Annotated in this window: 42 protein-coding genes and 2 pseudogenes (1 of these 44 running past the window's edge); 22 read left to right on the top strand and 22 right to left on the bottom strand. The window is 72.3% G+C overall.

Going from position 1 to position 57,671, the window contains the following annotated elements; translation table 11 throughout:
- Positions 1-46, bottom strand: the beginning of a protein-coding gene (locus tag ACH4XV_RS28560; RefSeq protein WP_395794637.1) for a serine/arginine repetitive matrix protein 2. The gene continues 977 nt to the left of window position 1, outside the view; only the first 46 of its 1,023 coding nucleotides appear in the window; it begins with the start codon at positions 44-46; its stop codon lies beyond the left edge, outside the window.
- A gap of 188 nt (positions 47-234) precedes the next feature.
- Between ACH4XV_RS28560 and ACH4XV_RS28555 the strand changes: the two genes are divergently transcribed.
- From ACH4XV_RS28555 to ACH4XV_RS28540, 4 genes are all read left to right on the top strand, one after another.
- The gene (locus tag ACH4XV_RS28555) at positions 235-8,532 is read left to right on the top strand and encodes a hypothetical protein (protein ID WP_395794635.1); all 8,298 of its coding nucleotides are present in this window, start codon (positions 235-237) and stop codon (positions 8,530-8,532) included.
- Positions 8,529-11,159, top strand: a complete 2,631-nt coding sequence (locus ACH4XV_RS28550; protein ID WP_395794633.1) for a right-handed parallel beta-helix repeat-containing protein — start codon at positions 8,529-8,531, stop codon at positions 11,157-11,159. The genes ACH4XV_RS28555 and ACH4XV_RS28550 overlap by 4 nt, the downstream gene beginning before the upstream one ends.
- A gap of 75 nt (positions 11,160-11,234) precedes the next feature.
- On the top strand, positions 11,235-12,224 hold the full coding sequence (locus tag ACH4XV_RS28545) for a ricin-type beta-trefoil lectin domain protein (RefSeq protein WP_395794631.1): 990 nt from the start codon (positions 11,235-11,237) through the stop codon (positions 12,222-12,224).
- A 129-nt stretch (positions 12,225-12,353) separates the two neighbouring features.
- Positions 12,354-13,175 (top strand): alpha/beta-hydrolase family protein, encoded by an 822-nt coding sequence (locus ACH4XV_RS28540; protein WP_395794629.1) that lies wholly within the window; start codon positions 12,354-12,356, stop codon positions 13,173-13,175.
- Positions 13,176-13,214: 39 nt separating this feature from the next.
- Here the strand turns inward: ACH4XV_RS28540 and ACH4XV_RS28535 are convergent, their stop codons facing one another.
- The 4 genes from ACH4XV_RS28535 to ACH4XV_RS28520 form a co-directional block, all read right to left on the bottom strand.
- Entirely contained in the window at positions 13,215-13,718 is a 504-nt protein-coding gene (locus ACH4XV_RS28535) for a nucleoside deaminase (protein WP_395794627.1), read from the bottom strand.
- 81 nt (positions 13,719-13,799) lie between these two features.
- A complete protein-coding gene (gene pucD / locus ACH4XV_RS28530; protein WP_395794625.1) occupies positions 13,800-16,124 on the bottom strand; it encodes a xanthine dehydrogenase subunit D in 2,325 nt (774 codons plus the stop codon).
- A gap of 181 nt (positions 16,125-16,305) precedes the next feature.
- Positions 16,306-17,166, bottom strand: a complete 861-nt coding sequence (locus tag ACH4XV_RS28525) for a DUF1206 domain-containing protein (protein WP_395794623.1) — start codon at positions 17,164-17,166, stop codon at positions 16,306-16,308.
- 108 nt (positions 17,167-17,274) lie between these two features.
- The gene (locus ACH4XV_RS28520; protein ID WP_395795061.1) at positions 17,275-18,219 is read right to left on the bottom strand and encodes an endonuclease/exonuclease/phosphatase family protein; all 945 of its coding nucleotides are present in this window, start codon (positions 18,217-18,219) and stop codon (positions 17,275-17,277) included.
- Positions 18,220-18,658: 439 nt separating this feature from the next.
- Here ACH4XV_RS28520 and ACH4XV_RS28515 point away from each other — a divergent pair.
- Both ACH4XV_RS28515 and ACH4XV_RS28510 read left to right on the top strand, forming a co-directional pair.
- Positions 18,659-18,817, top strand: a pseudogene (locus ACH4XV_RS28515) (VOC family protein); the annotation flags it as partial.
- Positions 18,818-18,843: 26 nt separating this feature from the next.
- Positions 18,844-19,155, top strand: a pseudogene (locus ACH4XV_RS28510) (hypothetical protein); the annotation flags it as partial.
- On the opposite strand, the gene ACH4XV_RS28505 reads toward ACH4XV_RS28510, so the two are convergent.
- Positions 19,148-19,564, bottom strand: coding sequence for a nuclear transport factor 2 family protein (locus ACH4XV_RS28505; RefSeq protein ID WP_395794621.1), 417 nt, complete (start codon positions 19,562-19,564; stop codon positions 19,148-19,150). The pseudogene ACH4XV_RS28510 and the gene ACH4XV_RS28505 sit on opposite strands and share 8 nt — an antisense overlap.
- A gap of 369 nt (positions 19,565-19,933) precedes the next feature.
- Between ACH4XV_RS28505 and ACH4XV_RS28500 the strand changes: the two genes are divergently transcribed.
- The gene (locus ACH4XV_RS28500) at positions 19,934-20,986 is read left to right on the top strand and encodes a cytochrome P450 (RefSeq protein ID WP_395794619.1); all 1,053 of its coding nucleotides are present in this window, start codon (positions 19,934-19,936) and stop codon (positions 20,984-20,986) included.
- Positions 20,987-21,206: 220 nt separating this feature from the next.
- Here the strand turns inward: ACH4XV_RS28500 and ACH4XV_RS28495 are convergent, their stop codons facing one another.
- Positions 21,207-21,947 (bottom strand): SDR family oxidoreductase, encoded by a 741-nt coding sequence (locus ACH4XV_RS28495; protein WP_395794617.1) that lies wholly within the window; start codon positions 21,945-21,947, stop codon positions 21,207-21,209.
- Between the two features lie 103 nt (positions 21,948-22,050).
- On the opposite strand from ACH4XV_RS28495, the gene ACH4XV_RS28490 reads away from it, so the two are divergent.
- Positions 22,051-22,470 carry a MerR family transcriptional regulator gene (locus ACH4XV_RS28490; RefSeq protein ID WP_395794615.1) on the top strand — a complete coding sequence of 140 codons (420 nt, stop codon included), beginning with the start codon at positions 22,051-22,053 and terminating at the stop codon, positions 22,468-22,470.
- A 23-nt stretch (positions 22,471-22,493) separates the two neighbouring features.
- On the opposite strand, the gene ACH4XV_RS28485 is transcribed toward ACH4XV_RS28490, so the two are convergent.
- A complete protein-coding gene (locus tag ACH4XV_RS28485; RefSeq protein WP_395794613.1) occupies positions 22,494-23,315 on the bottom strand; it encodes an alpha/beta fold hydrolase in 822 nt (273 codons plus the stop codon).
- Between the two features lie 243 nt (positions 23,316-23,558).
- Here ACH4XV_RS28485 and ACH4XV_RS28480 point away from each other — a divergent pair, with 243 nt between their 5' ends.
- A complete protein-coding gene (locus ACH4XV_RS28480) occupies positions 23,559-24,110 on the top strand; it encodes a GNAT family N-acetyltransferase (RefSeq protein WP_395794611.1) in 552 nt (183 codons plus the stop codon).
- 36 nt (positions 24,111-24,146) lie between these two features.
- On the opposite strand, the gene ACH4XV_RS28475 is transcribed toward ACH4XV_RS28480, so the two are convergent.
- Positions 24,147-25,004, bottom strand: coding sequence for an oxidoreductase (locus ACH4XV_RS28475; protein ID WP_395794609.1), 858 nt, complete (start codon positions 25,002-25,004; stop codon positions 24,147-24,149).
- A gap of 198 nt (positions 25,005-25,202) precedes the next feature.
- Here ACH4XV_RS28475 and ACH4XV_RS28470 point away from each other — a divergent pair, with 198 nt between their 5' ends.
- On the top strand, positions 25,203-26,795 hold the full coding sequence (locus ACH4XV_RS28470) for an amidase family protein (protein ID WP_395794607.1): 1,593 nt from the start codon (positions 25,203-25,205) through the stop codon (positions 26,793-26,795).
- A gap of 308 nt (positions 26,796-27,103) precedes the next feature.
- Positions 27,104-28,285 carry a cytochrome P450 gene (locus ACH4XV_RS28465; RefSeq protein WP_395794605.1) on the top strand — a complete coding sequence of 394 codons (1,182 nt, stop codon included), beginning with the start codon at positions 27,104-27,106 and terminating at the stop codon, positions 28,283-28,285.
- Positions 28,286-28,365: 80 nt separating this feature from the next.
- Here ACH4XV_RS28465 and ACH4XV_RS28460 read toward each other — a convergent pair whose 3' ends face one another.
- Positions 28,366-30,066: a DUF885 domain-containing protein gene (locus tag ACH4XV_RS28460; protein WP_395794603.1), complete on the bottom strand. Its 1,701-nt coding sequence runs from the start codon at positions 30,064-30,066 to the stop codon at positions 28,366-28,368.
- A 95-nt stretch (positions 30,067-30,161) separates the two neighbouring features.
- Between ACH4XV_RS28460 and ACH4XV_RS28455 the strand changes: the two genes are divergently transcribed.
- Complete coding sequence (locus ACH4XV_RS28455) at positions 30,162-30,779, top strand: Uma2 family endonuclease (protein WP_395794601.1); 618 nt, start codon at positions 30,162-30,164, stop codon at positions 30,777-30,779.
- Between the two features lie 67 nt (positions 30,780-30,846).
- Positions 30,847-31,617 (top strand): class I SAM-dependent methyltransferase, encoded by a 771-nt coding sequence (locus ACH4XV_RS28450; RefSeq protein ID WP_395794599.1) that lies wholly within the window; start codon positions 30,847-30,849, stop codon positions 31,615-31,617.
- A 114-nt stretch (positions 31,618-31,731) separates the two neighbouring features.
- On the opposite strand, the gene ACH4XV_RS28445 is transcribed toward ACH4XV_RS28450, so the two are convergent.
- Positions 31,732-33,297, bottom strand: a complete 1,566-nt coding sequence (locus ACH4XV_RS28445; protein WP_395794597.1) for an ABC transporter substrate-binding protein — start codon at positions 33,295-33,297, stop codon at positions 31,732-31,734.
- Between the two features lie 406 nt (positions 33,298-33,703).
- Between ACH4XV_RS28445 and ACH4XV_RS28440 the strand changes: the two genes are divergently transcribed.
- Together ACH4XV_RS28440 and ACH4XV_RS28435 are read left to right on the top strand one after the other, a co-directional pair.
- Positions 33,704-34,276, top strand: a complete 573-nt coding sequence (locus ACH4XV_RS28440; RefSeq protein ID WP_395794595.1) for a TetR/AcrR family transcriptional regulator — start codon at positions 33,704-33,706, stop codon at positions 34,274-34,276.
- A gap of 41 nt (positions 34,277-34,317) precedes the next feature.
- Positions 34,318-35,502 (top strand): GDSL-type esterase/lipase family protein, encoded by a 1,185-nt coding sequence (locus tag ACH4XV_RS28435; protein ID WP_395794593.1) that lies wholly within the window; start codon positions 34,318-34,320, stop codon positions 35,500-35,502.
- A 14-nt stretch (positions 35,503-35,516) separates the two neighbouring features.
- Here the strand turns inward: ACH4XV_RS28435 and ACH4XV_RS28430 are convergent, their stop codons facing one another.
- Positions 35,517-36,164 carry a TetR/AcrR family transcriptional regulator gene (locus ACH4XV_RS28430; RefSeq protein ID WP_395794591.1) on the bottom strand — a complete coding sequence of 216 codons (648 nt, stop codon included), beginning with the start codon at positions 36,162-36,164 and terminating at the stop codon, positions 35,517-35,519.
- Between the two features lie 120 nt (positions 36,165-36,284).
- On the bottom strand, positions 36,285-37,622 hold the full coding sequence (locus tag ACH4XV_RS28425) for an aspartate aminotransferase family protein (protein WP_395794589.1): 1,338 nt from the start codon (positions 37,620-37,622) through the stop codon (positions 36,285-36,287).
- An 86-nt stretch (positions 37,623-37,708) separates the two neighbouring features.
- On the opposite strand from ACH4XV_RS28425, the gene ACH4XV_RS28420 reads away from it, so the two are divergent.
- The gene (locus ACH4XV_RS28420; RefSeq protein ID WP_395794587.1) at positions 37,709-38,620 is read left to right on the top strand and encodes a LysR substrate-binding domain-containing protein; all 912 of its coding nucleotides are present in this window, start codon (positions 37,709-37,711) and stop codon (positions 38,618-38,620) included.
- Positions 38,621-38,679: 59 nt separating this feature from the next.
- Positions 38,680-39,135, top strand: coding sequence for a MarR family winged helix-turn-helix transcriptional regulator (locus tag ACH4XV_RS28415; RefSeq protein WP_395794585.1), 456 nt, complete (start codon positions 38,680-38,682; stop codon positions 39,133-39,135).
- Positions 39,136-39,180: 45 nt separating this feature from the next.
- On the opposite strand, the gene ACH4XV_RS28410 is transcribed toward ACH4XV_RS28415, so the two are convergent.
- Positions 39,181-39,477 carry a type II toxin-antitoxin system PemK/MazF family toxin gene (locus tag ACH4XV_RS28410; protein WP_395794583.1) on the bottom strand — a complete coding sequence of 99 codons (297 nt, stop codon included), beginning with the start codon at positions 39,475-39,477 and terminating at the stop codon, positions 39,181-39,183.
- Positions 39,474-39,665 (bottom strand): toxin-antitoxin system HicB family antitoxin, encoded by a 192-nt coding sequence (locus ACH4XV_RS28405; RefSeq protein ID WP_395794581.1) that lies wholly within the window; start codon positions 39,663-39,665, stop codon positions 39,474-39,476. Before ACH4XV_RS28405 ends, ACH4XV_RS28410 begins: the two co-directional genes overlap by 4 nt.
- Positions 39,666-39,867: 202 nt before the next feature.
- Between ACH4XV_RS28405 and ACH4XV_RS28400 the strand changes: the two genes are divergently transcribed.
- Positions 39,868-40,341, top strand: a complete 474-nt coding sequence (locus tag ACH4XV_RS28400; RefSeq protein ID WP_395794579.1) for an SRPBCC family protein — start codon at positions 39,868-39,870, stop codon at positions 40,339-40,341.
- Positions 40,342-40,417: 76 nt separating this feature from the next.
- Here the strand turns inward: ACH4XV_RS28400 and ACH4XV_RS28395 are convergent, their stop codons facing one another.
- Both ACH4XV_RS28395 and ACH4XV_RS28390 read right to left on the bottom strand, forming a co-directional pair.
- On the bottom strand, positions 40,418-40,816 hold the full coding sequence (locus ACH4XV_RS28395) for a hypothetical protein (protein ID WP_395794577.1): 399 nt from the start codon (positions 40,814-40,816) through the stop codon (positions 40,418-40,420).
- 572 nt (positions 40,817-41,388) lie between these two features.
- Entirely contained in the window at positions 41,389-42,360 is a 972-nt protein-coding gene (locus tag ACH4XV_RS28390; protein WP_395794575.1) for a universal stress protein, read from the bottom strand.
- Between the two features lie 303 nt (positions 42,361-42,663).
- Between ACH4XV_RS28390 and ACH4XV_RS28385 the strand changes: the two genes are divergently transcribed.
- Entirely contained in the window at positions 42,664-43,986 is a 1,323-nt protein-coding gene (locus ACH4XV_RS28385; protein ID WP_395794573.1) for a phosphoribosyltransferase family protein, read from the top strand.
- A 21-nt stretch (positions 43,987-44,007) separates the two neighbouring features.
- Here ACH4XV_RS28385 and ACH4XV_RS28380 read toward each other — a convergent pair whose 3' ends face one another.
- The 5 genes from ACH4XV_RS28380 to ACH4XV_RS28360 all read right to left on the bottom strand — a co-directional run bounded on the left by ACH4XV_RS28380 (position 44,008) and on the right by ACH4XV_RS28360 (position 52,347).
- Positions 44,008-44,631: a dihydrofolate reductase family protein gene (locus tag ACH4XV_RS28380; RefSeq protein WP_395794571.1), complete on the bottom strand. Its 624-nt coding sequence runs from the start codon at positions 44,629-44,631 to the stop codon at positions 44,008-44,010.
- On the bottom strand, positions 44,628-45,479 hold the full coding sequence (locus ACH4XV_RS28375; protein ID WP_395794569.1) for a metalloregulator ArsR/SmtB family transcription factor: 852 nt from the start codon (positions 45,477-45,479) through the stop codon (positions 44,628-44,630). The genes ACH4XV_RS28380 and ACH4XV_RS28375 overlap by 4 nt, the downstream gene beginning before the upstream one ends.
- 77 nt (positions 45,480-45,556) lie before the next feature.
- Positions 45,557-46,375: a class I SAM-dependent methyltransferase gene (locus ACH4XV_RS28370; RefSeq protein WP_395794567.1), complete on the bottom strand. Its 819-nt coding sequence runs from the start codon at positions 46,373-46,375 to the stop codon at positions 45,557-45,559.
- 149 nt (positions 46,376-46,524) lie between these two features.
- The gene (mobF, locus tag ACH4XV_RS28365; RefSeq protein ID WP_395794565.1) at positions 46,525-50,730 is read right to left on the bottom strand and encodes a MobF family relaxase; all 4,206 of its coding nucleotides are present in this window, start codon (positions 50,728-50,730) and stop codon (positions 46,525-46,527) included.
- Between the two features lie 357 nt (positions 50,731-51,087).
- On the bottom strand, positions 51,088-52,347 hold the full coding sequence (locus ACH4XV_RS28360; protein WP_395794563.1) for an amidohydrolase: 1,260 nt from the start codon (positions 52,345-52,347) through the stop codon (positions 51,088-51,090).
- 2,147 nt (positions 52,348-54,494) lie between these two features.
- Here ACH4XV_RS28360 and ACH4XV_RS28355 point away from each other — a divergent pair.
- The 3 genes from ACH4XV_RS28355 to ACH4XV_RS28345 all read left to right on the top strand — a co-directional run bounded on the left by ACH4XV_RS28355 (position 54,495) and on the right by ACH4XV_RS28345 (position 57,529).
- Positions 54,495-54,899: a plasmid mobilization protein gene (locus ACH4XV_RS28355; protein ID WP_395794561.1), complete on the top strand. Its 405-nt coding sequence runs from the start codon at positions 54,495-54,497 to the stop codon at positions 54,897-54,899.
- A complete protein-coding gene (locus tag ACH4XV_RS28350) occupies positions 54,896-56,248 on the top strand; it encodes a relaxase/mobilization nuclease domain-containing protein (RefSeq protein WP_395794559.1) in 1,353 nt (450 codons plus the stop codon). Before ACH4XV_RS28355 ends, ACH4XV_RS28350 begins: the two co-directional genes overlap by 4 nt.
- A gap of 219 nt (positions 56,249-56,467) precedes the next feature.
- Positions 56,468-57,529 carry a hypothetical protein gene (locus ACH4XV_RS28345; RefSeq protein ID WP_395794557.1) on the top strand — a complete coding sequence of 354 codons (1,062 nt, stop codon included), beginning with the start codon at positions 56,468-56,470 and terminating at the stop codon, positions 57,527-57,529.
- Positions 57,530-57,671: the final 142 nt, after the last annotated feature.

Raw genomic sequence — 57,671 nt, 5'->3', positions numbered from 1 at the left:
TGTTGATCTCATGCAGGTTGGTGTAGTCGATGGCGAAATCCGCCATTCGGACCTCCTGTTCCTTGCCCGACTCGCGTGGTGGGCGCCCGCGCCGCGAACCGCTCCCATTTCTGTACGCGCCGCAACCATCGTGGGTTCAACCGAGATTGTCGCGAGGAAGAATGAACCCGGCGAACCATTGGCGCGTACAAAAGAGCGCCGTGGTTGCACGAATCGAGCGAGAGAGGCGCTTCGATGGCTCGTCCCGGGGACTGGAGTGCGCTCGGCCTCGACAGCGATCCGACTCCCGGCGACGCCGACCGGATCGACCGCGTGATCGCCGCGGAACTGACGTTCGTCGAACTCGCCAAGACCATCGACAGCGGTCTGACCGAGGTCAAGAACACCTCCAGCGTGATCTTCGTCGGCAAGACCGCCGAGGCGCTGCGCGGCGTCATCGACGGGAACCTGCGCAACTACATCTCCACGTTCAAGAAGGCCCACGAGGACGTGCGCGCCGCGCTGACCGCCTACGTCGGCGTGATGCGTCACGAGCAACACCGCGCGGACACCGCTCTGTCCACCGCCGCCGCACTGTCCGAGGACGACAAGGAGGGGCGGGCCGCGCACAAGACCACCGCGGAGGACGCCAAGTCGATCCTGTCCACCGCGGCCGAGACCGCCGCGCGCAAGATCATGGCCGCCGGCCAGTCCATCGCCTCCCCCGTGGACGAGTGCGAGGAGTTCTGGAAGGCGCTCGGCTGGATCGCGCTGATCCTGGCCATTCCCGCGATCTTCCTCGGCGGCCCACTCGCGCTGCTCAGCATCGCCCTCAACGTCGCGCTCCTGATCAAGACCGCGATCGACTTCGCGCACGGCAAGGCGAGCGTCACCCAGCTCGTGTTGGGCATCCTGGGCATGATCGCGCCCACCACCAAGGGCCTGCACCTGGGTCAGCTGTGGAGCGGCATCAAGGGCATCGGTGGGCGCGGGATCACCGGTACCAAGAACTTCTTCGGCGGCGGCGCCAACTCGTTCGGCCTGTTCGGCCGGGTCGGGTTGGGCATCGACGACGCGGTGGCCGCGGCGGGTGCGTGGATCAGGGGCGGCGCACAGGGACTGAAACTGGGTCCTCTCCTGACCATGGGGCCCGGTTTCGCGAAACTGGGCGGCGGTCTCAAGTTCTTCCCGCTCGCCGCCGAACTCACCGTGATCAACCTGGCCGGCGCCAAGACGTTCTTCGGACTGCGTGCGGTGGCGAGCACGCTCAACGTGTTCAAGAATCTGGGCACCTCCATCGGGCACGGTCTGAGCGGCTTCAAGGGACTGCGGCTGTTTCTGCCGGTGGCCGCCGACGAGATGCCCAACGGCCTCGGGCTCGCCTTCCGGATCGGCTTCATCGACCGCGGCATGTTCGGCATGTACCGCTACGGCGCCTTCATCGACGGCAAGTTCATCGGCGCGGGCTCCAAGATCTCCGCCGGCGCCAACGCCGGGTTCAACGCGTTCGGGCACGGCGGCGATCTGATCAAGATGCCCAACGTGCACCTGGGTTCGTTCGACTCGGTGCACTCGGGCCCGCTCGGCGGCGCGTTCGACATGCCGCCGCTGTCCACGAAGTTCACCAACGGCTTCGGTCACTTCGACGTGATCAACCTGCCGTCGCTGAACACGTTCGGCGCCGGCTTCCACGCCGGCAACATGCCCGGCCTGGGCACCTTCATCAACGACATGGGCGGGCTGAACGCGCTCACGCACCTTCCGGGAGTCGGCGCCCGGATCGCCGACATCCCCTCGTTCTCGTTCACCGGGTTGGGCCTGACCCACCTCACCGGCAACTTCTCCGTCCCGCACGGGATCACCGGCCTCGGCGCCACCGGCGTGCACGCGCTGCCGCCCGCGCTGGGCCACATCAGCATCCCGAGCCTGGACACCGTCGGCGCCGGCGTGGCCGGCAAGATCCAACTCGGCCTGCCCGGATCCAGCGCGCTGGTGCACGACCTGCCCACGTCCGGGGCGAACACGCACACCGGGCTCGACGGCCTCGGCACCGTCGCCCTCCCACAACCGGGCCACGTCGCCATGCCGGACGTCACCACGCCGGCCCTGCCGCACGTCGACGTGGCGGGCGTCGGCGCCCTCCCACTCACCTCGCACATCCAGACGCCGAACGTCGGCGCGATGCCGAACACCGGCCACGTCACGGTCCCCTCGGTGACCGGCGTCGGCTCCCTCGGACACGTCGCGACGCCCAACGTCGGCGGTCTGCCCACGATCGCCCAGCCGGCGACCGCCCACACCGGCGCGCCGATCCACGTGGCCGACGTGAACACGCCCCACCTCGGCGGGCTGCGTACCGGCGGCGACGGCGAGACCTCACTGGTGGGGCCCGGCGCGAGCGGGGTCGACGTCAAGGGTGTCCAGGGCCTGGGCGGCACCGGCACGCACATCGACCTCAACGGCAGCCGCGTGGTCCTCGGCGGCCCGGCGTCGGGCCCGGTGGTGCACACCACGCCGGGCGGCCTGCCGGGTGTGCCGACCGTGTCCGGCGGCCTCACCGGCGGCGCGCACTTCGTCCCGGCGAACGGGGCGACGCACAACCTCGACGTGTTCATGATGCGGGGCGCGAGCTACGACTTCGCGCACACCTTCCGCACCATCCCCGGCCTGAACGGCATCGAGGTACGGGTCCTGCCGAGCACGCAGGCCGGCCGCACCGTCGACATCCACATCGATCCCGGAGGCCGCACCGACATCTCGGCGAACCACATCACCGTCGGCGACCGGGAAGTGCTGCGGATCGAGCGCGACCTCGGCGACGGCGGCACCCAGCGCTGGGACTACGAGCTGAGCGCGGCGAACAACCATCGCCTCCTCGACGACCAGATCATCGACACCCACGTCACCGGCCCCGTCCCCGGGCAGGCCGTCGAACTCACCACGCTGCCCACCCCGCGGCTCCCGCACGTCGCCACCACCGGGTCGACCGTGCCGACCGTCGCCGGTCCCGGGCAGCGTGTCGTCGACATCCCGGGGCTGTCCGGCACACGCCTGGAGTACCGCGTCGGCGACGGCGGCGGCATCGAGGGCATCCGGATCACCGGCGGCGCGGACGCGGCCCACCTGACCCCCTCGCGCGTGACCGGCCCGGCCGGCAACGACATCGTGCGGGTCGAGCGGCAGGTCGTGGCGAACGTCGAGGTACGCCGCTGGGACTTCGACGTGTCCGGCGAGAGCGGGCGGCTCGACCGCATCGAGCGGCGCATCACCCTCACCGGCGGCGAACACGACCGCACCCTGGTCGCGATCCATGTCGATCCGGACAACCGCACCCTCGGGGTCGCCCACTTCGACGACGAAGGCAACATCCTGAACGCGGGCGGGCCGCCCGTGCGGTTCAACGACGCGGGCATCGTCGTGCCCACACCCGGCGGCTTCCGGCTCCACGACCCGGCGACCGGTACCCCGTCGGGCACCGGCCTGCGCCTGATCGGCTCCAACGGCCACCCCCTGGCGCTGCACGTACTGACCCCGGACGGCGGCGGCGCCCGCACCCTCGTCGGCCCCGACGCCACCCGGACACTCGGCGTCGTCACCGTGCCGGAACACGCGGGCGGCATGCTCCACGTCGTCCCGACCGGCACCGGCCCGACCGTGCGGGTCTTCGGCGCCGACGGTCGTTTCTCGCACAACTCGCTGCCGCTGACCGGCATCGACCGCCTGGGCCTGGCCGGCGGCCACATCCGCTCGCCGCACGTCGACACACCCCTGATCGCCCACGCCGACGGCAGGCCGGTTCCCGACACGACCGTCATCCGCCAGATCGGCAACGAGTTCCGGATCCAGCACCCCGGCGGCCAATTTCACGTCGACGCCGGCGGCGCCCGCGCCCACGACGTGGTGACCCTCACCACCCCCGCCGGCGCCGAGACGGGACTGCACGTGTTCACCCCGGTCGGCGGCCCGGACCGGCTGCCGCACCTGCGCGCGGGCGACGGCACGCCGTCCACGACCGCGCACGTGGGCACCGTCGACCACATCTTCCACGTCACCGGTACGAGCGGGCGGCCCCACGTGGTGCAGGTGTACACCCCGGGAGGGGCGTTCTCACACGACGCGCTGCCGCTGACCGGCGGCGGCGCGCCCGGCGGCTTCATCCGACTGCCCGACGCCGCCGGCGGAGTGCTGCAACTCGTTCACGGCGACGGCCGGATCGTGCCGGGCGCCACCGTGACGCCGCAACACGGCGGCGGATACCTGGTGCATCACCCCGGCGGCAAGATCGTCGTGAACAACGTCGGCGCGCACACCCACAACACGCTCACGCTGACCGGCGGCCCCGAGGCCGGACGGTTCGTGCACACCCCGGTGGGCACCCCCGACGTCCCCGTGCCGCACCCGAGCGACCAAAGCGGCGTACCCGACACGAACCTCACCGTCACCCGGGCCGGCGACGAGTTGCGCCTCACCGATCCCGACGGGTCGTTCACCGCGCACGGTCTCGACGGCGCGCACCGCTACGACGCGACCCGCCTGAGCGGCGGCGCGTTCGACGGCCGGTTCGTGCGCATCGAACGCGGCGTCGACACGCTCGTCGACGGGAACCTCGCCGCCGTCCCCCACGCGCACGTCGTACGCCAGCCGGGGATCATCACCGAGGGGTTCCGGCGGGAGGAAGCGGCGACGGGCAGCGGATTCCGGATCGGCGACGGCACCGGCCATGTCGTCGTCGACATGCGCGGCGCACACCGCTACGACGTGGTCGGCCTGCGCGGGGCCGACGGCGCCGCGACAGGCGAGTTCGTCTTCACCCCGGCCCCGGTCGCCGGGGCGGCGGCGCCCGACCCGCGGCCCCTGCTCAAGGGCGCCGACGGCGGCAACCTCGGGTTCGAGGTGGTCGCTCGCCCCGACGGCACACTCCGGGTCATCCACGGGGACACCGGCATGGTCCGGGGGTTCTCCGCCACCGGCGTGTTCAAGTTCGAGGTGTTGCGCCTGACCGGCGTGGACCGCGTCGACCTGTCGCAACTCGTCCGGGTACACCCCGGCGGGGCACACACCCTGGTCGACGACACGCTCGCCGACATCGCGAACACCGCCGTGCATATCCGCCCCGGCGGCGGGTTCCGGGTCGGCGGCGCCGACGGCGAGTTCCGCCTGTTCGACCCGGCCGGCCGCCTCGACTTCCACGTGACCACGCGGCCGGTGACGGAGGACGGCGGGATCACCGTATTCCGGGTGGACGACGGCGCGGGGGTGCACCGGTTCGACATGATCGGGCTGTCCGACGCCCGTATCGGCGACCCCCTGCACACCCGGTTCCTCAGCACCACCCCGGGCGACCTGCGGGTCCTGAGCGGCCATCTCGACCACCTCCCGGAGTTGCGCGCGACCCCGGAACCCGGCGGCGGGTACCGGATCGGCGGCGTCGGTGCGCGCGCCGGCGAATTCCAGCGGTTCGACCCGGGCGGGCGCTTGGAGTTCCAGCGCATCGACATCGTCGGCGCCCGGGGCGGCATCGACCCGAACCGGCACTTCGAGGTCACGTATCCGGCGGGCGGCGGCGAGGGCACATGGTCGCTGGTGCGCACCGACGCCCACGGCGTCCGTGTTCCCGTTCCGGGCCGACCGAAGTGGTTCGAGGGCGGCGTGGTCGACCCGAAGGGGGCGGACGCCGGCCACGTGCACCTGATCAGTCACCTCAAGGTCACCGTGTTCGAACGTCGCGTCCTGCCCCACGGCGGCTTCCTCGACGCCCACCACTCGTCCGCCTCGCTGGGCACGTTCAGTCTGGTCAATCAGCGGGGTCGGTGGGCCGAGTTCGACATCAACGGCAACCTCGTGCACCAGGGCACCCGGCACTGGGGCGAGAGCACCCGCAGCTGGTTCGACGTCAAGAGCGTGTTCGGCTCCGACGTGCGGGTCAGGCACTTCCAGCTCAGCGCGGACGGCGGGCACGTACTGACGGACCTGCGCCACCTGCCGGCGGCCCAGGGGTTCGCCGCCGACAGCAGGTGGGTGCGCTTCGACGCCGACTTCCGGGCCATCGCGTCCGGCACCCGGCACTGGGACTCCGGCCTCAGCCGCGGCTGGACCGACACCATGCGCCACCCGATCACCAACGAGATCGTCACCGCGCAGAAGAAGTTCGGCCGCTTCCAATTCGGCCTGCACGACGTGCGCCGCTACCACCAGCTCGAACTGGGAGCGGACGGCATCCCCAAGCGCGACTGGGTCTCCCGGCACGCCGACGGCAACATCAACGGGCTCGGCAAGACCCTGCACAACGGCGACTTCCTCAAGTTCGAACGTTTCGCCGAGCAGCGGCCCCCCGTGTTCTTCCGCAACATGTTCAGCGGCGAGTTCCGCGCCGCCGACCTCACCCGGCACCCGTGGCTGGCCCAGGACAACCGGCTGCGCGTGGGCACCTGGAAGCAGGAGCCGGCGGGCGGCGGTCCCGAGGGGCACGGCGTACAGTTCATCTCCAACAACAAGACGGTCATCGATGTCGCCCACACCGGCGACATCGTCCGCGAGGTGCGCCCCCTGCACAACGGCGACACCCTCACCGTCGGCGACGTCCGGCTGCCCGACGTCGCGGGAGCGCAGGTGGCGCACCGCCCCGGCTACCTGCCGTGGACCGAGGGCGCCGACGGTCTCCGGGGCCATCGCACCTTCCACGAGGGCGACTTCGCCGTCACCCCGGGCACGGGTGATCGGCAGATCACCTGGCAGGACCGGATCACCGACGACGTGGAAGACGGCGACTGGTACTCCCCCGGCACCAAGGAGTGGCGGGTGGTGCGCACCGGCCTGTCCGACGGCACGTTCATCGACTACCGGCCCAGGCCCGCCGGCGGCGCCGGAGGCGCGGGAGCCAATACCCGCGGCCTGATCGACGCGCACGCCGGGAACTGGATCCGGTACGACCACCACGGCGTGGTCGTCGCCCGCATGGACGCCTTCCCCACGCCCGACGGGGTGGGACGCGTCGACATCATCGGCACCATGGGCCGCAACTCGCGCGAGTTCCGGTGGCACGACGCGCTCGATCCCACCATCGGCGGCAAGCGCCTCACCGCGTTCGAACGGCAGATCACGCCGTGGCACTTCGACCGCGAGTCGTTCCAGGACTTCGACGCGGCGGGCAACCTCGTCCGCGAGCACCGACAACTCGGCGAGGGCCTGAGCGTCCAGGGTTGGCGCGGTGTCGACGCCGCGGGCAACACGGTGTGGCACTGGAACAAGTTGGACGCGAACAACAACGTGATGAACTTCGGCGACGGTGTCGGCGATCGTGTCCGGCACTGGTTCGACCGGAACGGCAACCCGCTCCCCGGCTGGGAGAAGGGTGCCCGGTGGTCCGACCGGATCACCAGCCTGGACCACCAGGTCGTCCAGGAGATACCGGCGCGCAAATACACCAACTTCTTCCGGGACTTCTTCACCGACAGCCCGTTCCGGGTCCGCGACTTCCGCCCCAACCCCGACACGCAGTTCAACCGGCATCTGTGGCAGGAGTCCGACCAGGGCATCATCGCGCAGGCGAAGATCAAGCTCGCGGACGACACCTTCCTGGAGATCAACAACTTCAACAAGCACGCGCGGCGCTACGACATCGACGGCATCACCGTGATCAACGAGCGCACGATCCCCGGCTACATCCAGGAGTTCAGCGCCGACGGCGTCGCCATCATCGGTCGCGAGACCCACTTCACCGGCCTCGCCAACGAATACCGCGCGCTGAACCGCACCTACCGCGAACCCAACCGATGGGGCTACGGGCCGTCCAAGGACGGCGAGGTGGTGCCGGAGCCCTTCATGCTTCGGGCCATCCAATCCATCGGCATCGACATGACCCACGAGTTCGTGCTCGACTTCACCGTGAACCTCGTGGTGCTCTCCATGGTCCGGGTGCTCTCCGGCGGCGGGTTGAGCATGGTCGACGTCGGCCGCGCCGCGTTCGGCGCCGCGTTGAGCTCGATGACCAAGGGCACCGTCGCGGCCGCGCACCTGGCGGCCAACCGGGGCGGCTGGAAGGTGCACTGGTCGAACATCGACTACGGGATGGCCCCGAGTTGGCGGCCCAACGACGACAGCCACAACACCGAGTGGGGGGCGAACGAGCGCCCGGTGCGCTGGCGCGGCGGCACCTACGAGTTCGCCCTGGGTCTGGGCACCGGCTCGGTGGCCGGGTTCGTCAGCGGCGCGGCGCAGTCCGCGATCTTCGGGGTCCGCGGCGCCGACGGCGCGATCATCAAACTCACCGGCGGCGACGCCGCTTTGGCCGGTCTGGCCTCCTCGGTCGGCGGGGTCCTCGGCACCGTCTCGGTGGGCGCGCTGCGGGCCCTGGTCCAGCACTCGATGGGCAGCCGGTGGGTCCACCGCCAGGGTCCGATGGACATCTTCGTGATCGGCGGGCTGGGCAAGATGGTCGACAAACTCTTCGGCCTGCTGGTGCTCAGCCCAGCGACCGTACGCTGGATCGGCCATGTACCGGACGGGACGTCGTCCGACAACCTCCTGCCGGGATCGGGAACGGGTAGCGGATGAGCACTACGGCAATCCACGTCGACCCCGGGGGCCGCCGGAGCCGGCGCACCATCACGGCGGCGCTCGCCGCCGCGCCCGCCGGCGCCGAGATCGTCGTCGCCCCCGGCGAGTATCCGGAGACGCTGCGCCTGGAGCGGCGGGTGGTGCTGCGCGCGGAGCACGGCGCGGGCACGGTCGTGGTGCGCGCGCCCGGCGGCGTCGCGCTGACCGTGGCCGCCCCCGACTGCGTGGTCCGCGGCCTCGTGCTGCGCGGCGCCGACCCGGCGGAGCCGGTGGTGCGGGTGGAGGACGCGGCGGGCCTGACCCTGGACGGGTGCGAACTCGACCGGGGCCGGGTGGAGGTGGTCGGTTCGACGAGCGCGGCCGGCGCCGCCCACAACGCAGCGCTCGGGTTCGCCGACACGCTGGAGGCCGACCTCGGCGATCCGACCGGCGGCGGCGTCCTGGTGATCCGTCGCGGCCGGCTGCGCGGGGCCCGGCACGGCGCGCTGGTCCTGGCGGGCGATGCCCGGGCGCGCGTGGAGGACACGCTCCTGGAGACGATCGACGGCATGGGCGTGGCGCTGTCGGACCACGCGGTGCTGATCGCCGACCGGTTGCGGGTGCGCGACACCTCCGGCTCGGCGCTGCGGGTACGCGGCGACGCCCGGCTGCTCGCCCTGGACACCACGCTCGACCGCGCCGGACGCAACGGCGCTCTGGTCGAGGACCGCGGCGAACTGCGCCTGGTCGACTGTCGGATCCGCGCGGCGGGCCGCAGCGGCGTGCAGGCCGAGCACGAGTCCCGCGTACACCTGAACGACTGCCGGATCACCGACGCCAAGGCCAGCGCGATCGCCACCGGCGGCGCGGCGCACCTGAGTGCGGACGGCTGCCGGATCGAGGCCCCGGCCGGCAACGGCGTCGTCGCGCTCGGCGTCTCCGAGGTGACGATGACCGCGTCGCTGATCACCCGCTCCGGATTCACCGCGGTCCATCTCGGCGAGAACTCCCGGGCCCGGATCGGCGGTTGTCGACTCGACCGCAGCGACGAACACGGCCTCGCCGTGGTCGCGGGCGCCGAGGCGCAGATCGCCGACCTCACCGTCACCGACGCCGGCATGTGCGGGGTGCATGTGGCCGACGCGGCCGGGTTGACCATGGTCGCCTCCCGGATCGAGGGCGGCGAGACGGGGGTTCGGCTGCGCTCGGCCACCGAATCCGAACTGCGCGAGTGTGTGGTGAGCCGATCCCGCCGCACCGGCGTGGAGATCGGGGCGGACGCGGTCGCCACGCTGTACGCGACCCGGATCGCCGAGAGCGGCAGCGCCGGGGTCAGCGTCGAGTCCGGTGCCCGGATGCGCATGGACGGGGGTGGCATCTTCGCCGTCGCCGGCAGCGGATTGGTGCTCGGGCGCGACGCGACTCCGACGGTGCGCGGCATCCGGGTGGACGGCACCGGCAAGAACGGCATCCTGTTCGGCGACGGTGCGGGCGGCCTGATCGAACACAGCGACCTGTCGGCGTGCGCCTACCCCGCGCTGCACATCGGCCGCGACGCCGAGCCGAGGTTCGTCGGTTGTCGGATCTTCGACTGCGCGCGCGACGTCGGCCACTCCGACGGCGCCCGCCCGGTGTTCCAGGACTGTGTGTCCGTCCGGGTCGAGACCTCGACCCTGCCCGACTCGTCGCCGGGCACCCCCGGCGCGCCGCCCCGGCCCACGAAACCGGCCCCGGTCGGCGGGGTGGCCCCGGTCGGCGCGAGCCCCGCCCCCGCCGCGCCGGCGGCGGTCGACCTGGCCGAACTCGGCGAGGCACCGCCACCGCCGGAGACCCTGGACGACCTGCTCGCCGAACTCGACGAACTCGTCGGCCTCGGCGGGGTCAAGCGCGACGTCGGCGGCATGGTCAAGCTGATGCAGACGGTCCGCATGCGCCAGGAGGCCGGACTGCCCGCGCCGCCGCTCAGCCGGCACCTGGTCTTCGCGGGCAACCCGGGCACCGGCAAGACCACCATCGCGCGCCTGTACGGCCGGCTGCTCAAGGCCCTCGGGCTGCTGGAGCGCGGCCACCTCGTCGAGGTCGACCGCAGCGCCCTGGTCGGCGAATACGTCGGGCACACCGGCCCCAAGACGACGGAGTCGTTCAACCGGGCCCGGGGCGGCGTGTTGTTCATCGACGAGGCGTACGCCCTCGTGCCCGCCGGCGTGGCGAACGACTTCGGCGGCGAAGCCGTCGCGACCCTCGTCAAACTCATGGAGGACCACCGTGACGAGGTCGTGGTGATCGTCGCCGGATACCCGGACGAGATGGAGCGGTTCATCGCGTCGAACCCGGGTCTGTCCTCCCGCTTCACCCGCAGCCTGCTGTTCGACGACTACTCGGCCGGCGACCTGGTGCGCATCGTCGAACACCACGCGGGCCGGCACCGCTACGAACTCAGCACCGCCGCGCGCAAGGCGCTCGGCGAGCTGTTCACCGCGATGCCGCGCGGCGCGCAGTTCGGCAACGGCCGTACCGCGCGGCAGGTGTTCCAGCAGATGACGGAACGTCAGGCCATGCGGATGGCCGATCTCGACGCTCCGGACGCGCAGCAGTTGATGGTCCTGGACGACATGGACCTGCCGCGATTGGTGGGCTCCGATTGACCGGGTTTCGTCGGCCGATCCCGGCGCCGACGCATGGCTTGTGGCCGATGGCCGTGGCTGATGGAGGAGTAGTTCGTGTCCGCACCCAATGAACCCAACACCCCTGGCCCGCCGCACGGTTCGCCGGCTTCCCCGGCCGCCGGGGCCGCGCCGTCGTTCGCAGAGGCGTACGCCCGCCGGCCGCCCCGTCCCACGCGCGGCCTCCTGCCCGGGCGGCGGGTATGGATCTCGCTCGCCTCCGCCGCCGGCATCGTCACCGTCAGCACGCTGGCGGTGACCCTGGCCCAGAGCAGCGCGAGCGGCGACACCGCGACCCACCACCGCACGGTCTCGGCCGCGGGGGCCAAGTCCGGCGCGCCGGGCAAGGGCGGCGCACCCGGGGCGAACGGAGCCGACGGCCTGCCGGGATCGCCCGGCGCGCCCGGGGCACCGGGAGCCCCCGGGGCGGACGGGCCGCCCGGCGCGAACGGCCTGCCCGGAGCCGACGGATCGCCGGGCGCCCCGGGCGCACCCGGCGAGGCCGGCCCCGCGGCGACCACGCCGCCCGCCGCCGATCCGCCGCCCACGACGCAGCGCCCCGCCGCACCGCCCGCGCCCAAGCAGACGCCGGTCAAGCAGGAACCGCGGACCGAGGCGCCCAAGCCCATGGTCGGTGGCCCGGGGCCGGCGATGCCGCCGTCGAAGCCCGACGTCCCCGGCAGCCCCCTGCGCAACCCGGCCTCCGGGAAGTGCCTGAGCGGGTCGGCCGGTTCCGACGGCACGCCACTGATCCTGTGGTCGTGCAACGGCGACGTGAACCAGAAGTGGGACATCCGCCCCGACGGCACGATCCGCACCAAGGGCCTGTGCATGGACGCGGCCTGGGGCGGCACCGCGTCCGGCACCGTCGTGCAACTCGCCTACTGCAGCGGCAATCCCGCCCAGCAGTTCGCGCTGCGCAACAACACCCTCTACACGAAGACCGCCAACATGTGCGCCGACATCTGGAACAACAACTCCGGCGACGGCGCGGCGATCCGCCTCTACGCCTGCCACGGCACCTGGAACCAGGCCTGGACACGTTGACCCTCACCGGGCCGACGCCGCCCCTGTGACCGCGGGTCACCCGATCACGCCACCGCCGAACCGGTGACGTCCGCGCCGGCACCCATGTCGCAGCAGGGTGCCGGCGCACCCCCGGGGGACGCTGGTCGGATGGTGGACACAGGGACCGGGCCGGAGCCGGCCGACGAGCCGAGCCGCGCCGGCGGCGGGCGGACGGACCCCCCGGCCGCCGCCGGCGATGGGGGGTCCCACGCCGCTCCCCCGCCGCCGGCACCGTCCTCGCGACTGAGTTGGGTCTCCTTCCTGGTCGACCGCTCGCGCGCCGAACGCGCCCAGCGGGCCCTGTATCACGCGGTCCGCGAGCGGTGGTCGGCACTGGCACCGCAGGATCGGCCCAAACTGGTGCTCGGCGGCGAGTCCCTGGGCGCGTACGCCACCGATTCCGTCTTCGCCGACCCCGCCGCGCTGATCGACGGCGCCGACGCGGTGGTCCTGGAGGGGCCGCCGTTCGCGAGTCGGTTGTGGAATCGCATCAAGGACGACCGCGACCGGGGCACGCCGGTGTGGCGGCCGGTGTACGACGCCGGGCGCAACGTACGCTTCGCCCAGTTCCCCGCCGACGATCTGCGCCGGCCGCCCGGCCCGTGGGGGCATCCGCGGGTCGTCTACCTCCAGAACGCGTCCGACCCCGTGGTGTGGTGGAGCCCGGATCTGCTGTTCGACCGGCCGGCGTGGCTGCGCGCGCCACTGGGTCCGGACATCACGCGCGAGGTGCGCTGGTACCCGATCGTCACGTTCTGGCAGACGACGGTGGACCTCGCGGTCTCCTTCGGCACCACGTCCCCGCACGGGCACCGCTACGGCAACGGCCCCACCGTCGCGTGGGCGGCCACCCTGCCCCCGCCGAACTGGACGGACGCGGACACCGATCGGCTGATGACCTTCATGACGCGACACGCGGTTCGGCACTGACGGTTCGCCGAATTCGCCGCGGGGCGACGGCGCGCCGGGTCAGTAGTCGACGCGGTCGGATTTGGCCAGCCATGCGTCGAACGGCGCGGTGCGGTGGGGCAGTTCCAATTGCTCGACCCGGGTCGGCCACATCGACCTCGGCTTCTTCTCGAAGAGGTCGTAGAACTTGCGGTCGTCGAATCCGGCGACCGCGGCGTCGTGCCGGTCGGCGCAGTAGAGGATCCGGTCGACGCGCGCCCACAGCGCGGAGGACAGGCACATCGGACAGGGTTCGCACGAGGTGATCAGGACACAGCCGTCGAGCGAGAAGGTGCGCAACTCCCGGCAGGCGGCCCGTATCGCGCTCACCTCGGCGTGCGCGGTCGGGTCCAGCGTCGCGGTGACCCGGTTGTGCCCGACCGCGATCAGCTTGTCGGCCTTGGCGACGAGCGCGCCGAACGGACCGCCCCCGCCGCTCACGCTGGTGGTGGCGAGCCTGATCGCCTCGTCCATCCAGGCGCGTTCGCGCTCTCGGGCGGGCGTTTCCTGGGCATGCGCGGTCACGGTGACTCCATTCGTGGGTGCGAAGAATCGAGATGCGGACTGCACCTGGATGTACGGGGACGCGCCGGCTGGGCGCGGTCGTCACGGCTCGATGCGGCAGATGTGCTCCGGCCCGACCGGGGTGTGCGTCAGGTTCAGCCCCGTCGCGTCACGGATGGCGTTCACGATCGCCGGGGTGGCGGAAATCGTCGGCGGCTCGCCGACACCGCGCACCCCGTACGGCGCGTTCGGGTCGGCCCGCTCGATCACGTCCACCGTCATCGGCGGCATGTCCACGATGGTCGGGATCAGGTAGTCGGTGAACGACGGATTGCGCACCCGGCCGTCCCGCACCAGGATCTCCTCCATCACCGCGAGCCCGAGTCCCTGTGCGGAGCCGCCGTGGATCTGCCCGACGACGGCGTCCGGGTTGACCGCCCTGCCGACGTCCTGCGCGCAGTCCAGGCGCACGACCTTGACCAGGCCCAGTTCGGTGTCCACGTCCACCACCGCCCGGTGTGCGGAGAAGGCGTGTTGCACATGCACCCGGGGGCTCTCCCCGCTCACCGGGTCCATCGCCCACGTCGGCCGGTGGTGGAACTCCCGGGTCTGCTCGATCGTGTCGTCGCCGAGCACGTCGACCAGATCGGCCAGGACGCCGGTGCTCGCGGAGACGACCTTGCCACCGCTCAGCGACAGGTCGGCGGGGTCCTCGCCGAACCGCGGGGCGACGCGCGCGAAGAGCACCTCGCGCACCGCCCGACACGCGTCCCGGACCGCGCCGCCGGTGATGTAGGTCTGCCGGGACGCCGAGCTGGACCCCGCGTCGCCGACGTCGGTGTCGTTGGGGTGGATGTTCACCCGCTCCACGCCGAGTTCGCTGCGCGCGATCTGCTGCTGCACGGTGACCAGGCCCTGCCCGACCTCGGCCGCCGCGGTGTGCACCATCGCGATCGGGACGCCGCCGACGACCTCGAGGCGTACCCGCGCCGTGGAGTAGTCGTCGGCGCCCTCCGCGTAGGAGATGTTCTTGATGATCACGCTGTAGCCGACACCGCGCACGACGCCCTCGCCGTGTGTGGTGTTGGATCCGCCGCCCGGCAACTCCCGTACGTCCACCGGCCCGGCGCGGTGCTCCGGCGGCAGGGGCAGGCGTTCCAGGCGTTCCAACAACTCGGCGACCGGGGCCGGGTAGTCCAGTACCTGCCCGGTGGGCATGGTCGAGCCCTCGGCGATCGCGTTGATCCGGCGCAGCCGCACCGGGTCCATGCCCAACGCCTTCGCGAGCTTGTCCATCTGCGACTCGTAGGCGAAGGCGGGCTGTACCGCGCCGAGGCCGCGCATCGCGCCGCACGGCGGGTTGTTGGTGTACAGCCCCCACCCCTCGATCACGACGTTGGGCACCTCGTACGGCCCGACGCCGAGCGAGGTGGCGTTGCCGACCACGACCGGGGTCTTGGAGGCGTACGCGCCGCCGTCGAAGTACATCCGCGCCTTGACGTAGACGAGCCTGCCGTCCCTGGCCGCACCGTGCTCGTAGTACATCTTCGCCGGGTGCCGGTGCACGTGGCCGAAGAAGGACTCCTCGCGGTGGTAGACCATCTTCACCGGGCGGCCGGTGCGCAGCGCCAGCATGCAGCAGTGGATCTGCATGGACAGGTCCTCGCGGCCCCCGAAGGCGCCGCCGACCCCGGACATGGTGAACCGCACCTTCGCCAACGGGAGTCCGAGTGCCCGCGCGGTCTGCCGCTGGTCCACGTGCAGCCACTGCGTGGCCAGGAACAGGTCGACGCCGCCGTCCCCGTCCGGGACGGCCAGGCCGGATTCGGGTCCGAGGAAGGCCTGGTCCTGCATGCCCACGGTGTACACGTCCGAGACCACGACGTCGGCCCGGGCGTTCGGGTCGCCCCGGGTGATCGGCTGGTGGCGCACCACGTTGCCGCCGGGGTGCAGGGTGGGCAACGTGTCGTCGTGCGCGGCCCGTTCGGGGTCGGTGATCGGCTGGAACACCTGGTAGTCGACCACGATCTTCTCCAGCGCGCGCCGCGCCGTCTCCGGGTGGTCGGCGGCCACCAGCGCGATCGGCTCGCCCTGGTAGCGCACGACGTCCTCGGCGAGCGCCGGCGTGTCGGCGACCTTGAGGCCGTAGACGTTCTCGCCGGGCACGTCCTCGTGGGTCAGCACCGCGTACACGCCCGGGTGAGCGAGTGCCGGGCCGATGTCGATCGAGACGATCCGCGCATGGGGGTGCGGGCTGCGCAGCGTGGCGCCCCACAGCATGTCCTCCGCCCACAGATCGGAGGAGTAGGCGAACTCCCCGCGCACCTTGAGCGTGCCGTCCGGCCGCGGCGGGCTGTCGCCGATCCCGCCGGTGATCGCCTCGTCGAGGTCCTGCGGGCTGCGCGCGGGTGCGGTCGGCACGACCATCGGGGAGCCTCCACTGTCCGGATACCTGTGTGAGGAGTACACAGCACCTCCGGCGGGCCCGGTCAGCGGTCGAAGACCCGAAATCGCCCGGGGTCCGGGACCGGCTCTCCGTAGACTCCTACAAAAGACCGGCGCCGCCGACGCCGCTCCCGGGATTCGAGGCCCGGGAGCACCCGAAGTGTCATACCTTTCGCCACCGTGCCATGGCGAACGAGAACGCCCCGAACAACATCAGCCCGACCGCGACCACCCCGAGCAGAGGCGGACCCGCCGCCGTGTCGGCGAAGGTGCGCAGCGTGTCGTCGAGGCCCTTGGCCTTGTCCGGGTCGAACTTGGCCGCCGCGACCAGGACGAACACCCCGGCCGCGGTGAACACGGCGCCGCGGCTGACCCCGCCGGCGACGCCGAGCGTGTCGACCACCCGCTCGGTGCGGGTCGACATGCGCCCGAGTTCGAGGTGGTCGCGATACTTGCGCAGCAGTGCCCGTACCGCGATCCAGACCCCGGCGACGACCACCACGAGCCCCGCCGCGGCCACCAGCCAGCGGCCGGCGGGCAGATCCAGCGCCTCGGCGGTGGCGCCCTTGGACTGCTTGTCGGAGGCACCCTCCTCGGAGCCGCCCGAGCCGCCGGGGCCGTTCTTGCGCCCGGCGGCCAACGCGATCACCGAGGCGGCGACGAACGCGTAGAACCCGAATCGGGCCAGCGAAGCGAGCCGCGTGGAGGCGTCGCGCCCGCCGGGCCCCGCCGCGCCGAACACCGCCTCGGACAGCCGCCACAACGCCATGCAGGCCAGGCCGATCCCCAGTGCCCACACCAGGAAGCCGCCGAACGGCTGCCGGGCCAACTCCTGCACCGCACCGCCCCGATCGGCCTGCCGGCCGGAATCGCCGACGGCGATCCGCAGGGCCAGGACGCCGACCAGGAGGTACACCACGCCTCGCGCCACGAATCCCGCGCGCCCTGCTGCGGCCATCGCGGTACCGCCCGCCGCGGAACGTCCCACGGCGGTGTTTCGTAGTCCGGTCGTCGTTGTCCTCATCGCGAAGAGACCCTTCTCTGTCCGTCTCCTCGCGCCTGCCCCGATGCCGGCGTTCGATGCCGCCCGGCCCGCGACGGGTCGATCTCGCGGCGCCGCGGCGCTGCGGCTTCAGAAGGTCAGATGCGCGGCCACCGGGGCGTGGTCGGAGCCGGCCGCGCCCTGGCGTTCGACGGGCTGCGCGTTGATCGACGGCAGCGGGCCGTCGGCGCCGGTGAACACCTCCTCGAGGCGTTGCAGCAGTTGGTGGCTGACCAGGAGGTGGTCGATCAGTTCGCCCTGGCCCTCGAAGACACGGGAGACCCGCTGCTCCACGGGGATCTTCAGGCCGAGGTTCCACAACCGCGCCGCGTCGGCCTTGTCCGGATGTTCGAATCCGCCGGTGCCGATCTGCGAGCCGGGCGGGCCGTACAGGATCTGCGTGGTCGCGGCGAGCGGGGTGTCGTTGAGGTCGCCCATCACGATCACGTCGCGGGTGCGACCGTCGCCCCCGAGGAGTTCGTCCGCCAGGGCACGCATCGTGGTCGCCTCGGCGCCACGCCGCCACAGCGCGTACGCGGCGTAGCGGGCACGTTCACCCTCGTTCTTCGGGCTGTGCCGATTGCCCGGATAGGTCAGCAGCTTCGACTTCAGGTGGCACACCGCCGCGTGCAGGGTCCGGCCGGGCACCGGTTCCAGGGTGACCGCGAGCCCGCCGCGGCCCATCGCGTTCAGCGGCGCGCCGGTGTCCGCGGTCTGCAGCGGGGTGAACTGGCTGGGGAAGGCGGTGACATCGGCGGTCACCGTGAGCGGGTGTCGGCTGAGGAACCCCACCCGGATCCGCCGGCCGTCCGGGTGCGCGGACAACTCGGTGTGCCACGTCCCGTCCAGGCGGCCGACCAGGTCGTGCAGCGCGTCCGGGTTGCCGACCTCCTGTACCCCGAGCAGGTCCGGGTTCAGCCGATCGATCGTGGCCGCGAGCGAATCCAGCTTCGCGTCGAACTCGGCTTGCGTCTTCGGGCCGTCCTGTTCCCCCGGCAGGAACAGGTTCTCGAGGTTCCACGTCGCCAACGTCACCCGCATGGGGCACCTCCTGCTGTCCGGCATGCCGCGCGTACGCCCGGCCGCACCCAGTCTCCGCGCGATCCGCCTCCGCGTCCCGCCGAATCCCCGGACACACCCCACCGTTTCACCCGCACGCCACGGCCGACACCGCCCCACACGTCGGCCCTCCCCGCCCCCGGGAATGCGACCGCTCACCCCGCCGACGTGCCGCGCCGCGCCGATCGCGCAGCCGCTCGGCGAACGCCGGTACCGAAGAGCCCGGAGTTCGTCCGGTCGCTCGACCACGAACGGCCGGTTCAGGGACGCCGGCAGGGCCGGCACCCAGTCGAGTCGTTCCGCACGAAGCTCCACCCGGCACCAGGGCCCGGCGTCCGGATCGGCCCCGCCCGGAGGGGACGCCTCCGCGACGATCGCGAACACCGCGGGGAGCCGGGCGCGGATCCGCTCGGCCGTCCACCGGAACCTGACCGGCGTCGTGACCGACTTCGTCAACGAGCCCGCCACCATGCCGTGGGGCAACCGCGCGCTGATGTTCCGCGACCCCGATGGCAACCTCGTCAACTTCTTCACCCCCGTTACCGCGGCCGCCATCGCGAAATTCGCCCGCTGACGTCGCACGTCGACACTCGGCGGCCCTTGGTTGACCTTCCCCCTGGGGCAGGCCACACCATCGGTGGGGCCGGGCAACCGGCGCGCGTGGAACCGGTGACGGGATACCGCCTGTACGCGCCGCAACAACTCGAGCACCTGTCCCGGAGGGATTCAGCCATGACCGCACCCGCCCGACCCCTGGGCATTCGCTACGCCGCACTGTCCGACACCGGCCTGGTCCGCCCCACCAACCAGGACACCGCGTACGCCGGGTCCCGCCTCCCGGCCGTCGCCGACGGCTACGGCACGGCGGGCGCCGAACCGGCGGGCGCGATCGGGGCGGCGGGGCTCACTCGACCAGGGCCGGGGTGAAGTAGTCGCGCAGCCGGGCGATCCTGCCGTCCCGGACGCGGAAGATCTGGACCAGGCACACCGCCGTGTCCGCCTCGCCGTCCTCGCCGTCGAAGACCGAGTCGATCTCGGCGATGAAGACGTCGGGGTCGGAGGTGATGTGCAGGACGTAGCCGGACTTCTCGAAGTTGGGCGCGGGCCGGTCGGTCTTCGCCTGCTGCTCGTAGTGGGCCGCCATCGCGCTGCGGATCCGCGCCCGGCCCACCAGTCGCCGGGGGAAGGCCGCGTCGGCGGGGACGAGCGGGGCCTCGAAGACGCCGTCCTCGGTGAAGCACTCGGCGAGGGCGTCGGCATCGCGGGTCACGGTTCCCGCGTGGATGTACCTACCGAATACCTCCTGCGGCGTTGCGGACACCACAACCTCCTTGGACGTGAACATCGCGGACGCGGATACCGCCCACCTCATCACAACGCGGCCCGCCGAGACCTCGATTCTCGCGACCTCTCACCCCTGCGGTACCGGTGCCGCGGGGGCGATTCGGCTGGATTGCCGCCTTGTTCGGCGGCCGGGGGCGGCCGATACTGACGTGAGGTCGCCGGTCCTGTCGCGGGGCGGGCGGGCGTGTGCGTCCGCCGTGGCCGACAGCCGCCTGCCGGAGGGGGAGACCGCTCGATGGGTAGGGGAGATCTGCGTCGGTTCCACCGGGATCCGTTGGGATTTCTCGACGGACTGTCCCGCGCTCGTGCCACGGATGTCTTCCCACTGCCCTGGGGCGGTTGGTGCGTGGGCGACTCGGACCTGGCCCTGGTGGTGCTGCGCGATCCGGAATTCAACGCAGGGCTGTCCACCTTCTATGGCGACCTGTTGCCCTCGCGATCCGCCCAGATCGCGCTCGGCCACACGATACGCAACACCATCCGACCGCGATTACCCGACTATCGGCGGAACTTGGCCGAGGCGGTGGCCGAACTCCCCACGAGCGCACGGTGGCCCGAGGCCGGCCCCGCGCTGGTATATCGATGTCTGGCCGACCTGCTGCTGCATTCGACGTCGCCCCCCGAACTGCGGCTCCTGCTGGCGCGATCCGTCGGCGCCGGTCTGCTGATCCGCTCGCCCACCATCCGCGGCCGGGTACGCACGGAGCTGCTGCGCCCGAGGCTGTTCGCGGCGCTGACCCGGGACATCGCGCGACGCCGGGCACGCGGCGTGGATCCGGGCGAGCCGCGCGATCTGCTCGACGCCGTCATCGGCGGTTGTCCCGAGGAGACGCGGGACCCGGTCGTGGCCGAGCTGTACCTGCTGCTGTACCGGTCGATCGTGGGCAACGTCGGCTACGCCGTGGCCTGGAGCGTGCTGCTGGCCGGTCTGCACGGCGTGCCGGGCGAGCCGTGGCCGTGGCCCGCCGAGTGGATCGTGCGCGAGGCCGCGCGGCATCGTCCCTTCGTCTGGATGGTGGGCCGCCCGACGCCGCACGCGGTCGAGTTCGGTGGTGTGGCGCTGCCGCCCGGCACGATCCTGTCGGTCAGCCCCTACCTCCTGCATCACGACGAACGGCGCTGGAGTCGGCCCGATCTCTTCCGGCCCGAACGCTGGGCCGAACCGCAGGCGTGCGGCCCGTATCTGCCGTTCAGCACGGGCCCGTTCGTGTGCGGCGGCGCCGTCATCGCCCAGACCATGGCCACCGACACGGTGGCGGCGCTGGCCGACGACGCCCGCCTGAGCGTCGTCGGCGGTGCGGCGCGGCCGGTCGTGACCAACGCCGCCGCGCCGCGCCCGTTCACCCTGAGCCGCACCACCAAGTCCCCCACCAGTTCGCCCGCTTCGAAGAGGAGGTGACCACCATGATGGCCGTCATCCGGCGCATTCTCACCAACACGCCGCCGCTGATCTGGAACCCGAAGGACCCGTGGCGCTGACCGCGCCCGACCCGAGCGGCCCGCACGGCGGAAGTACCCACGCCGTGCGGGCCGTTCATCCCGCCGGAGCCCGTTCGGGCCCGGCCGGGCGACGCGTCCCCGTCCGCCCCCGTTGTCTCGCGGACGGGAACGACGCGGCCTCAGGTGGTGTATCCGCCGTCCACCGCGAGGGTGGTGCCGGTGATGTATCGACCGCCCGGGCCCGCCAGATAGGCCACCGCGGCGGCGATGTCCTCGGCTTGGCCGTAGCGGCCGAGGGCGGTGAGGGATCGTTGGAAGTCGGCGCTGTCGCCGTCGGCGGGGTTCATGTCGGTGTCGATCGGGCCCGGGTCCACGAGGGTGGCCGTGATCCCGCGCGGACCCAACTCCCGGGCCAGGCCCTTGGTCAGCCCGAGCAGCGCCGACTTCGCCGTCGCCTGGAGCACGAAGTTCGCCCCGGGGACCCGCCCGTTGAAGCACGATCCGATGCCGATGATCCGCCCGCCCTCGCCCATGTGCCGGGCCGCGGCCCGTGCCGCGGTGAACACGGAGCGGATGTCCACCGCGAGCACCCGGTCCAGTTCCGTGTCACAGACCTCGGTGAGCGGGCCGTAGGTGAGGAAGCCCGCGTTGTTCACCAGGATGTCGATGCGGCCCAGTTCCGCGACCGTGCGCTCGACCGCCTCGGCCGCGGCGTCGGGCTCGGTCAGGTCCGCCCGTACGGCCACGGCCCGCCCTCCGGCCGCCTTGATCTCCTCGACCACCGCGCGCGCCCGGTCGGCCGCCTCGACGTAGGTCACCGCGACCGCCGCCCCCTCGCCCGCCAACCGCTTCGCGATCGCCGCGCCGATGCCTCGGCTGCCGCCGGTCACCAGTGCCACCCTGCCGGTCAGGTCACCCATCGTCGTCTCCTCCTCCTGCGTGGACGCTGTGTTCGTCGTGCCGGCACAGTAGGAGTTGACATCAGTGTCAGGTTCAAGCGGTCGTTCACGGCGAGGTGCGGACATGCGGATCGGCGAACTGGCCCGGCGCAGCGGGGTGAGCGAGCGCTCCCTGCGCTATTACGAGGCCCAGGGCCTGCTGCGCGCCGAACGCACCCCCGGCGGCCAACGGGAGTACGGCGAGTGGGCGGTCGACCGGGTGATCCGCATCCAGACCCTCTACGCCGCCGGCCTGCACAGCCGCAAGATCGCCGAACTGCTGCCCTGCATCCGGGACACCGACGGCCGTGCGAACGAGAGAGCCACGCCGGTACTGCTGGTCAACCTCACCGCGGAGCGCGAGCGGATCGACACGATGATCACCGATCTGCTGCGCTCTCGCGACGTCCTCGACGAGGTGATCGACACGGCTTCGGAGGGCGTGCCCTCCGAGCAGGCCGGCCGCGAGCTCGGCCTCGGCGCCGGGCTCGGCCGCCGAGGCTGAGCTCGCGGCCGGCGCCGTGCGGGTCAGCCCGCCGTCACATCGGCCAGGAAACCCGTCACGGTGGCGACGTACAGCTCCGGGTGGGTCGTGTGGGGAACGTGTCCGGCGCCGTCCAGTGTGCGGATCCGCGCGTGTGCGATCGCTTCGGCGAGGCCGCCGACGATCTTCGCGTACCACGGCGGGCTGGTCGTGCCATAGCTCAGCAGCACGGGAACGGTGAGCGCGGACAGGCCGGTGACGTCGATTTCGTCCCAGTGCGGATCGTTCAGCTCGTCGAGGAACGTGCCCGCGTTGCCGACGAAGGTCTCGCGTGCCCGCTCGGGCAGCCGCTCCCACATCCCCGGCCCGAGCGCGACCTCCTCGACGAACAGGTGCGCCCCGCCCCGGTCGTCGCCCGCGCTCAGCCGCTCGACCACCGCGTCGATCCGATCCTGGGCCACGCGCATCAGCGGGCCGAGTTGCGGGTCGTTCGCCACGGTCGCGAACAGCGGCGGCTCGTGCGCGACCAGGCTGCGGAACAACTCGGGTCGGCGCGCGCCCAGTCCGAGGGCCGTGGAGGCGCCGAAGGAGTTGCCGACGACGTGCGCCGGTCCCAGGTCGAGCCGTTCGAGCAGCGCCGCGAGGTCGTCCTCGTCCTGCAAGCGGCTGCCCGGTCCGGTCCCGCCGGTACTGCGGCTGTGGCCCCGGCGGTCGTACACGAGCACGCGGTAGGAGGCGGCGAGCGCCGGGAGGATCGGCCCCCAGCCGGTGTGGTCGGTCCAGGAGCCGTGGACCAGGACGAGCGGGTCGCCCTCGCCCGTGACCTCGTAGTACAGATCCGCGCCGTTCAACCGTACGTGTGGCATGCCGCTTTCTCCTTGCTCGGGCCGTGGGGAGGATCCGCCGTTCGGCGTCTCGGTAACCCGCGAACGCGCGTCCGGCCTTCCCGGACGCCGGCGTCCCCCGCACGGAGCAACACTGTCATCCGCGCCGCTCCGGCGGGGACTGGGAATTGGGCGCAGCGGGTGAATTCCGCGCGGGGCCCTTACGCCGTGCCCGGTCGGGGCGACACAATCGTGCGACTCGAGACGAGGGGGCGAATCCTGTCCGTGAGCGACGTCTTTCCCGAACGGGTCCTGCCCGCGGGCCCGATCACTCTGCGACCGTTCACCGCCGGCGATGTCGAGGACACCCGAACCGCCTGTGCGGACGAGGTGATCCAACGCTGGATACCGCTGCCGCGCCCGTACTCGCCACAGGCGGCCGTCGACTGGTGTACGAAGACGGCGCACACCCGGCGCGAGTCGGGCGACGGCATCCACTTCGTGATCGCGGACCCGGCCGACGACCGACTGCTCGGCGCGGTCGGGCTGCGCCGCACCGACTGGGACGACCTGGTCACCGAGGTGCGCCATTGGGTCGCCCCGTGGGCTCGCGGACGTGGGATCGCCGCCCGGGCCACCCGCGCGCTCGGGCACTGGCTGCTGATCGAGCAGGGCTTCGAACGCCTCGAACTGCGAGCCGCCGTCGGGAACATCCCCGCGCGCAAGACGGCCGTCAGGGCGGGCCTGCACCGGGAGGGCATCCTGCGCAACGCCGGCCGCCTGCACGGCGGCCGGGTCGACGTCGTGCTGTACGCGCTGACCCGCTCCGACCCGTAGGCGCCGCCGCCGCGCCGTCCTTGACCCGGGGCCGGCTCAACCCAGTTCGGCCAGGTCCCGTTCGGTCAGCCGCAACGCGCCGGCGGCGATGTTCTCCTCCAGGTGGGCGAGCGAGCCGGTCCCGGGGATGAGCAGGATGTTGGGCGAGCGGGCCAACAGCCATGCGAGCGCCACCTGCGACACGCTCGCCCCGTGGCGCGCGGCCACCGCGTCCAGGCGGGCGGCCGCCAGTGGTTGGAAGCCGCCGACGGGGAAGTACGGGACGTAGGCGATGCCCGCCGCCGCGCAGGCGTCGACCAGTGCGTCGTCCTCGCGCCGGGACAGGTTGTACAGGTTCTGGACGCACACGATCGGCGCGATCGTCCGGGCCTGGGCGAACTCGGCGGCGGTGACGTTGGAGACGCCCAGGTGCCGGATCAGGCCCTCCTCGCGCAGCGCGAGCAGGGTTTCCAGGGGCCCGGCCAGGGGGGTCAGGCTCCGGTCGAGGTCGCCCATCCGCAGGTTCACCACGTCCAGGCGGTCCACGCCGAGCGAGCGCAGGTTCGCCTCGACGCCGCGGCGCAGGTTGTCCGGCGTGAGTCCGGTCTTGTGCGCCGCCGGCCGCGCCACGTCCGCACCTTCGACCAGTGCGCCCACCTTGGTCACGATCACCAGGTCGTCGGGGTAGGGGTGCAGCGCCTCCCGGATCAGCTCGTTGGCCGCGATCTTGTCGCGCGCGTAGTAGTTGGAGGTGTCGATGTGGTTCACGCCCAGCTCCACGGCCCGCCGCAAAATGGCCAACGCCGTTTCCCTGGCGGGTGGTTCGCCCTGCGGCCACCCGGTCAACCGCATCGCCCCGTAGCCGATCCTGGCGACGCTCGTATCGCCGCCCCATGTCCATCGCTGTGTGATCACGGGCGACACCCTAACGGCCTGGCAACCACTTGCCGATGTTTGCCGCAGGGCTCCCATCGGCCCCATTCGTCCCCCCGCCCCCGGAACCAATCCTCTCGAAGCACCACCAAATCCCCCCGACGACCTCGTCCCGGCGACACCGGCGGTGCTTGTGTCGGACATCGGCCGTGTAGTGCGATGGCTCCCATGGTCTTTCCCATGACGAAGAGACGAGTCACCCCACTGGTCGGCGCCCTGGTCGCCGGCTGCCTGTTCGCCGGCGCGCCGGGTGCCCACGCGGACGCCGCCGCCGGTCCGAACGGCACACCGTCGGCCGCGGGCACGCCGCCGAGGCTGGGCATCGATCTCGACACCGTGACCATCCCGGAATTACAAACCCGCATGGCACGCGGATCGTTGACCTCGACCGCGCTCACCGGCGCCTACCTGTGGCGGATCAAGACCGTCGATCCCACGATCAAGGCGGTGTTGCGCACCGACCCGACCGCGCTGCGCCAAGCCGCCGCCAGTGACGCCCGGCATCGGCGCGGGCAGAGCCGGGGTCCGCTCGACGGTATCCCCGTCCTGCTCAAGGACAACGTGAACACCCGCGACCTGCCGACCACCGCCGGCTCGACGGCACTGGCCGGCAGCCCGCCCGACGCCGACGCGGTACTGGTGAGCCGGCTGCGCGCCGCGGGGGCGGTGATCCTGGGCAAGACCAACCTGTCCGAATGGGCCAACTTCCGTGGCGCCAGGCCCACTTCCGGCTGGTCGGCGGTGGGCGGCCAGACCCGCAACCCGTTCGTCCTGGACCGCAACCCCTGCGGCTCGTCGGCCGGTTCCGGCGCCGCGCTCGCCGCGTCGTTGGCGCAGGTGGCGATCGGCACCGAAACCGACGGTTCGATCGTGTGCCCCTCCGGGGCGAACGGCGTGGTCGGCGTCAAACCCAGCCTGGGCGTGGTCAGCCGATCCGGCGTGGTGCCGATCTCCGCCGAGCAGGACACCGCCGGACCCATGGCCCGCAACGTCACCGACGCCGCGCTGACCCTGGCGGTGCTCGCCGAGGGCCGGATACCGCGCCCGGCCGACCCGTTCGACCTCACCGCCGCCTCCGCCCGACCCGACGGGCTGCGCGGCAAGCGCATCGGGCTGTGGCGCCTGCCCACGCTCGGCCCGGACGTGGACGCCCTGATGACCCGCACCGCGGCGCGCCTGCGCGCGGCGGGCGCCGAGGTGATCGAGGTGAAACTCCCCTACCAGGAGCGCATCGGCGAACTGGAATTCCCGGCCCTGCTCAGCGAGTTCCACCGCGACATCGACGCCTACCTGGCCACCCGCGAGGGCCCGCGCGATCTCGCCGCGCTGATCGAGTTCAACCGCACCCACCCGGCCGAGCAGACCTGCTTCGCCGGCCAGGAGCTGTTCGAACAGGCCCTGGTCGCGCCGCCCACCACCGACCCGCGATACCGGGCGATGCGCGCCGAGTTGACGGACCTGGCCCGCCGCTCGATCGACGAGACGCTGGCCGCCGAACGGCTCGACGCCATCGCCTCGCCGACCAACCCGCCCGCCTGGACCACCGATTGTGCGCGCGGCGACAACGATGTGATCCCGTCCTCGACTCCCGCCGCCGTGTCCGGATACCCGTCGATGTCGGTACCGGCGGGCGCCGTCGGCGAACTCCCGATCGGCCTGCTCCTGATGACCGGCAACCTGCGCGACGGCGAACTCCTGTCCCTGGGCGCCTCGATCGAGCACCACCTCCACGCCTGGCGCGCCCCGCGGTACCTGCCGACCATCGGCTCCTGACGCCCACCGACGGGCCCGCCCGAACCTCCGTTCCCGGCTGGGCCCGTCGGCTCGCCCCACCCGAACTCCCGCCGCCGCAAGGCGGCGTCGCGCCGATCGGCGGCACCGAAGCAGCCGGGCGCCCCATGCGGACCCGGACCCCCCGGAGGGGCCGGGTCCGCATGGGGCGCCCGGCTGCGCCGTTCGTGCGTCCGTGCGCCCTTGACCGGGGTCCGGGCTCGGCCGATCATGGCCGCCCTGCCTTCCGATCACCGTCGGCGGCGGTCGCACCACACGCGGGCTCCGGCCTCGCGACGAAAGGGGCCATCGTGCACGTCTCCTCCGGAATCGATCTCTTCGACGACGCCGTCCTCGCCGACCCCTACCCGACCTACGCCCGACTGCGCGAACTCGGCCCCGCCGTACGGCTCGACGCGCATGCCGTCTGGGCCCTGCCGCGCCACGCGGCCGTCGCCGACGCGCTGCGCGATCCGATCGGCTACTCCAGCGAACGGGCCCTGGCCCTGACCGAGCAGGTCAACGAGCGGGTCCTGACCGACACCGTGGTGGGCACCGACGGCGCCGCCCACGCGCGCCTGCGCCGGGTGCTCTCGCGCCAACTCGCCCCCAGGGCGCTGAAATCCCTCACCGCCGGCATGTACGCGCACGCCCGCGCACTGGTCGACGCGCTCCCGCGCGGCGAGGTCTTCGACGGCGTGGCCGACCTGGCCGCGCCGTTCGTCTCCGGCACGGTCATGCGCCTGATGGGCTTACCCGACCGGGACCGCGCCCGGCTGCTCGACCTCGCCGACGCGACGTTCGACACCTTCGGCCCCGATATCGCACGTACCCGGGCCGCGTTCCCGCGCGCCGAGGAGATGTTCGCCTACCTCGACCGCTTCGCCGCGCGCGGGCGGGTGGCGCCGGACAGTTGGCTCGGCGCGATCCACGCCGCGGCCGACCGGGGCGACATCGACGAATCCCAGGCCGTCCCGCTGATGCTCTCCTACACCGTCGCCGGCATGGACACCACCATCCACGCCGTCGGCACCGCCCTGCACCTGCTGGCCGCACACCCCGCGCAGTGGCGCCTGGTCCGCGAGCGCGCCGTCCCGGGCGACGCGGTCTTCGCCGAGGCGCTGCGGATGGAGGCCCCGATCCAGTGGTTCGGCCGCCGCGCCACCCGCGACATCCGGATCGGCGACACCGTCGTGTCGGCCGGCGACCAACTCCTCCTGCTCTACGGCTCGGCGGGCCGCGACCGGGCCAAATGGGGCCCGAGCGCCGACACGTTCGACATCACCCGCCCCGACAGCCGCGACCACCTCGCACTCGGCCTCGGCGTGCACCAGTGCGCCGGCAACCACCTGGCCGTCCTCGAACTCGACGCGGTGCTCACCGCCCTGGGCGACCGCTTCCACACCCTCGCCGCCGCGCCCGACCGGGCGCCCACGCGACGGGTCCACAACATCCTGCGCGGCCTGCACACCCTCCCGCTCGTCGCCGCTTAGCCCGTCGCACCGCACGGCCCGCCCACCGCGGATCCCGACCGGTACAGCCGATCCGGTCGGGATCCGCGGGCGGGTCCGGGCTACGGCGCGGGAATCGCGGAGAGTTCGTCGGTCAGGTCGTCCAGACCCAGCGACCCCTGCGACAGCGCGCTCATGTGCCACGCCTTCAGGTCGAACGCCGCGCCCTGCGCCCGCCGGGCGTTCTCCCGGCCCAGCAACCACGCGCGTTCGCCGAGCTTGTAGCCGATCGCCTGGCCGGGCATGGTCAGGTAGCGGGTCAACTCGCTGTCCACGAAGGCGTCGGGGAGGCCGCTGTTCGCGCCGAAGAACTCCTGCGCCAGGTCCGGGGTCCAGCGCTCCCCGGGATGGAACGGCGAGTCGGCCGGGATCTCCAGTTCCAGGTGCATGCCGATGTCGACGATCACCCGCGCGGCGCGCATCATCTGCGCGTCGAGGTAGCCCAGGCGGCGCTCGGCGTCGGTGAGGAAGCCCAGTTCGTCCATGAGGCGTTCCGCGTACAGCGCCCAGCCCTCGGCGTTGGCGCTGACCACCCCGACGGTGGCCTGGTAGCGGGACAGGTCGCCGGCGATGTGCGCCCACTGGGCGAGCTGGAGGTGGTGGCCGGGGACACCCTCGTGGTACCAGGTCGACACGAGGTTGTAGACCGGGAACCGGTCGCGGCCCATCGTCGGCAGCCAGGTCCGGCCGGGGCGGCTGAAGTCCTCGGACGGCTGGGTGTAGTACGGCGCGGCGGCGCTTCCCGGCGGGGCGATGCACGACTCGACCCGGCGCACCCGCTCGGCGAGGTCGAAGTGGGTGCCGTCGAGGTGCTCGATCGCCTCGTCCATCAGGGCCTGAAGCCAGGCCCGCACCTCGTCGACGCCCTCGATGTGCGTACCGTGCTCGTCCAGGTGCGCGAGCGCCACCCACGGCGTCGCGGCGCCGGGCAGGACCTTCTCCGCCTCATGGCGCATCTCGCCGAGGAGGCGGTGGTACTCCGACCAGCCGTAGGCGTAGGCCTCGTCCAGGTCGAGGTCGGCGCCGTTGAAGTACCGCGACCACACGGCGTACCGCTCGCGCCCGACGACCTCGGGGGCGTCGGCGACGGCGGGGGCGTACACGTCGCGCATCCAGTCGCGCAGCTCCACCACGGCGGCGGTCGCCGCGCGTGCGGCCTCGTCGAGTTCGGCGCGCAGGGCCTGCGGGCCGGCGGCGGCGAAGTCCTCGAACCAGCCGCGCCCGTTGCCGTCGGTGTCGGCCCACTCGCCGAGCTGGGCGACACACGCCCCGGTCGGGCGGGGCGCCGCGTACAACTTGCGCTCCAGGCCCAGCTCCAGCGACTCGCGGTAGCCCGAAAGCGCGTGCGAGACCGCACGCAGCCGCTCGACGATCGCGGCCCAGTCCGCGTCCGTCTCCGCGGGCGTCACGGTGAACACCTCACGCACGAAGTGCATCGGCGTGCCCATGTTCCCGACGGTCCGCAGCCCCTCCCCGCTCTCGTGCACGGCCAACTCGGCCGTCAACCGCTCACGCAACAGCCGCGCACACCGCCGCTCGACCGCCACCTCCGCCCCATCCCGCCGCTCGGCCTCGGCGAGCGCGGCAAGCGTGTCGCGAGCCAACGCGGCCCGCGCCTCCTGCCCCTCGGGAGACAGATCGGGCAACCGCCCGGAACACTCCGCAACACCGAGAAACGTCCCCATCACGGGATCGAGCACAACGAGTTCGTCGACATAGGAGTCGGCAACCTGACGCGGAAGCGGAACACTGTTGACTGACATACCCCCATCCTCATACGCCGACAACCCCCACGTCACCCGGGTTCCCCCACCATCCACCCCAACCCCCACCCGAACACCCCCGCGAAAGCCCGAACATGCGCCCCACCACCCACGACCCCGACTACGTCGCCTTCGTCGCCCGTCGCATTCTCGACCACGTACGAGAAGCACCCGAACTCGCCACGTTGGCGGCGCCGTTGAGGTTCGAGACCACACCGCGCGGCATCGTGATGCGGCCCCCTCCGGGCGCGGCGCACGGGGACATCCTGGACAACCTGCGCTCCTTCCTCGCCTCCCTGCCGCGCGACGGCGCCGCCGAGCGGGCGCTGCGGGAAAACACCTCGGTGGAGTTCGGCGCGTCCGAGCGCACCCCCGACCTGGTCGTGTTCGACCCGTCCCGCCGCGTCCTGGTCCGAGCCGGCAAGGCCATGTCCCCCGCCGGGATCCTGATGCTGGTGGAGGTGACGTCGAATTCCACCCGACGCGAGGACCTCGACCGTGACGACCCGGCGGCCAAACCACGCCAGTACGCCGCGAGCGGCATCCCGCTGTACCTGGTCGTCGACCGCCGCAGGGCCGAGGTGCTGCTCTTCCGCGACGCGATCCACGGCACCTACCCGGCTCCGACCGTCTTCCACGTCGGTGAACCCGTCTGGCTCCCCAAACCCTTCTCCGCCGCCTGGCCCACGGAGTTCATGAAGGACCTCCTCTGACCCCCGCCGTCCGCGCTGACCGCCCCGGGGGCTTGTCGGGGGGTGGGTGGGTGGGGAGGATCCTGGGATGGGACGGGTTTATGACGATGCGCGGTTGGCCGGGGTTTATCAGGTCGGGAACGAGATGCCCGCGGAGGCGCTGCGGGTTTGGGCGGAGGTGATCGGGGCGTTTGCGCCTCGGCCGGGGCCGGTGGTGGTCGAGATCGGGGCGGGGACCGGGATGTTCTGTGCGGCGTTGGCCGAGTGGGGGCACGCGTCGCGCGTGGTCGGGGTCGATCCCTCGGTGGCCATGCTCGGCGAGGCCCTGCGGTACAACGCCCATCCCCGGGTGCGCTACGTCGCCGGCAGCGCCGACGCGGTGCCCACGCGCGGGGGGCTGTTCGACTTGGCCCTGCTCTCGCGCGTCGTGCACCACCTGCCGGATCGTCGCGCCTGTGCCCGCGAGTTGGCGCGCGTCCTGCGGCCCGACGGTGTCGTGGTGATCCGTACGACCTTTCGCGAGCGCCTGGACGCACTCGTCTACCACTACTGGCCCCGCCTTCGGGACAGCGACGAACGGCGGTTCCCCGGACGGGAGGAGGTCGTGGCCGACTTCGCCGCCTGCGGGTTCGCGCTCCGGGAGATCGACTCCCTCGCGCAGCCGGTCACCGCGAGCCTGCACGAATTCCACGCACGGATGACCACCCGACCACAATCGAAGTTCACCCGCCTGACCGACGCCGAGTACGACGAGGGCCTGCGCCGGCTGGCGATCGACGCCGCCGCCGAACCCGAGGACGCGCCCCGACCGGTGCAAGAACGCTACGACATCGCGGTGTTCGCTCGCACGAGTGGGTGAACTGCCGGACTGCTGAGGGCGGTTCGAGGACGATGGGCCGCCGCCCGGATGCGGCGTCCCGTCGCGTGGTTGTGCGGAGGTGCGGGCGCCGCCGAGCACACACCTCCGCGCGTCTCAGCGGGACCGGCGCAAGGACATCGGGTCGATTCCGCCGCCGTCGATGGCGAATGTGGTGCCGCGCGTGGCGAAGTACGGGGTCAGCATGTCCGCGAACGTCATCACGTCGACCCGCTTGACCAACTCGGCCTCGGCCGCCGTCCATTCGTCGCAGCCGGCGACGTCCGGCTTGCTCATGGCCAGGCCCACCCGGCGCTGGTACTCGGGGTTGTCGACGCCGCCGAAGTTGAGCCCGTCGGGCGCCTTGGCGCCGCTGAAGAAGGGCACGAGCTGGTCGTGCTGGGTCAGCGTGATCGGCGTCCAGGAGATGTCCCACTGCCCGGAGGCCAGCACCTCTCCCGTGATCCCGGCGGTGAGCGGCCGACGGTTGACCTTGACCCCGAACGAGCGCCACTGGTCGACCGCCAGCTCCACCGCGGACAGCAGTTCCGAACCGGCCGTCGCCGAGTAGGGCAGCACGATGGACAGTTGCCTGCCGTCCTTGGTCCAGTGCCCGCCCGACTTGGTCCACCCGGCCCCGCGCAGCGCGGCCGCCGCGCGCGCCGGGTCGTGCGGCGGGATGTTGGCGCTCACCGCGTCCGCCGGGCAGGTCGGCAGCATGGTGACCGCGACCCGGGTCGGCGCCGAGCCCTTGCCGCCGGTGGCCACCGCCCCCAGCTGCTTGAGGTCGAGCGCGGCGGTCAGCGCCCAGCGCACCGCGGGATCGGCGGTGACGTGATCGGGCGCCTCGTTGTACAGGAACATCCCGTACGGGTCGCGCTGGACGCGGTACTTCAGCCCCGCCGCGGTCAGCCGGACCCGGTCGGCGCCGGTCACGGAGGCGATGTCGAGCTGCTTGCCCAGCAGCAGGTTGGCCCTGGTCGAGGGGTTGGCGACGACCTTGAACACCAGCCGCTCGGGCAGTTCGGTGGAGTTCGCGCCGCCCGGCCCCCAGACGTATTCGGGCCGCTTGGTGTAGGTGAAGTGGTCACCGGTCGCAGCCTCGACGAGCCGGTAGGGGCCGGTGCCGTCGGTGGCGTGGTTGAGCGAGTCGGGCGCCGCGAGCGCCGAGGGGCACACCAGCGGCAGTTGCGAGGCGCCGCGCAGCAGGAACGGGGTGGGTTCGGGGGTGCGCAGGACGAGCGTGTTGGTGGCGTCGTCCGCGGTGGCGACCGTTCCCGGCGTCACGGCCAGGCCGTACAGCGGTGAGGTGTTCTTCGGGTCGGCGATGTAGTTGTACTGCGCCGCGACGGCGGACGCGGTCAACATCCGGCCGTCGCCGCACCGCACGTCGCGCCGCAGGGTGAACGTGGCCGACAGCGGATCGGACTCCCACTTCTCGGCCACGCCGGAGACGATCTGCCCGTCGACCGTGGTGTTGACCAGCGCGTCGTAGGAGAACCGCGTCATCAGCGAGGTGATCTTGGACAGCGAGGTGAGCGGAGACAGGTTGGCGGGGTCCTCGGAGATACCGATCGTGATCGTGTCGCTCCCGCCCGCGCTCGACGCTCCGGTGCCGCCGCATCCGGTGGCGAGCATCCCCACGGCCACCGCGCCGGCCGCCGCCCGCGCGGCGCCTCTCATCGTGCACCACCGGCGGGAACGGCGGAGCGCGTACGCCCTTCGCCCCCCGATGCGGCGGCGATCGACGTACGAATGTTCGGATCCACCGTCCGGACACCGGACCCGACCGCATCGGATCGTCCCATGCTGGATACCTCCTCGGAGAACGGCGCGACTGCCGCAGTGGACGCTCAGGGTAGGCAGCGCCCGAACACCTCGAATCGTCGCCGCGGACGAAGAGCGATCACCGAATCCGTCCGAATCGCCAACCCGAGACGCCACGATGCCGGGCAGTCTTCACGCCATCCGCCGCGCGCCTCCGCACCGAGAGCCCACTCGGTCCAACCAGGCATGCCATTTGCCTAAATACATTAGGCATGCACATAATTCATTCAGGTGAATCCGAGAGTGGATGAGGAGGCCGGGCATGGCGCGCGTGGGGTTGACCACCGAAAACGTGGTGCGAGCCGGAGCCGAGCTGGCCGACGAGATCGGATTCACGCAGGCGACGCCCGCGGAGTTGGCCCGGCGACTCGGCGTGCGGACCGCGAGCCTGTACTCGCATGTCGCCAACGCCCACGACCTCAGGACCCGCATCGCGCTGCTCGCGCTGGAGGAACTCGCCGACCGGGCCTGCGCCGCGATCGCCGGACGCGCGGGCAAGGACGCGCTGACCGCCTTCGCGAACGTCTACCGCGACTACGCCCTCGCCCACCCGGGCCGCTTCGCCGCCGCGCGATACCGGCTCGACCCGGAGCCGGCCGCCACCGGCGCCGGCGTCCGGCACGCGCGGATGATGCGCGCGCTGCTGCGCGGATACGACCTGGCCGAACCGCACCAAACGCACGCCGTCCGGCTGCTGGGCAGCGTCTTCGCCGGCTTCGTAGACCTGGAGTCCGCCGGCGGCTTCGAGCACAGCTCCCCCGACTCGCAACAGAGCTGGACCGCGATCCTCGACGCGCTCGACGGCCTGCTGCGCACCTGGCCCACCACCTCCTGACCCCTCCCCCGCCACCTCCGCAGAACGAAGAGACCCAGCCCATGCACACCCCGTACGCCCACACCACCACCCCCATCACGCCCGACCTGCTGCGCGGCGCCCTCGACCTGGAGCACACCGAACGCGGCGTGATGCCCCACCGATTGCCCGCGCACGCCCGCCGGCAGATCCCGGACGGGCAACTGGCCATGGCCGAGTCCCAACCCTCCGGCGTACGACTGGCGCTGCGCACCCGGGCCGCCGTCCTCGAACTGGACGTCGTGGCCGGCAAGCGTGTCTACCCCGGAGCCCCGCCGCGCCCGGACGGCGTGTACGAACTCCTCGTCGACGGAAGCCTCACCGCTCGGGCGAGCGTGCCCGACGGCGACACGCTCACCATCGACCCGGCCGGCGGAACCGCACACACCCGGCCCGGCCCGGTGCGCACCCTGCGCTTCACCGACCTGCCCACCCACGACAAGCACGTCGAGATCTGGCTGCCGCACGACGAAAGCACCCAGCTGGTCGCTCTGCGCGGCGACGCCCCCATCCACGCGGCACCGGCGCACGGGCGCAAGGTGTGGCTGCATCACGGCAGTTCGATCAGCCACGGCTCCAACGCGACCACCCCGACCGGGACCTGGCCGGCCCTGGCCGCGGCCCGAGGCGGCGTGGAGCTGATCAACCTCGGCTTCGGCGGCGGCGCCCTGCTCGACCCGTTCACCGCCCGCGCCATGCGCGACACCCCCGCGGACCTGATCAGCCTCAAGATCGGCATCAACATCGTCAACGCGGACCTGATGCGGCTGCGGGCGTTCGGCCCGGCCGTGCACGGATTCCTCGACACCATCCGCGACGGACACCCCGACACCCCGCTGCTGGTGGTCTCGCCGATCCACTGCGCCATCCACGAGCACACCCCGGGGCCGTGCGCCGTGGACCCGGCCGCGTTCGGCGAGGGGCGCCTGCGCTTCGTGGCCACGGGCGATCGTGCGCAGGTCGCCGCCGGGCGGCTGACCCTGACCGTGATCCGGGACGAGCTGGCCCGGATCGTCGCACGGCGCGCCGCCGACGACCCGAACCTGCACCACCTCGACGGCCTCGACCTGTACGGCGCGGCGGACCAGGCCGAACTCCCGCTGCCCGACGACCTGCACCCGGACCCGGCCGCCCACCGGCGCATCGGCGAACGGTTCGCCCGCCTCGCCTTCGGCCCCGCAGGCCCCCTGTCCGCCGGGGCCGGTTGACCTCGCCGTCGCCGCTACGCCTGCAATGCGGCGATTTCCGCCTCGAACAGCAGCTCCGGGTCGAACTCCATGCCGACGAAGTGGCCGGCGAGTTCCAGGGACAGCACGCCGTGCAGCCGAGTCCAGAAGATCAGGGCCCGGTGCAGCACGGCCGGCGGCGCGGGGTGCTCGCCCGCCCAGCGCCGGTGCCGCGCCAGGTGCGCCTCCAACGCGGTCGTGGCGTGCTCGGCCGGCGGTTGCGCACTCCACATGTCGAGCAGAGTGGTCATGATCTCGGCGGAGATCGCGGTGATGTCGTCGGGGGCGTGGTAGCCGGGGACGGGCGTGCCGTAGATCAGCAGATAGCGCTGCGGATCCGCCAGCGCCCACCGGCGCATGGCGCGCGCCGTCGCGGCCACGTCGGCGCCGCTCTCGAAGGCGACCCGGACGGCGTCGGCCATGCTGCGGTACGCGTCCCGGATCAACTCGGTGATCAGCTCGTCACGGCCGGCGAAGTAGCGGTAGAGCGCGGGCCCGCTCATGCCCATCTGCTTGGCGATCGCGTTGAGCGAGAGCGCGGACGCACCCGCCGTGGCGATCTGCTCCCATGCGTGTTGCTTGATCTCCGTCCGCACCTGCGTCCGGTAGCGCTCACGCGGGGTGTTCGCCTCGGTTTCCGCCATGACCCGCCACCTTTTCGCACACGCAGCCACATCCCCGCATTTCAGTTAGAAGCTATCACAAACCTGAACGTCCTTCCGGAAGCCACCGCGCAGGCCCACCCGCCACAGGCCCCCGCCCACCTACCGCACCCCCGCGCACACGTCGCCGATCGCCTCGTCCAGGATGCCCAGCCCGAGCGAGAGTTCGTCCTCGGTCGCGGTCAACGGCGGCGCGATCCGGAACACCCCGCCCATGCCCGGGAGTTGCACGATGTTCATGTGCAGCCCCAACTCCAGGCAGCGCCGGGTGACCCGCGCGCCCAGCTCGTCGGAGGCGTGCTTCGCGTCGTCCCGGTCGACGACCAGTTCGAGGCCGGCGAGCAACCCGCGACCGCGGATGTCGCCGACCACCGGGTGACGCTCGGCGAGTTCGACCAGCCCCCGACGCAGGAACGCGCCCAGCGAGCGGGCCCGTTCGTCCAGCCGATCCGCGATCAGCACGTCCAGCACGGTGTTGCCCACCGCCGCCGGCAGCGGGTCGGCGACGTGCGTGGTGAAGAACAGGAACCCCCGCTCGTGCGCCCGCTGTTCGATCTCCGCGCTGGTGACCACCGCGGCCAGCGGCAGCCCCGCGCCGAGCGTCTTGGACAGCGTGAGGATGTCCGGCACGACGCCGTCGCGCTCGAACGCGTACCAGTCCCCGGTGCGACACAGGCCGGTCTGCGCCTCGTCGAGGATCAGCAACATCCCCCGCTCGCGGCACTTGTCGCGCAGCGCCGCCAGGTAGCCGAGCGGCAACTCGATGATGCCGCCCGAGCTGAGGATCGGCTCCACCAGGCACGCGGCCAGACTGCCGGTCGACTGCGCGTCGATCAGGTCGAACGCGAAGTGCAGCTGCCGCCGCCAGTCGAGCGTTCCGTCCGCCGCGACGAAGTCCGGCCGGTACACGTTCGGCACCGGAATGGCGAAGTTGCCGGGCGCGCCCGGCCCGTAGCCCTTGCGTCCCGCGCTGTACGTCGCGGACGCGGCAGCCTGGGTCATCCCGTGCCAGGACCGCGCGAACGAGACGATCTCGTGCCGGCCGGTGACCAGCTTGGCCATCCGGATCGCCGCCTCGTTCGACTCGGCGCCGGTCGTCAGCAGCAACACCTTCTCCAACGGATCCGGCAGCGTCCGGGCCAGCCGCCGGGCGAGGTCGACCACCGGACGGCTGAGCATGCCGCTGTACAGGTGGTCCAGGGTCGCCACCTGCCGCCGCACGGTGTCCACGATCGCCGGGTGCGCGTGGCCCAGGATCGCGCTCATCTGCCCGGAGGTGAAGTCGAGGATGCGCCGGCCGTCGGCGGTGAACACGAAGCTCCCGGCGGCACGGTCGATGATCTCGCGGGTGAACTCGCCGCCGTAGCGCACGAGATGCCGCTCGGCGTCGGTCCAGAACGGGTCGGCGAAGGACGACGAGGAAGTGGTCGAAGCAGCCATGTCCCGACGGTAGGTCGGGCCCGAAGCACACGTCCAGCGCACGATTGTGGCCTCGCTGTTCGGCTCTGCCGTACAACAATGGCGAGATGATGAACCCCTGGCGGCTGCGGCTGCTCAGCCAACTGCACACCCTCGGTACCGTCCGCGCGGTCGCCCAGGCGGCCAACCTGAGCCCGTCCAGCGTCTCCCAGCAGCTCGCCGTCCTGGAGGCCGAGACACACACCCGCCTCCTGGAGCGCACCGGCCGCCGGATACGGCTGACCTCGGCCGGACTGATCCTCGCCCACCGCGCCCGAGCGATCCTCGACCACATGGACGGCGTCGAGGAGGAACTGCGCGGCTTCGCCGACGAACCGGCCGGACTGGTGCGCCTGGGCGCGTTCCAAAGCGCCATCCACTCCATGGCGGTGCCCGCGGTGACCCGGCTGGCCCGCGAACACCCGCGCCTGGACGTGCAGTTGCTGGAGCTGGAACCGCACGAGAGCATGCCAGCGCTGCGCGTCGGCGACGCCGACGTCATCATCACCACCACCGACTTCGACGAACTGCCGCTGGGCCCCGACCTCGACCTGGTCCCGCTGGGCACCGACCCGATCGTGCTGGTGGTCCCGCCCGGGCATCCCGCCGCCGGGCGCGGCACCGCGGACCTGGCGGCCTGCGCCGACGAGCCGTGGGCGTTCGACATACCGCAGTCGTACATGGCCAACCTCGCGCTGCGCCTGTGCCGCCGCTCGGGCTTCGAGCCTCGGGTGGTGTGCCGGTTCAGCAACTACATGATGACGCTCCAGCACGTCGAGGCCGGATTGTCCATCGCGCTGCTGCCGGGCCTGGCGGTCGACCACCGCTATCGGGTACTCACCCGCGAACTGGCCACCCCGCAGACCCGGACGATCACGGCGGCGATCCGCCGGGGCTCACCACAACGCGCCGCGGTCCGGGCGGTGCTGGACGTACTCCGCGACCGCCCGCAAGCACCACCGCCGCCGGGCCGCTCCTGACACATTGATAATGTTATGCGCGTAAGCAAACCGTCGAGGAGAGCCGAGAGAGAAGAGCCATGGACTTCGACCGGGCCGACGCCCTCAACCAGGCCATCCGCCTACTGAGCCTGCGCCACCGGGCCAGGATCACCACCCTGCTCGCCCCCCTCGGCCTGCACCCCGGCCAGGAGGCACTGCTGCTCGAACTCGCCCGCAACGGCCCGATGATCCAGGGCCGACTCAGCGACGCACTCGGCTGCGAGCCGCCCAGCGTCACCCTGATGACCCGCAAACTCGAAGCCGCCGGCCACATCCGCCGCACCCCGGCACCCACCGACAAACGCGCCTCCGTCGTCGAACTCACCGACAGCGGCACCGACTTGGTCGAGCGGATCAAACAGGCATGGTGCACCCTGGCCGAGGAAACCGTGACCGGACTGCCGGAGCCGACCGTCGCCCAACTCCCCGACCTCCTCACCACACTGACCACCAACGTCGACACCAGACGCACCCGCCGACCCCACGACGGATGACCCGACACCACGAGAGGCACCGACCGCACCGGCCGGAGAACCCGGCTACAGGTCCAGCACCGCGCGCAACGCCTGATCGACCCGCTCCATCACCTCGCGGGCCACGGCGCCGACCAGCTTCGCGTCCTCGAACCCGGCGGTGCGCAACTGCCGAAGGTTGACCGCCACCGCGGTCGACGGCAGCGGCTGCTCGATCACCACGGACATCGCCGTGTCCGGGAAACGGCCCGCCGGATGCAGCACGATCGCGAGCACCGCCGCATAGGCCTGTTCGAGACCGTCCAGCGAGACGACCAGGACATCGCGGCCGTCGCCCAACGTCCAGATCTCGCCACGCCTCACAGCCCGTCGCCCTCGCCGCACAACTCCTCGCCCAGACCCAGCGCGGCCAACTGCCGAGCGGCGTCCAGCACCGCCTGCCGGCGCGCGGCCCGCACGATATAGGCATTCAGCGACAACCCCGCCGCCGCCGCGCCCGCCCGGATCGAGGCGTCGAGATCGTCGGGAATCCGCAACGTCATCACCGTCATGCCACCAACGTAGCAACCACACTCCGGTGGCGTCCCCCGGTGGCGGCGATTTCGCCCGACCGGACCTCGTTCCTCCCCTCCCACCCCGCGCGCATACCCCCACCCCACCCGCGCCCGTACCGCCGCACCGACACCGTTTGGGCGCGCGACCCCAGGGCAGGCCGCAGACATATCGTTCGTCCCACCGTGGGAGGTGACCGGTATGACCGCCGTGACCGAGTCGGTCGACGTGGACGTCCCGCTGCACACGGCGTATCTCCAGTGGACCCGCTTCGAGGAGTACCCGCAGTTCATGGACGGCGTCGAAGAGGTGGTCCGGCTCGACGCCCACCACCACTATTGGAAGACCTACACCGCGGGCGTGACCCGCGAATTCGGCACCGAAACCGAGGAACTCCCCGACGAACGCATCTCCTGGTGCACCGTGTCGGACGAACCCCGCCACCACGCGCTCGTGACCTTCCGCGCGGTCGACGCCGACCACACCACCATCGATGTCGTCACCGAAGTCGAACCCGAAGGCCTCACCGACACCACCGAGACCACCCCGCCCTTCACCGCGACCCGGGTCCGGCCGGACCTGCTGCGCTTCAAGGAACTCGTCGAGACCAAGGCCCTCGGCGCGATGCGCGACACCCCGAACGCCACCGGCCGCAGCCGCATCCCCCCGGACTGACACCGCCCCACCGCGCGACGAACGACGAGGCCGGCTCGACCATCCGCCGAGCCGGCCTCCTCACGCGCGACCACCCTCAAACGTTGCCCTCCGGCGGCTCCGGCGGCCGTTGCGGCGCGGGCGCCGTCGGCTCCCCACGCACATCCGCACGCTCGGCCCGCGCCGGATCAGCCTGCCACTCGTGCGCGGTCCGGTACCTGGCCAACCGGCCATCCCGGTCGTAATCCCCCACGCGCGCAGCGGAGTTGCGCCGCCGCGCCCGCATCCGCATCCCCGTCGCCACCATCGCCAGCGCCGCGCAGAACAACAGCGCCAGAGCCAGACCGGCCAGGAACGCCGCCAGCGTGTCGAGGGTGACCATGTCCGTGCCGAACATGCTCACCGTGTACTCGGGCCCCCCGGAGGTGTTGTACGCGACGAGCAGGGCCGCGAACGCGACACTCGCCGCCGCGATGAAGAGTCCGATGATGATCACGACGCTCACATCCGTTCCGCTCTGGATTGCGTGCGGCACCCCCACCCATCCACGCTACGCCCGTCTTCGGGCCGGCCCAACCCGTACCGGGCACGCTCGCACCGCGTCCGCGACCGGCCACACGCCGACACGATCGCCGAGGTCACACGGGTTGCGGCTCGGGCTCCGGGCCCGGCTCGGGTTCGGGCGTGGGCCCCGGTCGCGGCGGCTCCGGCTCCGGCACGGGCCCCGGCCCCGGTCCCGGCCAGGGCGTCGGCTGCGGCGGGCGGGTATCCGGGTCAACCGGCATGGGAATGGTCATCGCTCTGTCTCCCTCACATCGCTCCCCGGGTCCGCCCCGGGGTCTTTCGGCGGCGTCCGTCCCCACGACCTCCCGTCCGTCTCCCGCTCGGATCGCTCCACCGACGCGTCCCCGACGGCTCTCGCGCTCCGAACACTCCCTCCGCCCGCCTACCCGGATCCCGCACCGCGACGCGTCCACGACCCGTCCGTGATCCACCCGCGCCGCGCCGCCGAACTCCCCGCACCGGCGCGCGCCGGCTCCCGAACCCGTACGCGAGCCCGCCACGCGCTCACCCGGCGTCGCCGCCCTGCGGAACGATCACCAGCGGCCCGGGAGCGTGATGGATCAGCCCGTTGGTGACCGAACCGAGCAGCATGCCGCGGAAACCGCCCATCCCCCGACTGCCCACCACCAGACACAGCGCCTCCGCCGCCGCATCCGCCAACGCGCGCACCCGATGGCCCAGAATCGTCACCCGCTCCACCGACACGTCCGGATACTTCTCGCTCCACCCCGCCAACGTCTCGCCCAGCCGGATGAGCGCCTCCTCCACCTCTGCCTCGCTGCCGAACGCGGCCACCATGCTCGCCGTCGGCGGACGCACATGCACCGCCCGCAGGCCCGCGCCGCGCAACGAGGCGGTCTCGAAGGCGTACCCGACGGCCCGCTCGCACCCGGCCGACCCGTCGACGCCCACCACCACCGCCGGCGGCTCCCCGGTGATCGGCTCGGGCCCACGCACCACCGCCACCGGACACGGCGCGTGCGCACTCACCGGAACCGCGATGCTGCCCGTCGTCAACAACTCGGTGAACGCGGACAACCGGCGCGACCCGAGCACCAGCACACTCGCCTCACGCGCCTCCACCCGCAACACGTCCACCGGCCGCCCGTCCACCGCCGCCGTGGTCACCGCCACATCCGGTCTGCGCTTGGCCGCCACCACCCGCGCCTTGTCCAACAGCGCCTCGTCGGCCGCGCGCCGACGTTCGGCCCAACTGCGGCGCACCACGGGGACCCCGGCCTCGGGATACGTCTCGACCGACCAGTCGAAGACGTGCGCCCGATGCAGCCGCCCGTCGTGCCGGCTCGACTCCGCCGCGGCCTCCGCACCCGCCGGATCGGCCGGCCACTCCGACGCGTGGACCAGGCGCAGCGGCAGCGCGTGTCGGGCGGCCTCGTCGGCGGCCCAGGAGACGGCGAGCATGCCCGCCGCCGAGTTCTCGACTCCGACCACCACGGGCCGACGTCCGGTTGTCATGACAGCTCCCGGTCCTGGGAACCCCCCTCGATGGCGATGCTGTCCTTCCACTGTCCCTCGTCCGTCCGCCGTCTGCCTCGCGTGCGCGCGCCGTCGTCGCGACGACGGGCACTCGGTGCGCCGCAGTCGCAGAATCGAAGGAGCGGGACGAGCCGAGATCGGCGACCGCGATCACCCACCGCGCCCGCGCCGGAACGGCACGCGTCGGACCGGCGGGCGCCGATCACCCGGGCCGCGTCCCCGGAACCGTCCCCCACGGCCCGAGCCCCGGCCTGTTCCCCGCGTTCGCACGGAGGAGGAACCATGCTCTTCACCGATCGAGTCGACGCGGGTCGACAACTCGCCGCCGGGCTGAGCCACCTCGCCGGCGAGGACGTGCTCGTCCTGGGCCTGCCCCGAGGCGGGGTACCGGTCGCGGCGCAGGTGGCCGACGCCCTGCACGCGCCCCTGGACGTATGCCTGGTGCGCAAACTCGGCGTGCCGTCCCACCCCGAACTGGGCATGGGCGCCATCGCCGAGGACGGGACGCGCGTACTCAACGACCACGTCGTGCGCAGCTCGCGCGTCTCCGCGACCACGTTGCGCGACATCGAAGAGCGCGAGCGGGCCCTGCTGGCCGAGCGCGCGCACCGCTACCGGGGCCGCCGACCGCCCCCCGAACTCGCCAACCGCACCGTCTTGATCGTCGACGACGGCATCGCCACCGGATCCACCGCCCTCGCCGCCTGCCGCACCGTCCGGGCCCGCGGCGCCGCCCGCGTGATCCTCGCCGTACCCGTCGCGCCGTCCGGCTGGTCGGCGGGAGCGGACGCCGACGAACTGGTCTGCCTGCACAACCCCCTCGGCTTCATGGCGGTCGGACAGTTCTACTCGGACTTCTCCCAGACCACCGACGAGGAGGTCGTCGACTGCCTGGCCCGCGCCGCCGCCCGGAACCCGACACCGGGCCCGTCCGGCGGGGCCGGCCCGACGGACGAGGACGTGGACCTGCCCGTCGGAGCCGTGCGCCTGCGCGGCCGGCTCACCCTCCCCGCCGGAGCCGACCGCATCGTCGTGTTCGCGCACGGCAGCGGCAGCAGCCGACACAGCCCCCGCAACCGCTTCGTGGCAGACGTCCTCAACCGCGCCGGCCTGGGCACCCTGCTCTTCGACCTGCTCACCGAAACCGAGGAACAGGCCCGAGGCAACGTCTTCGACATCGAACTCCTGGCCGCGCGCCTCGTCGCCGTCACCCACCGACTCCGCGAACGACCCGAGGCCCGAACGGCGAGCGTGGCCTACTTCGGCGCCAGTACCGGCGCCGCCGCCGCGCTGTGGGCCGCGGCCGACCTCAGCGACCGGGTGAGCGCCGTCGTCAGCCGCGGCGGCAGGCCCGACCTGGCCACACCCCGCCTACCCGAGGTCACCGCCCCTACCCTGCTCATCGTCGGCGGCGACGACACGGGCGTCCTCGCCCTGAACGAACAGGCCCGCAACCGGCTGCGCTGCGAAAGCGAACTGGCGGTCGTGCCCCACGCCGGCCACCTCTTCGCCGAACCCGGCACCCTCGCCGCCGTCGCGGACCTGGCCCGAGCCTGGTTCACCGCCGACGCGCACCACCGCGCCCCGACGCCGCCGGCGTCGTGACCGCGCCGGGTCGCTCCGAAGTCACCCCGCGGACCCCGCGCGGACACGGTCGTAGACGAGGCACAGCGTGCCGTGCTCGCCCGCGGATTGTGCCGTGAGCGTCCACTCGGCCGCCGGCAGGCCGTCCTCGAACAGGCGCGGGCCGCCGCCGAGGAAGACCGGGAACACGGTGAGCGCCAGGCGGTCGACCGCGTCCGCGGCCAGCAGCGCCTTGATCACACCGGCGCTGGCGAGCACGAGGATGTCGCCGCCCTCGCTCGCCTTGAGGTCGGCGGCCACCTCTGCGGTCGGCCTGTTCACGATCGTCGTCCGCTCCCAGTGCGCGGGCGCCTGGCCGAGAGTGGAGGAGAGCACGACCTTCTCGGTCCCGACGAGCCACTTCGCGAAGCCCTCGTCGCGCGGATCGACGCCCTCCGCGCCGATGATCGTGGGCCAAAAGCCCAGGAATCCCTCGGCGTTGACCCGCCCGAGCAGTGCCGTCGTGGCCGGCTCCCACAGGTGGGTGAGGTGGTCGCGGGCGACGTCGGTGAGCGCGTACGGCATCACCCAGCTCATGTCCTCGGGGGCGTCGGGGCGGGCATAGCGGCCGTCGAGGGACAGGGCGATGTTGGTGACGATCCTGCGGCCGGCGGTCTGCGTGCTCATCGCGTGCTCCTGGTGTCGGTGTCGGGGGTGTGCGCGGCCGCGGCGAGGGCCGCCGCGAGCTTGTCGAGGCTTTGGCCGAAGCCGATCTCGATGCCGGCGATGAAGTCGGCCGACTCGACGGTGCTGTCGGTGATGTGCCAACGCACGTCGAGCCGGGTGCCGGCGCCGTCGGGGCGCAGGTCCAGCTCGACGTGGGAGGTGAAGGCGGGCCCGCCGTCGGGCAGCAGCGGCGAGAGCCGGTACGCGAGGCGCTCGCCGGGGCGTACCTCGTCGACGACGCCCTCCGCCCGGCCCACGACCGGGCCGCTGTCGTCGAGGTCCTCCGCATCGCGATACTCCAGCACGACCCGCCCACCGGGTCGCGCCTCGAAGACCAACTCTGCGACCCGCAGATCGTCGGGCACCCACCATCGACCCAGCAGAGCCGCCTCGGTCAGATACGGCCAGAGCACACCCGGCCGCGCCGGCAACGACCGGGCGAACCCGAAGGAGCGGCCGTCGGCCCACCCCGCCTCCCCGGCGGCGAGCCGCTCCACCTCCAGGCCGCGCCCGTAGCGGTCGTGGGTCTCCCCCGGCCCGCCGACGCGCTCGGCCGCATCGGCGATCCGCCCGAGCGCGTCGGCCAGTTCCCGCAGCGGACCGGGCCGCAGCGCATAGATCCGACGCTGCCCGCTGCGCTGCGACGCGACGATCCCGGCCCGCTCCAACGTCTGGAGGTGCTTGGTCGTCTGCGGTTGCCGCGCCTCGGCCAACCGAGCCAACACCCCGACCGGCCGAGGCCGCTGCGCCAACAACACGACAAGCCGCAGGCGAGCCGGATCGGCGAGCGCGACAAGGAGTTCGTCCATGCCTCAAGTATTCACTCACACGAATATTCGTGTCAACGAATACTTTTCGAAGGCTTGTTCAGCCTTCAAAGAGCCTGTTATCGACCCGCCTTGCGGCAGAGGATTTCTCCGTGTTGCACCGAGAACCAGCCGTCCTCGCGACCGCCCCACTGCCGCCAGGCGTTCGAGACCGCGTGCAGTTCGTCGGGGGTCGCGTGGCCGCCGGCGACGGCGCGGTCCGCGTAGGCCGAGGCCAGGGTCCGGTCCGCCCACAGGCCGCTCCACCAGGCGCGCTCGGCCGAGTCGGCGAAGCACCATGTGCTCGACGTGGCGGTGATGTCGGGGTAACCGGCTTGCAGCGCCCAGGACTTGAGCCGCCGCCCCGCGTCCGGCGCGCCGCCGTTGGCGCGGGCCACCCGCAGGTACAGGTCCAGCCATTCGTCCATGCCGGGCGCGGGCGGAAACCAGACCATCGCCGGATAGTCCGCATCCCGGGCGGCGATGAAACCGCCCGGCCTGGTCACGCGGTACATCTCCCGCAGGGCCCGCACCGGGTCGCCCACGTGTTGCAGCACCTGGTGCGCGTGTACGACGCAGAACGTGTCGTCCGGGTAGTCCAGGGCGTGCACGTCGGCCACCGCGAACTCCGTGTTGGCCAGCCCGCGTTCGGCGGCCGTGGCGCGCGCCCGCTCCACGATGTCCGGCGCGTGGTCGACACCGGTGACCCCGCCGTCGGGGACCAGCGCCGCCAGGTCGGCCGTGATGGTGCCCGGCCCGCACCCGATGTCCAGGATCCTCATGTGCGGCTCGATCCGATCGAGCAGGTAGGCCGCCGAGTTGGCGGCGGTCCGCCAGGTGTGTGACCGCAGCACCGACTCATGGTGCCCGTGCGTGTATACGGCGGATTCCTTTGACATGACGTCCCCATCTCTCGCCTGCTCGCAGCCCGATTCACGCGTGTCCACGTCGCGAACCGATGCACCCCACCGTACGCCGGCATGTCGAATGATGAGATTTGAATCTCGACATCCGGACATCAGGAGAGTCGACATCATCCGAACGCAGATCAGCCGGGGTCTCGTTCGACGCCGCGATCACGTGGCGCGCGCCCGGCGGTGGAGTCCGGGCCGGGCGAGGCATCGACGACCGGCGGCTCCTGCGGATGGATCGCGACCACCGCGGTGAAGCCGGTGGCGGTCGGATCCGGCACCACCCGGCGACGGCCGTCGATGATCGCGCGGGCCCGGGCCGCACGCGCCGCGGCCTCTTCCAGGGACATCGGTTCGGCCGCCGCCCCGGACCCATCACCCGCGGGTACCACCGGCCCCCTGTCCGGCCGCACCCGAGGCGGCGCACCGGGCGCGACCTCCTTCGGCTTCTGCCACCGCGACGCCGGCACCGGATCGAAACGCCCCCCGCCGAACCGGCGCAACCACGACGACCCCACTGCGCCCGACGCCGCAGCGACCCGCTCGCGGCGGTCGAGTTCCACACGGGCCGCACGCGCCTGCTCGCGAGCCTCGGCCGTATGCGTGTACCAGGCGGCACGCGTGGCGTGAATCGACTCCAGCACACGCGCCTCGGACTCGGCGACGGCGTACCGGGACTCGGCCGACTCGGCCGCACGCTTCGCGGCCGCCGACTCCTCCGGCGACACCGCGGTCCACGAACGCATCAACGCCTCCGCCCGCGCCCGACGCCAACGCGCCTGCTCCCCCGCATTCGCCCGCAGCCGGTCCGTCACATGCGGCGGAGCCCACCGCTCCTCCCGCTCGTACCGATCCAGACAACGCTGGAGCTCGGCCGTCGACGCAACGGCGAACCGATGCGTCTCCCCGGTCGCACCCAAGGCTTCGGCGGCACGATCCCACGCATGCCGCGCATCCACCGCATCCACCGCCGGAGCCGGCCCGATGGCATCACCCCGATGCGTATACCCGTACGCCTCCCGATAGTTCGCCACCAGTCCCGCCCGACGCACCCACTCCTCCCGCGCCCCGGGATCCACCGGCACCGCACCCAACCGCTCGACCAGCCATCCCGGCGGCGAGTCCGCCGCTTGATGCCCCAGTTCGACCACACGCCGATCCATCGCCGCGGCCAACTCCCGCAGATGCACACCGACCGCGTCCGACTCCGACACCGACGCAGAACGAGCCGCATATCCGGACCGGGCCCCGGACAACCCCCGCCCGCCCGTCACCTCCGCCACCCGCGCCAACTCCCGCTCCACCCGCCAATGCAGCACCTCCGCCACACTGTCCGCGTCCGCCAACCGCCGCTCCCGGATGACCCTTCGCAACATGCCGTGAGCGTCGTACCCCGCGTCCTCCACCCGCCGCATCAACCGCGTCAGCGCGCCGAACGCCGCTTCCTCCTCGACCCGATCCCCACCCTCCGCACCCAGTTCCGCCCGCACCACATCCAGACAACCCGCCGCGGCGCGCTGCTCCATCAGATCGCTCCACACCGGCACCCGCGTCCGCAGGGACTCCGCGTCGGCGAACGCCTCCCGCAACGCCTCGGTCGCCGAGCGTTGCGCCTCGCTACGCCCGAGCACCGCCGCGAACACCCCCCGCGGATGCGCCGCCTCCCCACCACTCGCAGCCAGGTACACGTGATTGGCCAGCCGGGCCCGGGTCAGCGCCACATACAACTGCTCACGCGTCATGCCCGTGGTGACCAGCGCATGCGCCGCGTCGACCGTACGCCCCTGAACCGCGTGCACCGTCCCGGCATAGGCCAGCTCGACATGGTCACGCACATACCGCGCCGGCACGCGAAGGGTCTCCCCATCCTCGTACGCCACGGTCAAACCACCGTCCCCGTGCCGGGCCAACACCCGGACCACATCCCGGTTCGTCGCCCAGTGCCGCCGCCCCGAACTCGTCAACGACGGGTCGTTGCGCCGAAGTTGCACCCGATCCCCACGCCCGGCCACGTTCCCGTCCGCCAGCGCCACACCCTCGTGCTCCACCCGCCCGAGCCGCACCAGATGCGCCCGCGCCCGCCCCGACAACTCGGCCGCCGACTCCCGCGTCGGCACCACCAACAGCGCGTCCACACCCGAGAGATGGTCCGCCAACCAAGCCCGATAGGCCGCGTCCTTCATCTCCTCGACGCCACCGCCGTGCGCCCGCCCGCGCAGGTCGTACTCGGCGAAGACCTCCGCGTCCCCCTCGCGCAACCGCAGACTGGCCGCCCGCTCCCACCCGTCCCGAAACCGGCGCACCTCCTCCAGAACATGCGCATGCGGCAGATCACGCGCCAGCAGACCGAACATGCCGCCCGCGCCGATCTCGGCCGTCTGCCCGTGATCACCCGCCAAAACCACCTTCGCCCCCGCGTCGGCCGCCAGCGACAAGATGCTCGCCAAGTCCGCCGTCGAACACGTCCCCGCCTCGTCCACGATGACCAACTCGCCCGCGTGAAACGTGTACAACTCACGATCCGGCACCGGCTCACCGGCCGCGATCGCCGCGTTCGCGATCAGGAACCGCCGCACGTTGGCTACGCGCGAAACCCCCTCGTCGGCCATCACCCGCGCCTGCCGCTGCCCGACCGCCAACCCCTTGACCGTCCCGCCGCCCGCCTCCCACAGCGCGCACAAGGCCGCGATCGTGTACGACTTGCCCGTCCCCGCCGGGCCCACCAGGACGTCGACGAAACGCCCGGCCGTGGCCAAGTCCCGCACCGCCGCCGCCTGATCCGACCCGAGCGCCCCACCCGCCAGGAACCCCTCCACCAACTCGGTCCGCACACAGGGCGCCTGCCGCCGACCGGCGTACGCGATGATGCGCGCCTCGACATCCAACTGCTCGATCGTCGTATAGAGCGTCGCCTCCGGCCGCGCGTACCGCGACGCCCCGTCCGACAACGACAGCGCCGCCGGCCCCCCCGCGGCCGGATCAGGCGCCGCGAGCCGCACCACCCTCGCACCACCGGACCCCGCAGCCGGGGACAACGCCCGCGTCACCAACTCGTCCAGCAACCCCCGAATACCATCCGGCGACAAACCGCCCAACCCGTCCGGCAGTTGCCGATTCAACTCGGCCACCAACTCGGCCCGCCGAAACGTGGGCCGGGTCAACGTCAGTTGTCCGATCGCCTTCGCGACCACCCGGTCCGGGTCGAACGCCGGCTCCGACACCGGCTCCGCACCGGCGTCGAGCACCCGACGCGCCACTCCCGCCAACGACTCGCGCAACGTGGAGGTGACCACGCGCTCCCACCGCGCCAGCAGTTCCTCACGCGGCACCGCGTGCTTCTTCTTCGGGGCCCGAGTGTGCAACGTCGCGGTCTGCGCGAGACACGTCAACTCGTACGCCGACGGCGACCGTCCGTGCACCGCCCGATACAGCGCCACCATCTCCTCGACCCTCGCCGAGATCGCCCGCCGCCGCGAGGAGAACCGCTCACGCAACTCCGCGCCCACCCCCACGATTTCCCGAGCCCGACCATCCGGCCGCAACGCGAACCGCACACCCAACGCCCGGGTCAACGCCTCCTCCGCCACCCGCTCCGCGAGAGCCGCCGCCGCGGGACGCTGGGCGTACACCGCCCGCCCGTCCAGAGTTCGCCAACGTTCGATCCGCTGCCCCGTATACGGATGCACCTCCACGGACCGCACCCGATTGAGCACCGCGCAATGCACATGCAACTGCGGCTCCTCATCACGCGAGGTGTGCTGCCGGAAAGCCGCCACCGTCCACTCGTGCGCGTCCACCCGCCGCACCCCGTTGTGCCCCGCCCGAGAAAAACCGGCGTGCTCCTGCAGATGATCGATCCCGGCCCGAACCCCCGCCATCCACGCGTCCCAAACCGCCTGGGCCTCCTCGTATCGCCCATCCGCCTGCAGCGCCGCATGGAACACCGACCAACTCTTCGGAGCCGAGAAGGTCAGGTCGAGATACTTCACCGCCCGGACCTGGGTCGCGTGCACCCGAGCGACGACGGCCGCCCGCTCCTCCGGCGTCGCCTCGTCCGGCAACGCGGCGAGCGCATCGGCGAGGCGCTGCTCCACCGTCCGATACCTGCGCGGCGCCGCGCCCAAGGCGGCACCGCTCACCGGGTCGACAAGGTCCCCATAGAGCCTTTCCATGACCTCGGCATCGACCTCACCACGCAGCCCGAACGCCGCGGCCCCCGCCCCCAACCACACCCCGGGCGGCTCCCCCGCGACCTCGATCGCCTTCAGGTAGTAGTGCTCCGCACCGCGCCCGACCTGATCGGTGAGGTATCGATGATCGCTGCCCGCCGAGATCGTCAGCACGCACAGAGGGTAACCACGAACCCCAACTACCGGAAGAGGCAGGCAAGATGCATAGGTGTGCGATTTTCGATCCTTCACCCTCCGTACCCCCACGGCAGGTGACCCCGACCTCCGCGACCCGGCGCAAGCCGGCACGACGGCGCCGCCCGACGCGGCCGGGAACCCACGGCGCCGGGCCTACACTGGGCGGTGGTCGCTCGTGGGAGCCACCGGCAGGGGTCGGCGATTTTGCCCAACCGAGGCCGATCACGGCCTCGGTACGGACTCCGGTCCGAGTCGCCGACCCCGTCCCCGCCGGTCGGGCCGGGGGCTCGCGGCGGGCACCGGGCCGCGCCGCGAACCCCCGGGATCGAAGGGTCAGTCGGTCGTGAGGTCGACCATCGAGGCGGTCGCCATCCGGGTCAGGTACGCGGCGCCGACGCCGATCGCCTCCTCGTCCACGTCGAAGTCGCCCTCGTGGAGGTGGGCGGCCGACTCGGGGTCGACCCCGCGGGACCGCACGCCGAGCCGGACGAGGTTGCCCGGCACGCCCGGCATGTCCGGGACCCCGGGGACGTTGCTGACGCCCTTCAGGTACCAGGCGCCGTCCTCACCGCCCTGGCTCTGCTCCGTGTCGACCACCGCCTCCTCGCCGAACAGGTCGACGATCGCCTCGCGCGACCGGTAGCCGAGGCTGTTCACGACGGGCGGCATCCGGTGGAGCATCTGCGTCCACGTGACACCGCTGCCGCTCGCGAGCTTGGCGGCCTCGACGTGTTCGGCGAAGATCGCCCCGATCCGCTCCCACGCCTCGGGGTCGGCCGTGCGCATCGTGCCGCCCAACTCGCCGCGCGGGTCGATGATGTTGCGCGCGTGGCCGGTGTGGATCACCGGGGTGGAGATCACCACGCCGTCGCGGGGGGCGAACCTGCTCGGGATGGCCAGCAGCGCGTTCGCCATCCGGATCAGCGCGGCGGGCACGTTCGCGGTCAGGTGGGGTCGGGCACCGTGGCCGCCCTTGCCCTCGGCGTGGAAGTGGAACGTGTCCGTCCCCGACGTGATCGGCCCGTCCAGGACCCCGATCCGGCCGACCTCCTTGGTCGGGTCGCAGTGCAGCATGTGGAGGGACTCGACCTCCCCGTCGCCGAGCAGCCCGTCCCGCATGGCGACCAGCGCGCCACCGGGCTGGACCTCCTCGGCGGGCTGGAACACCAGCCGGACGGGCCGGGTCAGCAGGTTCTGCTCCCGGAACCGGGCCAGAGTGAGCGCGGCCCCCAGGAGTGCGGTGGTGTGTACGTCGTGGCCGCAGGCGTGCGTCTTGCCGTCCACGGTCGAGCGGTACGGGACGTCCTTGAGGTCGTGGACCGGAAGGGCGTCGATGTCGGCGCGCAGCGCGACGGTGCGACGCGCCGCCGCCGAGGCGGTGGTCGGAACGATGTCGCAGATGAGTCCGGTCCCGCAGGAGAGGACGCGGGGGGCGAGTCCGGCCTCGCGCAGGCGCTCGACCAGCTTTTCGGTGGTGCGGGTCTCCTCGAAGGCCACCTCGGGGTGCATGTGCAGGTCGCGGCGGAAGGCGATCAGCTCGGGGGTGAACCCGTCGATGTCGCGGATGATTCGAAGTGCCGAGGGCTTGGTCACGGGTGGTGCTCCTTGGTGTGGGATGTCCGGCGAGCTCGGGGCGGGCTTTGCCAACCCGTCCGGCGCTCGTAAGGGCTCGGGAGATGGGCGGAGGGGTTCCGCCGCGCGGTGTGGGACTCGGTGATCGGTGGGCCGCGCGCCCGGCCGGTGACTCCCTTTTTGGAGCCGGGCAGGCTCCGCCAGATCGCGCGTCGGGTGTGGTGTCCAGACATCTTTTTCGTCTGGACACCACACCCGAGGTGTGATCTCCTCCGGTGCCCGGCCAAGAAGGGAGCGCCGGTCGGGTGTGTGGCCCACCGGGCGCCGAGGCCCATGCCGCGCGGCCCACCCGCGGCCCTCGGCCCATCTCCCGAGCCCGCCCGAACACCGGCCGTGGGCACTGCCGCCCCGAGCTCGCCGGACATCCCCTCGGCGAGCGGCGCCACCCGCGACGGGGCCCGCGGCGCGCCGAATCATCCACGACATCGACACGCTCACCCCGAGCCGATCGCCTTCCGCCGCGACCTGCGCGTGCGCGCCGAGCCGGACTTCGAGGAGACCCGCGCCGCCGAAAAGCTGGTCGAGCACCCACGGGGCCGGACTCGCCCCCCGCGTCCGTACCCGAGGAACCGCACTCGTCCGCGACATCGCTCGACCACCGCCTCGGCGGCGGCGCGTCGCACCGTCGCGCTGCGCGCCGACCTCGACGCCCTTCCGGTCCACGGCCGCGCCCGTCCCGTACCGCTCGACCGTGGACGGCACCGGACGCATGCCTGCGGTCACGACGTACACACCACCGCACTCCCGGCGGCCGCGCTCACTCCGGCCCGGTTCCGGGAACAGGACCAGCTGATCCGGGCGGTCCGGCCGGTGTTCCGGCGCGATCGCGGAGGTGCGGCCCGGTGGAGCGCCGGTCGCCGTGCGGGACGGGGTACTCGGCGGCGGGGAGGTCGAGTCCGTCCGCGTGCCGCTCCGCGACCCGACCAAACAGGTCGGCCGGATCGGGGTCCTGGGCGGGGCGGTCGCGTCGGGGACGGACACGTTCCATTTCCACCCCGGGGGCAAGCGGACTCGGTGACCGACCCCACCCGACCGCGAACGTGGTCGCCGCGCCGATTCGGATGGCGAACGCGCTGCTGGCCATCCCGAGCAGGTTCGCCCCCCGCACCGGGGTGGTGATCACCACCCCGGTGATCCACAGCGGCCACGCGCGCCATCATCGACCCGCCCGGCGAGTTGGGCGGCGCAACGCGCACGGCCGACCCCGAGGCGTGGGAGCGGATCGAGACGATCTTCGCCGAACATGCCGAACCGCCAAGCTCGCGAGCGGCAGCGGTGTCACGTGGACGCAGATGCTCCACCGGATGCCGCCCGTCGTGAGCACCCTCGGCGGCGGGTCGCGCGAGGCGACCGGCGGCGTGTTCGGCGCGGACGCGGCGGTCGGCGCGGAACAGAACCGGCCGATGCGGACCGCACCTGGTGCCCGAAGGGCAGCGGGGGCGTTCCCGGCTCCGGGGCATGCCGGGTGTGCCGGGCAACCCCTCGGTTCGACGTCCGGTCCATCGGCGTCGATGCCGAGCCGTACTCCCGCCTCCACGAGGGCGGATTCGGCGTGGACGAGGACACGGGGTCCGTCGACGCCGGGTAGTACCCGACCCGGATGGCAACCGGACACCGGAATCGCGGCCAACGGGCCCACCGAACCCGGGGGTTCGCGGTGCGGCCCCCGCGCACCCGCGGCGAGCCCCCGGCCCGACCGGCGACCGCGCACGGGCGCGGAGCGCACGTGTCACACCCGACGGCCGGCCGCGCCGCAGCCGGCATCCGGTGCGCCGCACCGGCCGTTCCGGGGGCGCGCGGCGCCCCCGGGCAACCCCGGCCCGGCCGGGCTCCTTCGCATCGTGATGCACCGGTGTGTCGTCCCGGCGCCGCGAAGCAGAGCCGGGACCGGGACCCCACCACCCTGCCCGCCGGCTCACGATCCGAGCCGGCCGCAAACGACCCCGACATTGCCAACCAACCGTGCAATAACGAAAGTTCAGCGAAAGAAATCAGGTTACCTCGCGCACTATCTTGCTTCCGTGCCTTCCTTTCCCTCTTCACGCCCCGGATACTGGCTCCCCGAACACACATCCCTCGCCCCACCGGTCGCGACCAGGGAGCCCCGAATGCCCACCGATCAGGACCTCCCCGGCGCGCCGAGCCCAAGCGGCGACGGGCCCACCCGGGCCCGGCTTCCTCGTGAGCCGGGCGGGCGGCGGCGGGTGACCAAGGTGCTGATGACCGAGGCCGAATACACCTTCGTGAGCGCCAAGGCCGCCGCACAGGGGGTGAGCGTCCCCAGACTCCTGGTGGAATCCGCCGCCAACGACGCGCCCACCGCCACCGAACGACGCGCGTTCTACGCCGAACTCCTGGCCGTACGCCGGCAATTGGCGCACATCACCGACGCGTTGGCGCGCATCGGCGACGGCCCCTCCGGCCACGACCCGGCCACCCTCACGAACCTCACCACCCGGCTCGCCGCGTCACTGGACCGCCTCGACTCGACCGGCACCGGACCCGCCGCGTGATCGCCAAGATCTCCGGCGCCGCCGAGCGCCACGACGACATGGCCCAACTCGTCACCTACCTGTTCGGCCCCGGCCGATCGAACGAGCACGTGGACCCGCACCCGATAGCCGCCTCGGCCGGACTGGACCTCGACCTCGACCCGATGTCACTGGCCGCCCAACTCGACGCCCCCAGGCGGCTGTTCGGTACCGTCGTCAAACACGGATCGGTTTGGACCGCCGCGCTTTCCACCGGCCCCGACGACCGACGGCTCACCGACGCCGAATGGGCGGACGCGGCCCGAGCCCTCGTCGACCGCCTGGGCTTCGGTGACGATTCCGGCAGGGCCCCCTGCCGCTGGGTCGCCGTGCGCCACGGGGTATCCAAGCGGGGTAACGACCACATCCACATCGCCGTCGGCCTGGTCCGCGAGGACGGCACCCGCGCCGATCTCTGGCGGGACCGGGTCATCGCGTCCGCCGTCTGCGCCGACCTCGAACAGCGCTTCCAGCTGACCCCCGTCGAGGGCAGGCGCGACGGACTGGGGCATCCCGGCTACAACCGCGCGAACGCCGAATGCGCCATCCGCCGAGGTCGTCCCGAACTCGAACAGGTCACCCTGGCACGTCACATGCGCGCCGCGGCGGTCAGCGCCCGCGATGAGCCGGACTTCCTGCGCCGTCTCGCGGCGTACGGCCTGATCGTGCAACCACGCCGCGCCCAGTCGCGTGAAACCGTCGGCTTGTCGGTCGCCCTCCCCTCACCCGACGGATCCCCCGCCATCCGCTACGGAGGCCGCCGGCTCGGCGCGGACCTGAGCCTCCCCCGACTCCGCCGGCAGTGGCCCGACCGACCGGACGCCGACTCCGTCACGAGCCCCGATCCCCACGCGGACACGAACCCGCCCCCGGCTCCGGTCCCCACCTGGACCCGGGCCGCGTCCGAGGTGGCCCGCGCTCGCCGCCGAATCCGCACCGGATCCCCCCACCGACCCGCCCTCTGGGCCTGCCTCGCCCGCGAAACCGCCGGCGTCCTGGCCGCCTGGTCCCTCCGCGACGAACCCGACCGGCCCGGCCCGATGGCCCGAGCCGCCGACGTTCTGGCGCGAAGTGCCGTACATCCCGGACAAGTTCCCCGATCAGCCGAAGCCGACCTGCGCTCGGCCGCGTTGGCCGTCACGGGCGCGCCCGCGACCTCGCCCCGTGCCCGCGCCGACCAGGCGCGCCTCCTCCGGGAACTGCGCCTCACCATCGAAGCCCTACGCACCGCCGAATCAGCCAGTCGGCCGACCCAGGCCGCGCAACTGGGCGCTCTCGAACCCGAGTTGCGACGCCTCGAACACCGCCTCCGCTCCCCGTCCCTCGCGTGAACGGGCTATCCGCGCGTCGCGTCCTTTCGACCCCCCACCCCGGAGGCTTATCGTCGGGCCTACGCGCATGCGACGAAAGGCTGCTCGGTGTCAGAATCACTCAGTCCATGGGTTGACCAGTCCGCATCGGGTGGCCGTGGGAACAACGGTTCCCGACGGGGCGTCGTCAATCGCATCCGCGCCGCACGCGCCCGGCGGCGTACCACACGCATCTCGAGGATGCGCCGGGCCGCCGCGGGCCGAGGCCCAGCCTGGCAGAACGCCCGCTACGCCCCCCGGCGGCGCCCCTTGCGCCGAGCGGCGAGGATCGCGACGGCCCGCGCCAAGCGGACCGCCAAGAACTACACCAACGGCGCCATCTCCACGGCCAAGGCAACCGGCCGAAACATCGCCCGCCGTGGGGTGGCCGGATACATCAACTCCCGCAGCGCCCTCAGCAGAGGCTCCAACCGGGTCAAGAGCTACCGGAACACCGTCGTCTCCGCGGCCAAGCACTACGCGAGCACCGCCTTCGAGGCGGTCAAGAACTACGCCTTGGACAAGGCCCTCGAGAAGTACAACGAATATCTCGACGCGCGCGACACCCTCGACCGAGCCGTCAACTCGGTCAAGACAACGGCCAAGCGCTACACGAACACCGCCATCTCCGCGGCAAAGACACACGGCCGCAGCGTCGCTCGCCGCGGAGCCGCCGCGTACATCAACGCTGCCGCCCCCGGTCTTCCCGGGCCCAACCGGCCGATGTACAGGGTGCCGTTGAACACACGTCCCATGAACACACGGCCCATGAACACACGGTCGCAGATCAACCGGGAGCCCGGCAGAGCACGCGCCTTCTTGGGCAACCTCGCCCGCAACGGAGGGCAGTTCTTCGTCAGGGTCGGTCAAGGCATCCGCGACAGGGTGAACGACTTCCGCGCCTCCCGCAGCGCGGCGAAGGCCGCGAAGAACAACCGCGCGTCGGCCGCCGAGTCGAGCAGGCGTCGTAGCGCCGCGATCCAGGGCCGTAACGCGGCCACCGGTCGCGCGGCGGCGGGCCGTGGACCGGCCCGGACCCCGGCTCCACCGGTCACGCCGCGGATGAGCCCCACGAGGACGACCGCGGCTCGCGGCAACCAGGTGCCCGACCGCGTGCGGGTGGCGTCTCGCCCGACCGGCCGGGCGCGCGCTGCCGCCGGCGCGTCCACCTCGCACAACGCCCGGCTGCGGCGCGTCGCCGGCGCGACCCAGGACGCGGCCCGCCAGCGGCAGCGGGAACAGGGCCGCGGGCTGGAGCGCTAGGAAATTCCGATCTTGACGGAAACGTCGAAGCGGGCGGGGGGGGGGGCCCCCCCCCGCGGGGGGGTGAGCCCCCCCCCCAACCAAAAAAAACACAAAAAAAAGTTGAACCAACAACAGGCCCCCCCCCCCCCCACACGACACC

The sequence above is a fragment of the Embleya sp. NPDC020630 genome (assembly GCF_044334985.1).
Lineage (GTDB): Bacteria > Actinomycetota > Actinomycetes > Streptomycetales > Streptomycetaceae > Embleya.
This window is presented reverse-complemented; position numbering and strand designations above follow the sequence as displayed.

Coding starts and splice junctions, on each gene's coding strand:
- ACH4XV_RS28555 (WP_395794635.1), top strand. CDS start 235: ATGGCTCGTCCCGGGGACTGGAGTGCGCTCGGCCTCGACAGCGATCCG.
- ACH4XV_RS28550 (WP_395794633.1), top strand. CDS start 8,529: ATGAGCACTACGGCAATCCACGTCGACCCCGGGGGCCGCCGGAGCCGG.
- ACH4XV_RS28540 (WP_395794629.1), top strand. CDS start 12,354: ATGGTGGACACAGGGACCGGGCCGGAGCCGGCCGACGAGCCGAGCCGC.
- pucD (WP_395794625.1), bottom strand. CDS start 16,124: ATGGTCGTGCCGACCGCACCCGCGCGCAGCCCGCAGGACCTCGACGAG.
- ACH4XV_RS28525 (WP_395794623.1), bottom strand. CDS start 17,166: ATGAGGACAACGACGACCGGACTACGAAACACCGCCGTGGGACGTTCC.
- ACH4XV_RS28495 (WP_395794617.1), bottom strand. CDS start 21,947: ATGGGTGACCTGACCGGCAGGGTGGCACTGGTGACCGGCGGCAGCCGA.
- ACH4XV_RS28490 (WP_395794615.1), top strand. CDS start 22,051: ATGCGGATCGGCGAACTGGCCCGGCGCAGCGGGGTGAGCGAGCGCTCC.
- ACH4XV_RS28485 (WP_395794613.1), bottom strand. CDS start 23,315: ATGCCACACGTACGGTTGAACGGCGCGGATCTGTACTACGAGGTCACG.
- ACH4XV_RS28470 (WP_395794607.1), top strand. CDS start 25,203: ATGACGAAGAGACGAGTCACCCCACTGGTCGGCGCCCTGGTCGCCGGC.
- ACH4XV_RS28460 (WP_395794603.1), bottom strand. CDS start 30,066: ATGTCAGTCAACAGTGTTCCGCTTCCGCGTCAGGTTGCCGACTCCTAT.
- ACH4XV_RS28455 (WP_395794601.1), top strand. CDS start 30,162: ATGCGCCCCACCACCCACGACCCCGACTACGTCGCCTTCGTCGCCCGT.
- ACH4XV_RS28450 (WP_395794599.1), top strand. CDS start 30,847: ATGGGACGGGTTTATGACGATGCGCGGTTGGCCGGGGTTTATCAGGTC.
- ACH4XV_RS28445 (WP_395794597.1), bottom strand. CDS start 33,297: ATGAGAGGCGCCGCGCGGGCGGCGGCCGGCGCGGTGGCCGTGGGGATG.
- ACH4XV_RS28440 (WP_395794595.1), top strand. CDS start 33,704: ATGGCGCGCGTGGGGTTGACCACCGAAAACGTGGTGCGAGCCGGAGCC.
- ACH4XV_RS28435 (WP_395794593.1), top strand. CDS start 34,318: ATGCACACCCCGTACGCCCACACCACCACCCCCATCACGCCCGACCTG.
- ACH4XV_RS28430 (WP_395794591.1), bottom strand. CDS start 36,164: ATGGCGGAAACCGAGGCGAACACCCCGCGTGAGCGCTACCGGACGCAG.
- ACH4XV_RS28425 (WP_395794589.1), bottom strand. CDS start 37,622: ATGGCTGCTTCGACCACTTCCTCGTCGTCCTTCGCCGACCCGTTCTGG.
- ACH4XV_RS28420 (WP_395794587.1), top strand. CDS start 37,709: ATGATGAACCCCTGGCGGCTGCGGCTGCTCAGCCAACTGCACACCCTC.
- ACH4XV_RS28415 (WP_395794585.1), top strand. CDS start 38,680: ATGGACTTCGACCGGGCCGACGCCCTCAACCAGGCCATCCGCCTACTG.
- ACH4XV_RS28405 (WP_395794581.1), bottom strand. CDS start 39,665: ATGACGGTGATGACGTTGCGGATTCCCGACGATCTCGACGCCTCGATC.
- ACH4XV_RS28400 (WP_395794579.1), top strand. CDS start 39,868: ATGACCGCCGTGACCGAGTCGGTCGACGTGGACGTCCCGCTGCACACG.
- ACH4XV_RS28390 (WP_395794575.1), bottom strand. CDS start 42,360: ATGACAACCGGACGTCGGCCCGTGGTGGTCGGAGTCGAGAACTCGGCG.
- ACH4XV_RS28385 (WP_395794573.1), top strand. CDS start 42,664: ATGCTCTTCACCGATCGAGTCGACGCGGGTCGACAACTCGCCGCCGGG.
- ACH4XV_RS28380 (WP_395794571.1), bottom strand. CDS start 44,631: ATGAGCACGCAGACCGCCGGCCGCAGGATCGTCACCAACATCGCCCTG.
- ACH4XV_RS28375 (WP_395794569.1), bottom strand. CDS start 45,479: ATGGACGAACTCCTTGTCGCGCTCGCCGATCCGGCTCGCCTGCGGCTT.
- ACH4XV_RS28370 (WP_395794567.1), bottom strand. CDS start 46,375: ATGTCAAAGGAATCCGCCGTATACACGCACGGGCACCATGAGTCGGTG.
- ACH4XV_RS28355 (WP_395794561.1), top strand. CDS start 54,495: ATGCCCACCGATCAGGACCTCCCCGGCGCGCCGAGCCCAAGCGGCGAC.
- ACH4XV_RS28345 (WP_395794557.1), top strand. CDS start 56,468: ATGCGCCGGGCCGCCGCGGGCCGAGGCCCAGCCTGGCAGAACGCCCGC.